59 protein-coding genes, 1 tRNA gene and 1 riboswitch (1 of these 61 running past the window's edge) are annotated in these 55,281 nt (G+C 63.3%); of the genes, 47 read left to right on the top strand and 13 right to left on the bottom strand.

Features of this window, described 5'->3' with window-relative positions; all coding sequences use genetic code 11:
* The 4 genes from PQR54_RS33410 to PQR54_RS33395 all read left to right on the top strand — a co-directional run.
* On the top strand, positions 1-25 hold the final stretch of the coding sequence (locus tag PQR54_RS33410; protein WP_408253193.1) for a type IV pilus secretin PilQ. It extends 1,736 nt beyond the left edge of the window; 25 of the gene's 1,761 nt are visible here — the last part of the coding sequence; the start codon falls outside the window, past its left edge; its stop codon occupies positions 23-25.
* Between the two features lie 193 nt (positions 26-218).
* Entirely contained in the window at positions 219-770 is a 552-nt protein-coding gene (locus tag PQR54_RS33405) for a shikimate kinase (RefSeq protein WP_106284162.1), read from the top strand.
* Positions 770-1,855 (top strand): 3-dehydroquinate synthase, encoded by a 1,086-nt coding sequence (aroB, locus tag PQR54_RS33400; protein WP_408253191.1) that lies wholly within the window; start codon positions 770-772, stop codon positions 1,853-1,855. The genes PQR54_RS33405 and aroB overlap by 1 nt, the downstream gene beginning before the upstream one ends.
* Positions 1,856-1,926: 71 nt before the next feature.
* Positions 1,927-3,132: a deoxyguanosinetriphosphate triphosphohydrolase gene (locus tag PQR54_RS33395; RefSeq protein WP_408253189.1), complete on the top strand. Its 1,206-nt coding sequence runs from the start codon at positions 1,927-1,929 to the stop codon at positions 3,130-3,132.
* 121 nt (positions 3,133-3,253) lie between these two features.
* Here PQR54_RS33395 and PQR54_RS33390 read toward each other — a convergent pair whose 3' ends face one another.
* Both PQR54_RS33390 and PQR54_RS33385 read right to left on the bottom strand, forming a co-directional pair.
* Entirely contained in the window at positions 3,254-3,634 is a 381-nt protein-coding gene (locus PQR54_RS33390) for an ElaB/YgaM/YqjD family protein (RefSeq protein ID WP_012434543.1), read from the bottom strand.
* Between the two features lie 349 nt (positions 3,635-3,983).
* Positions 3,984-4,709 carry an OmpW/AlkL family protein gene (locus PQR54_RS33385; RefSeq protein ID WP_408253187.1) on the bottom strand — a complete coding sequence of 242 codons (726 nt, stop codon included), beginning with the start codon at positions 4,707-4,709 and terminating at the stop codon, positions 3,984-3,986.
* Between the two features lie 187 nt (positions 4,710-4,896).
* Between PQR54_RS33385 and PQR54_RS33380 the strand changes: the two genes are divergently transcribed.
* The 3 genes from PQR54_RS33380 to PQR54_RS33370 all read left to right on the top strand — a co-directional run bounded on the left by PQR54_RS33380 (position 4,897) and on the right by PQR54_RS33370 (position 12,193).
* Positions 4,897-5,604: a transposase gene (locus tag PQR54_RS33380; RefSeq protein ID WP_408253185.1), complete on the top strand. Its 708-nt coding sequence runs from the start codon at positions 4,897-4,899 to the stop codon at positions 5,602-5,604.
* Positions 5,605-5,898: 294 nt separating this feature from the next.
* A complete protein-coding gene (locus PQR54_RS33375; RefSeq protein WP_408253183.1) occupies positions 5,899-10,602 on the top strand; it encodes a glutamate synthase-related protein in 4,704 nt (1,567 codons plus the stop codon).
* 121 nt (positions 10,603-10,723) lie between these two features.
* Positions 10,724-12,193 (top strand): glutamate synthase subunit beta, encoded by a 1,470-nt coding sequence (locus PQR54_RS33370; RefSeq protein WP_408253181.1) that lies wholly within the window; start codon positions 10,724-10,726, stop codon positions 12,191-12,193.
* A 165-nt stretch (positions 12,194-12,358) separates the two neighbouring features.
* Here the strand turns inward: PQR54_RS33370 and PQR54_RS33365 are convergent, their stop codons facing one another.
* The 3 genes from PQR54_RS33365 to PQR54_RS33355 form a co-directional block, all read right to left on the bottom strand.
* On the bottom strand, positions 12,359-13,633 hold the full coding sequence (locus PQR54_RS33365; RefSeq protein WP_408253179.1) for a D-amino acid dehydrogenase: 1,275 nt from the start codon (positions 13,631-13,633) through the stop codon (positions 12,359-12,361).
* A gap of 17 nt (positions 13,634-13,650) precedes the next feature.
* Positions 13,651-14,910: an MFS transporter gene (locus tag PQR54_RS33360; RefSeq protein WP_106284168.1), complete on the bottom strand. Its 1,260-nt coding sequence runs from the start codon at positions 14,908-14,910 to the stop codon at positions 13,651-13,653.
* A 271-nt stretch (positions 14,911-15,181) separates the two neighbouring features.
* On the bottom strand, positions 15,182-15,391 hold the full coding sequence (locus PQR54_RS33355; protein WP_408253177.1) for a hypothetical protein: 210 nt from the start codon (positions 15,389-15,391) through the stop codon (positions 15,182-15,184).
* Here PQR54_RS33355 and PQR54_RS33350 point away from each other — a divergent pair.
* On the top strand, positions 15,390-16,196 hold the full coding sequence (locus PQR54_RS33350; RefSeq protein ID WP_408253175.1) for a tyrosine-protein phosphatase: 807 nt from the start codon (positions 15,390-15,392) through the stop codon (positions 16,194-16,196). The two genes, PQR54_RS33355 and PQR54_RS33350, sit on opposite strands and share 2 nt — an antisense overlap.
* A gap of 176 nt (positions 16,197-16,372) precedes the next feature.
* Here the strand turns inward: PQR54_RS33350 and PQR54_RS33345 are convergent, their stop codons facing one another.
* Both PQR54_RS33345 and PQR54_RS33340 read right to left on the bottom strand, forming a co-directional pair.
* Positions 16,373-17,644 carry an ATP-binding protein gene (locus tag PQR54_RS33345; RefSeq protein WP_408253173.1) on the bottom strand — a complete coding sequence of 424 codons (1,272 nt, stop codon included), beginning with the start codon at positions 17,642-17,644 and terminating at the stop codon, positions 16,373-16,375.
* A complete protein-coding gene (locus PQR54_RS33340) occupies positions 17,641-18,381 on the bottom strand; it encodes a response regulator (RefSeq protein ID WP_012434533.1) in 741 nt (246 codons plus the stop codon). The genes PQR54_RS33345 and PQR54_RS33340 overlap by 4 nt, the downstream gene beginning before the upstream one ends.
* 637 nt (positions 18,382-19,018) lie before the next feature.
* On the opposite strand from PQR54_RS33340, the gene PQR54_RS33335 reads away from it, so the two are divergent.
* From PQR54_RS33335 to PQR54_RS33325, 3 genes are all read left to right on the top strand, one after another.
* Entirely contained in the window at positions 19,019-19,186 is a 168-nt protein-coding gene (locus PQR54_RS33335; RefSeq protein ID WP_308706150.1) for a DUF6726 family protein, read from the top strand.
* A gap of 3 nt (positions 19,187-19,189) precedes the next feature.
* The gene (locus PQR54_RS33330; RefSeq protein ID WP_408253171.1) at positions 19,190-19,903 is read left to right on the top strand and encodes a hypothetical protein; all 714 of its coding nucleotides are present in this window, start codon (positions 19,190-19,192) and stop codon (positions 19,901-19,903) included.
* Positions 19,904-19,965: 62 nt separating this feature from the next.
* The gene (locus tag PQR54_RS33325; RefSeq protein WP_408253169.1) at positions 19,966-20,637 is read left to right on the top strand and encodes a flagellar basal body L-ring protein FlgH; all 672 of its coding nucleotides are present in this window, start codon (positions 19,966-19,968) and stop codon (positions 20,635-20,637) included.
* 73 nt (positions 20,638-20,710) lie between these two features.
* Here the strand turns inward: PQR54_RS33325 and PQR54_RS33320 are convergent, their stop codons facing one another.
* The 5 genes from PQR54_RS33320 to PQR54_RS33300 form a co-directional block, all read right to left on the bottom strand.
* Positions 20,711-21,439, bottom strand: coding sequence for a response regulator (locus PQR54_RS33320; protein WP_106314081.1), 729 nt, complete (start codon positions 21,437-21,439; stop codon positions 20,711-20,713).
* A 91-nt stretch (positions 21,440-21,530) separates the two neighbouring features.
* The gene (locus PQR54_RS33315; protein ID WP_408253167.1) at positions 21,531-22,172 is read right to left on the bottom strand and encodes a hypothetical protein; all 642 of its coding nucleotides are present in this window, start codon (positions 22,170-22,172) and stop codon (positions 21,531-21,533) included.
* Between the two features lie 78 nt (positions 22,173-22,250).
* Positions 22,251-22,712, bottom strand: coding sequence for a hypothetical protein (locus tag PQR54_RS33310; protein WP_408253165.1), 462 nt, complete (start codon positions 22,710-22,712; stop codon positions 22,251-22,253).
* A gap of 206 nt (positions 22,713-22,918) precedes the next feature.
* Positions 22,919-23,728: an SDR family NAD(P)-dependent oxidoreductase gene (locus PQR54_RS33305; protein ID WP_408253163.1), complete on the bottom strand. Its 810-nt coding sequence runs from the start codon at positions 23,726-23,728 to the stop codon at positions 22,919-22,921.
* Positions 23,725-25,476 carry an ABC transporter ATP-binding protein/permease gene (locus PQR54_RS33300; RefSeq protein WP_408253162.1) on the bottom strand — a complete coding sequence of 584 codons (1,752 nt, stop codon included), beginning with the start codon at positions 25,474-25,476 and terminating at the stop codon, positions 23,725-23,727. Before PQR54_RS33300 ends, PQR54_RS33305 begins: the two co-directional genes overlap by 4 nt.
* A gap of 380 nt (positions 25,477-25,856) precedes the next feature.
* A riboswitch (TPP riboswitch) is annotated at positions 25,857-25,980 on the top strand.
* 216 nt (positions 25,981-26,196) lie between these two features.
* Between PQR54_RS33300 and PQR54_RS33295 the strand changes: the two genes are divergently transcribed.
* From PQR54_RS33295 to tatC, 29 genes are all read left to right on the top strand, one after another.
* Positions 26,197-27,327: an FAD-dependent oxidoreductase gene (locus PQR54_RS33295; RefSeq protein ID WP_408253160.1), complete on the top strand. Its 1,131-nt coding sequence runs from the start codon at positions 26,197-26,199 to the stop codon at positions 27,325-27,327.
* 81 nt (positions 27,328-27,408) lie between these two features.
* Complete coding sequence (gene thiS / locus PQR54_RS33290; RefSeq protein WP_012434522.1) at positions 27,409-27,606, top strand: sulfur carrier protein ThiS; 198 nt, start codon at positions 27,409-27,411, stop codon at positions 27,604-27,606.
* Positions 27,607-27,663: 57 nt separating this feature from the next.
* On the top strand, positions 27,664-28,479 hold the full coding sequence (locus tag PQR54_RS33285; protein ID WP_408253158.1) for a thiazole synthase: 816 nt from the start codon (positions 27,664-27,666) through the stop codon (positions 28,477-28,479).
* Complete coding sequence (thiE, locus tag PQR54_RS33280) at positions 28,476-29,579, top strand: thiamine phosphate synthase (protein WP_408253156.1); 1,104 nt, start codon at positions 28,476-28,478, stop codon at positions 29,577-29,579. The genes PQR54_RS33285 and thiE overlap by 4 nt, the downstream gene beginning before the upstream one ends.
* A gap of 94 nt (positions 29,580-29,673) precedes the next feature.
* Positions 29,674-30,495: an ABC transporter ATP-binding protein gene (locus tag PQR54_RS33275; RefSeq protein WP_408253154.1), complete on the top strand. Its 822-nt coding sequence runs from the start codon at positions 29,674-29,676 to the stop codon at positions 30,493-30,495.
* Positions 30,492-31,259: a lipid asymmetry maintenance ABC transporter permease subunit MlaE gene (gene mlaE / locus PQR54_RS33270; RefSeq protein ID WP_408253152.1), complete on the top strand. Its 768-nt coding sequence runs from the start codon at positions 30,492-30,494 to the stop codon at positions 31,257-31,259. Before PQR54_RS33275 ends, mlaE begins: the two co-directional genes overlap by 4 nt.
* Positions 31,260-31,350: 91 nt before the next feature.
* Positions 31,351-31,911, top strand: a complete 561-nt coding sequence (gene mlaD / locus PQR54_RS33265; RefSeq protein WP_134457681.1) for an outer membrane lipid asymmetry maintenance protein MlaD — start codon at positions 31,351-31,353, stop codon at positions 31,909-31,911.
* An 11-nt stretch (positions 31,912-31,922) separates the two neighbouring features.
* Complete coding sequence (locus tag PQR54_RS33260) at positions 31,923-32,966, top strand: MlaA family lipoprotein (RefSeq protein WP_408253150.1); 1,044 nt, start codon at positions 31,923-31,925, stop codon at positions 32,964-32,966.
* A gap of 115 nt (positions 32,967-33,081) precedes the next feature.
* Entirely contained in the window at positions 33,082-33,714 is a 633-nt protein-coding gene (locus PQR54_RS33255) for an MlaC/ttg2D family ABC transporter substrate-binding protein (protein ID WP_116143891.1), read from the top strand.
* Positions 33,711-34,004, top strand: a complete 294-nt coding sequence (locus PQR54_RS33250) for an STAS domain-containing protein (RefSeq protein WP_408253148.1) — start codon at positions 33,711-33,713, stop codon at positions 34,002-34,004. The genes PQR54_RS33255 and PQR54_RS33250 overlap by 4 nt, the downstream gene beginning before the upstream one ends.
* A 171-nt stretch (positions 34,005-34,175) precedes the next feature.
* The gene (locus PQR54_RS33245) at positions 34,176-35,108 is read left to right on the top strand and encodes an ABC transporter ATP-binding protein (RefSeq protein WP_408253146.1); all 933 of its coding nucleotides are present in this window, start codon (positions 34,176-34,178) and stop codon (positions 35,106-35,108) included.
* A complete protein-coding gene (locus tag PQR54_RS33240) occupies positions 35,105-35,860 on the top strand; it encodes an ABC transporter permease (RefSeq protein WP_408253144.1) in 756 nt (251 codons plus the stop codon). Before PQR54_RS33245 ends, PQR54_RS33240 begins: the two co-directional genes overlap by 4 nt.
* A gap of 15 nt (positions 35,861-35,875) precedes the next feature.
* A complete protein-coding gene (locus PQR54_RS33235) occupies positions 35,876-36,115 on the top strand; it encodes a BolA family protein (RefSeq protein ID WP_006052280.1) in 240 nt (79 codons plus the stop codon).
* Positions 36,116-36,226: 111 nt separating this feature from the next.
* The gene (gene murA / locus PQR54_RS33230) at positions 36,227-37,489 is read left to right on the top strand and encodes a UDP-N-acetylglucosamine 1-carboxyvinyltransferase (RefSeq protein ID WP_408253142.1); all 1,263 of its coding nucleotides are present in this window, start codon (positions 36,227-36,229) and stop codon (positions 37,487-37,489) included.
* A complete protein-coding gene (hisG, locus tag PQR54_RS33225) occupies positions 37,486-38,184 on the top strand; it encodes an ATP phosphoribosyltransferase (protein WP_012434510.1) in 699 nt (232 codons plus the stop codon). The genes murA and hisG overlap by 4 nt, the downstream gene beginning before the upstream one ends.
* 52 nt (positions 38,185-38,236) lie before the next feature.
* A complete protein-coding gene (gene hisD, locus PQR54_RS33220) occupies positions 38,237-39,559 on the top strand; it encodes a histidinol dehydrogenase (RefSeq protein WP_408253140.1) in 1,323 nt (440 codons plus the stop codon).
* 171 nt (positions 39,560-39,730) lie between these two features.
* Entirely contained in the window at positions 39,731-40,801 is a 1,071-nt protein-coding gene (gene hisC / locus PQR54_RS33215) for a histidinol-phosphate transaminase (RefSeq protein WP_408253138.1), read from the top strand.
* Between the two features lie 114 nt (positions 40,802-40,915).
* On the top strand, positions 40,916-41,503 hold the full coding sequence (hisB, locus tag PQR54_RS33210; RefSeq protein WP_408253136.1) for an imidazoleglycerol-phosphate dehydratase HisB: 588 nt from the start codon (positions 40,916-40,918) through the stop codon (positions 41,501-41,503).
* A 90-nt stretch (positions 41,504-41,593) separates the two neighbouring features.
* Positions 41,594-42,214, top strand: a complete 621-nt coding sequence (locus PQR54_RS33205) for a MarC family protein (RefSeq protein ID WP_116143896.1) — start codon at positions 41,594-41,596, stop codon at positions 42,212-42,214.
* Positions 42,211-42,852: an imidazole glycerol phosphate synthase subunit HisH gene (gene hisH, locus PQR54_RS33200; protein ID WP_408253134.1), complete on the top strand. Its 642-nt coding sequence runs from the start codon at positions 42,211-42,213 to the stop codon at positions 42,850-42,852. Before PQR54_RS33205 ends, hisH begins: the two co-directional genes overlap by 4 nt.
* A gap of 214 nt (positions 42,853-43,066) precedes the next feature.
* On the top strand, positions 43,067-43,819 hold the full coding sequence (gene hisA / locus PQR54_RS33195) for a 1-(5-phosphoribosyl)-5-[(5-phosphoribosylamino)methylideneamino]imidazole-4-carboxamide isomerase (protein WP_042329166.1): 753 nt from the start codon (positions 43,067-43,069) through the stop codon (positions 43,817-43,819).
* 238 nt (positions 43,820-44,057) lie between these two features.
* On the top strand, positions 44,058-44,831 hold the full coding sequence (gene hisF, locus PQR54_RS33190) for an imidazole glycerol phosphate synthase subunit HisF (RefSeq protein WP_013589770.1): 774 nt from the start codon (positions 44,058-44,060) through the stop codon (positions 44,829-44,831).
* A gap of 1 nt (position 44,832) precedes the next feature.
* Positions 44,833-45,243 carry a phosphoribosyl-AMP cyclohydrolase gene (gene hisI, locus PQR54_RS33185; RefSeq protein ID WP_408253132.1) on the top strand — a complete coding sequence of 137 codons (411 nt, stop codon included), beginning with the start codon at positions 44,833-44,835 and terminating at the stop codon, positions 45,241-45,243.
* A complete protein-coding gene (locus PQR54_RS33180) occupies positions 45,240-45,635 on the top strand; it encodes a phosphoribosyl-ATP diphosphatase (protein WP_408253130.1) in 396 nt (131 codons plus the stop codon). The genes hisI and PQR54_RS33180 overlap by 4 nt, the downstream gene beginning before the upstream one ends.
* A 92-nt stretch (positions 45,636-45,727) precedes the next feature.
* Positions 45,728-46,123: a DUF4870 family protein gene (locus tag PQR54_RS33175; RefSeq protein WP_011489987.1), complete on the top strand. Its 396-nt coding sequence runs from the start codon at positions 45,728-45,730 to the stop codon at positions 46,121-46,123.
* Between the two features lie 81 nt (positions 46,124-46,204).
* Entirely contained in the window at positions 46,205-46,570 is a 366-nt protein-coding gene (locus PQR54_RS33170; RefSeq protein ID WP_134457692.1) for a histidine triad nucleotide-binding protein, read from the top strand.
* A gap of 236 nt (positions 46,571-46,806) precedes the next feature.
* Complete coding sequence (tatA, locus tag PQR54_RS33165; RefSeq protein WP_106284200.1) at positions 46,807-47,046, top strand: Sec-independent protein translocase subunit TatA; 240 nt, start codon at positions 46,807-46,809, stop codon at positions 47,044-47,046.
* Positions 47,047-47,085: 39 nt separating this feature from the next.
* Positions 47,086-47,604, top strand: coding sequence for a Sec-independent protein translocase protein TatB (gene tatB, locus PQR54_RS33160; protein WP_408253127.1), 519 nt, complete (start codon positions 47,086-47,088; stop codon positions 47,602-47,604).
* A gap of 34 nt (positions 47,605-47,638) precedes the next feature.
* Complete coding sequence (tatC, locus tag PQR54_RS33155; protein WP_408235033.1) at positions 47,639-48,418, top strand: twin-arginine translocase subunit TatC; 780 nt, start codon at positions 47,639-47,641, stop codon at positions 48,416-48,418.
* Between the two features lie 138 nt (positions 48,419-48,556).
* Here the strand turns inward: tatC and PQR54_RS33150 are convergent, their stop codons facing one another.
* Positions 48,557-49,780 carry a Do family serine endopeptidase gene (locus PQR54_RS33150; protein WP_106314103.1) on the bottom strand — a complete coding sequence of 408 codons (1,224 nt, stop codon included), beginning with the start codon at positions 49,778-49,780 and terminating at the stop codon, positions 48,557-48,559.
* Positions 49,781-49,799: 19 nt separating this feature from the next.
* Between PQR54_RS33150 and PQR54_RS33145 the strand changes: the two genes are divergently transcribed.
* The 7 genes from PQR54_RS33145 (at position 49,800) to PQR54_RS33115 (ending at position 54,960) form a co-directional block, all read left to right on the top strand.
* The gene (locus tag PQR54_RS33145; protein WP_408253124.1) at positions 49,800-50,546 is read left to right on the top strand and encodes a Nif3-like dinuclear metal center hexameric protein; all 747 of its coding nucleotides are present in this window, start codon (positions 49,800-49,802) and stop codon (positions 50,544-50,546) included.
* A gap of 255 nt (positions 50,547-50,801) precedes the next feature.
* Positions 50,802-51,422 carry a ubiquinol-cytochrome c reductase iron-sulfur subunit gene (petA, locus tag PQR54_RS33140; RefSeq protein ID WP_012434493.1) on the top strand — a complete coding sequence of 207 codons (621 nt, stop codon included), beginning with the start codon at positions 50,802-50,804 and terminating at the stop codon, positions 51,420-51,422.
* Positions 51,422-52,801 carry a cytochrome b gene (locus PQR54_RS33135; RefSeq protein ID WP_408253122.1) on the top strand — a complete coding sequence of 460 codons (1,380 nt, stop codon included), beginning with the start codon at positions 51,422-51,424 and terminating at the stop codon, positions 52,799-52,801. Before petA ends, PQR54_RS33135 begins: the two co-directional genes overlap by 1 nt.
* A gap of 21 nt (positions 52,802-52,822) precedes the next feature.
* Entirely contained in the window at positions 52,823-53,578 is a 756-nt protein-coding gene (locus tag PQR54_RS33130; protein WP_408253120.1) for a cytochrome c1, read from the top strand.
* Positions 53,579-53,673: 95 nt separating this feature from the next.
* Positions 53,674-54,285, top strand: coding sequence for a glutathione S-transferase N-terminal domain-containing protein (locus PQR54_RS33125; protein WP_006052302.1), 612 nt, complete (start codon positions 53,674-53,676; stop codon positions 54,283-54,285).
* Between the two features lie 70 nt (positions 54,286-54,355).
* The gene (locus PQR54_RS33120; RefSeq protein WP_408253118.1) at positions 54,356-54,865 is read left to right on the top strand and encodes a ClpXP protease specificity-enhancing factor; all 510 of its coding nucleotides are present in this window, start codon (positions 54,356-54,358) and stop codon (positions 54,863-54,865) included.
* A gap of 19 nt (positions 54,866-54,884) precedes the next feature.
* Positions 54,885-54,960: transfer RNA gene (locus tag PQR54_RS33115), tRNA-Thr, on the top strand.
* The last annotated feature ends 321 nt before the right edge of the window (positions 54,961-55,281 follow it).

The following is a 55,281-nucleotide window of genomic DNA, read 5'->3' as shown; positions in this document are numbered from 1 at the left end:
GCCGCGCGTCGTTCAGACAAATTAGGGGCACGCTGCCGCCGCTTGCAGGAGAACGCCGGACCGCCCCCAGCTTTTCCGCTCCGCCGGATGCCCTATCAAGGGCCTGGCGCGAAGCGACAGGGCTGAGGGCGCTTTCAAGCGGGGCGCAGGCTCGACAAGGCGGCCGCTTTGCCAGTAAGCTGCGGCACGAACCAAACCGGATTAGCCAGAGGACACCGTTGCAAGCGCGGGACGCACACGCCAATGTATTTTTCGTAGGGCTCATGGGGGCAGGAAAAACCACCGTGGGCCGGGCCATTGCGCGCCGTCTAGATCGCCCGTTCTTCGATTCCGACCATGAAATCGAGGCGCGCACGGGCGCGCGCATCCCGGTGATCTTCGAGCTGGAGGGCGAAGCGGGCTTCCGCGAGCGCGAAGCCAGCGTGATTTCCGACCTGACCGGGCGTGACAATATCGTCCTCGCCACCGGTGGCGGCGCGATACTGCGGCCGGAAAACCGCGAAGCGCTGCAAAATCGCGGAGTGGTGATCTATCTGCGCGCCAATCCGCACGACCTGTGGCTGCGCACCCGGCGCGACAAGAATCGCCCGCTGTTGCAGACCGAAGACCCCAAAGCGCGTCTCGAAGCACTCTACGAAGTGCGCGACCCGTTATACCGGGAATGCGCGCATTTCGTGATCGAAACCGGCCGGCCTTCGGTCAACGGACTCGTCAACATGGTTCTGATGCAGCTCGAGATGGCCGGCGTCGCCAAACATCCTGCGTCATAATGGACCGTATGAATACCGTCAACGTCGAACTGGGCGAGCGAGCCTACCCCATCCATATCGGTACTGATCTGATCAGCCAGACCGCGCTGTTCGCGCCGCATATCGCCGGCAGCTCGGTCACCATCGTCACCAATTCCACTGTCGATCCGCTGTACGGCGACAAGCTGCGCGCCGCGCTGGCGCCGCTCGGCAAGCAGGTGTCCACGGTCGTCTTGCCCGACGGCGAGGCGTACAAGAACCTGGAAACCCTGAACCTGATTTTCGACGCGCTGCTCGGCGGCCGCGCCGATCGCAAGACCACGCTGATCGCATTGGGCGGCGGCGTGATCGGCGACATGACGGGCTTTGCGGCGGCGTGCTACATGCGCGGCGTGCCATTCATTCAGGTGCCGACCACGTTGCTTTCGCAGGTGGATTCGTCGGTGGGCGGCAAGACGGGCATCAACCACCCGCTTGGCAAAAATATGATCGGCGCGTTCTATCAGCCGCAGGCCGTGATCGCCGACATCGGCGCGCTGCGCACGCTGCCGCCGCGTGAGCTGGCGGCGGGCATCGCCGAAGTGATCAAGACCGGCGCCATCGCGGACGCGGGCTTCTTTCGCTGGATCGAAGCCAATATCGAGGCATTGAATCGCTGCGAACCCGAAGCGCTGGCCGAAGCGGTCAAGCGGTCGTGCGAAATCAAGGCGTCGGTGGTCGCGCAGGACGAGCGCGAGGGCGGACTGCGCGCCATCCTCAATTTCGGCCACACCTTCGGCCATGCAATCGAAGCCGGCCTCGGCTACGGCGAGTGGCTGCATGGTGAAGCAGTGGGCTGCGGGATGGTGATGGCGGCGGACCTGTCCGTGCGTCTCGGCTATCTCGACGAAGCAGCCCGCAAGCGTCTGGTCGACGTGATCGTCGCCGCGCATTTGCCGACGCGCGCGCCCGCGCTCGGCGACTTGCGTTATGTCGAACTCATGCGGGTCGACAAGAAGGCGGAAGCCGGCGCGATCAAATTCATTCTGCTGAAGCGTTTCGGTGAGACGCTCATCACCCAGGCGCCCGACGCCGAGGTGCACGCCACGCTGGCCGCCGCCGTCTGAGTCTCGCGGGGCATCCAGCAACGCAGCACGCACTCGCGTCACGAGGCGCCGCCCATGTTTCGGAGAACCCGGTGACTGACAGGCGCAGCGACGATGTAAAGCATGAACTGGCGGCAGGCGCGGCGGTAATCAACGTGCCTTCGCAGGAAGCACTCGAAGCGCACCTCGCTCCGTACGCGGCGCATTCGGCGCAGTCGCGCGGTCGCCGCTATCCGGAAGCCGCCCCCAGCGCGCGTACCGAATTCCAGCGGGACCGTGACCGCATCGTCCATTCGACGGCATTCCGCCGGCTCGAGTACAAAACTCAGGTGTTCGTGAATCACGAGGGCGATCTGTTTCGCACGCGTCTGACTCACAGCCTGGAAGTCGCGCAGATCGCGCGGTCGGTCGCGCGCAATCTGCGGGTGAACGAAGATCTCGTCGAAGCAATCTCCCTTGCCCATGATCTCGGGCATACGCCCTTCGGCCATGCCGGACAGGACGCGCTCAACGAATGCATGCGCGAGCACGGGGGCTTCGAACACAATCTGCAGAGCCTGGCGGTTGTCGATGATCTGGAGGAGCACTACGGCGCGTTCAATGGCCTGAACCTCTGTTTCGAAACGCGCGAGGGGATTCTGAAGCACTGTTCGCGCGAGAACGCGCGGCGGCTCGGCGCATTGGGCGAGCGCTTTCTGGAAGGCCGGCAACCGTCCATCGAGGCGCAGATCGCGAACGTGGCGGACGAGATCGCATACAACAACCACGACGTCGACGACGGTCTGCGCTCGGGCCTGCTCACCGTCGAGCAACTCGCCGAAGTGGAGTTGTGGCAGGTGCACTACGAAACGGCGCGCAGCGATTTTCCGCAGATCGAAGGAAGGCGGCTCATTCACGAGACGGTGCGCCGCATCATCAATACGCTGATTGTCGATCTGATCGATACGACGAGGTTGAATCTGGACCGGCACGCGCCGGCGTCGCTGGACGCGGTGCGCCTATCGCCCGCGCTGGTCGCGCATAGCGACGAAATTGCCGCGCAGGCTGCGGCGCTCAAGCGCTTTCTGTTCAAGAACCTGTACCGCCATTACCGTGTGATGCGTATGGCCAACAAGGCGCGCCGCGTCGTCGCCGGTTTGTTCGACGCGTTCACGGACGATCCGCGGCTGCTGCCGCCAAGCTACCAGTCAACCGACGCGACGCAGCAACCGCGTCTGATCGCCCACTACATCGCGGGCATGACGGATCGTTACGCGGTCAAGGAATACCAGCGGCTGTTCGTGATCGACGACAATTGAGCAGTGCGGCACGAACTAGCGCCGGCCGCGACGACCGCGGCCGCGCGCCAGTGGAATGCGTCGTATAGAACACTTGCAGCTAGCTACCGCCGATCGGCGGCAGCCCCGCGCGGCAGACGCCTTAACGCAGCCGCGACGCGAACAACGCGCCCGCAATCAGCGCGACGCCGCCGACGATCGCAATCGTCTGCCACGGATTTTCATGCACGTAATCGTCGGCGTCGGCGACCGCCACCTGGGCGCGTTCGCGCACCGCGTCGCGCGTATCGTTCAAACGGGCGCGCGCGACGTCGAGTTGTTTGCGGAGTTTGCCGCGCAACGCTACCGCGTCGGCTTGGGTGCCGTCTGCCAGCGTGGATTCGAGTTCCGACATTAGCGTGCGCAGTTCGCCTGCGATATCTTCGGCCGCGTGGCGGCTGTGGCGAGCGATACGCCGCGCACGGCGGCTGGTGCTGGTCCAGGATTCGCCGAGGGCGTCTCGCGTATTCGGAAGTGCAGTCATGGTCGCTCCGTCGATGAGGTGAAAAGGGTCCCGCGCGTTGTCACGAAGACGCAGCTTCACGTCAGACGCGGGAAACACCATGCGAACGCAACTTCGGTGCCAAACCCCGCAAGCCCTAGCCACCGTGGCCCGAGCGCAGATTCGTCAGCAGGTATTGCACAGGATGGCGCGATTCCGCGTCAAATTTACAAACGCCGACCGATGATCCGCGCGCGCTTCCATGAGCGCCGAACCGGCCTTCACGAAGCGCGCACAAAATAAAAACGCCGCCATTGGATGTATGACGGCGTTGTCCAAGCCACGAAAATTCGACTACCCTACCTCAACGGCCCCTAATTTTTTTGAAGCGTTAGAAACGGTAACCGATGTTGACGTAGGAAACAATCGGGTTCAGTTTGATCTTGGTTTGCGACTGCACGTTCAGTGTGCCGACTGGCGTGTTCGCTGCGGTGTTCAGCTTGGCGGTCGTGCTGAGCGGCAGGTACGAAATCGAGACGCCCGCGAACCAGTGCTGGTTGAACGCATAAGTGAAGCCGGCATTAAACACCGGCTCCCACGAACTATCCGTAGTGACGGTGGTCGGACCATGCAGAACGTTGGCCTCGAATGCGCTGTTGGTGATCTTTTCGTCGGTGAACCAGATGCGGCTCACACCAACGCCGAGATACGGGCGGAACGTCGCAGTGGGGGCATTGAAGTAGTACTTGAACAGCAGAGTCGGGCTCCACTGTTTTGCCTGGCCCAGCTTGCCGAACTGGGCGAGACTGCCGGAACCTTCCAGGTCGAACGAAGGCGGCACGCCAATGACGAACTCGGCTGCGATGTGATCTGTAACGAAGTAGCCGGCAGTGAAACCGATGGTGTCGGCTGAACTGAGTGTTGCACCGGTGTTGGCTTCGGTGATGTTGGTCGGGCTGCCGCCGATGCTCGTCACTTTCAACGGTTGGCTGCTCGATTGAGGCGCTAGATGGAACCAGCCCGAGGTGACGTAAAAGCTACCGGCCGATTGCGCGTGCGCTGCCGTTGTCATACAGGCTAGCGCCGCGATCCCCGTTACGGCCTGTTTTAATTTCATATGTGCTCCTCCAAAAAAGGCCCGCTCATTATGACTACAACGTTTGAAACAAACCATACGCGGCGGTTAGAGCTTTCTCCCTAAGCGCCGCGTGGTTTCTGGCTCTGCCGCATGGCGCCGAAGCTTGAGCGCATGCGGTTCTTCGGACCTTCGGGTATGTACCAACGCGACTATCGGATACTCCAGCATGGCACGGCTTGCACGTCTCTATGTCCCTGACCAGCCGCAGCACGTCATCCTCCGCGGGCTCGATCAGCAGCCCGCTTTCGTCGACGACCAGGACTACGAGCTGTTCATCGATTGTTTGAAAGCGGCTTCGCGCGATCACCACTTGTCCATCCACGCGTATGCGCTGATGCCGGGCGCGGTGCAACTGCTCGTCACGCCGACCGAGGAGTCGAGTCTGCCTAAGGCGATGCAGGCGGTTGGGCGCCGTTACGTGGCGCACTTTAACAGGCGCTACGCGCGCCGTGGCACGTTGTGGGAAGGGCGCTACAGAGCCACGGTGATCGAAGGCGAGCGCTACTTTCTGCTAGCGAGCCGCGTGGTCGAGATGTGTCCGGTGCGCGCGGGACTCGTGAGCACGCCGGAAGACTACCGCTGGTCGAGCTACCGCCATCACATCGGCCTGACGCTCGACAGCCTGATCACCGACCATCCGCTGTACTGGTCGCTTGGCAATACGCCGTTCGAACGGCAGCGCGCTTACCGCGAATTGTGCGAGCAGCCGCTCGACGAACGCGAAGCCAGTCAGCTTCAGCAGGCGACGCTGAAGGGCTGGGTTTTGGGCAGCGATACATACCGCGAGTGGGCGGCGCGGGCTGCGAACCGGCGTGTGTCGCCATTGCCACGCGGGCGGCCGCGCAAGGTGCGCGAGACGCCGCAGCAGCAATAAAGCGTTTCGCATCAATGGGCTGCATCGGAACGGCATGTTCGCATGCCGTTTTCTTTTGCCCCAAGTTGATGTGGCACCAATAAAAATGCACCGCAATGCACCAACTTGATAATTGGGGTTCGATGATCACGTTTTATTTGCTATTCCATTGATTCGTCGCGTATATTCCGAATTCCGGCGCTTTTTGACGCGCGTAGCATCCAGCGTTGAGCGCGCCGTCGCGGTTGTGAATCGCACTGCGGCAATAGAAAAACGGTTTAACGGCCTGTCCGGCCCCTCACAGACGGTGTCCCCATGAACGACCACCAGCAACCGATTCACCCGGTTCCCGCCGCGCAAGGTCTGTACGACCCGCAAAACGAGCACGACGCCTGCGGCGTCGGCTTCGTCGCTCACATCAAGGGCAAGAAAAGCCACGAGATCATCGAGCAGGGCCTGAAGATTCTCGAGAACCTCGACCACCGGGGCGCCGTCGGCGCCGATCCGCTCATGGGCGACGGCGCGGGCATCCTGATCCAGATTCCGGACGGCTTCTATCGCGAGGAAATGGCCAAGCAGGGCGTGGTGCTGCCGCCGCACGGCGAATATGGCGTCGGCATGGTCTTCCTGCCGAAGGAACACGCTTCGCGTCTCGCCTGTGAACAGGAACTGGAACGCACGGTGAAGGCCGAAGGCCAGGTCGTGCTGGGCTGGCGCGATGTGCCGGTCGACCACACCATGCCGATCTCGCCCACCGTGAAGGCAAGCGAGCCGCTGATCCGCCAGATCTTCATCGGCCGCGGCAAGGACATCATGGTGACGGACGCGCTCGAGCGGAAGCTGTACATCATCCGCAAGACCGCGAGCCACCGCATCCAGGCGCTCAAGCTCAAGCACGGCAAGGAATACTTTGTGCCGTCGTGCTCGGCGCGCACGGTGGTCTACAAGGGCCTGCTGCTAGCCGGCCAGGTCGGCGTGTATTACCGCGACCTGCAGGACGAGCGCACGGTCTCGGCGCTGGCGCTGGTGCACCAACGCTTCTCGACCAACACGTTCCCGGCGTGGGAACTGGCTCACCCGTACCGCATGATCGCCCACAACGGCGAAATCAACACGGTGAAGGGCAACGTCAACTGGCTGAACGCCCGTACCGGCGCGATCGCGTCGCACGTGCTCGGCGACGATCTGCCGAAGCTGTGGCCGCTGATCTATCCGGGCCAATCGGACACCGCCTCGTTCGACAACTGTCTCGAACTGCTGGTGATGGCCGGCTACCCGCTCGTCCACGCGATGATGATGATGATCCCGGAAGCCTGGGAACAGCACACGCTGATGGACGACAACCGCCGCGCGTTCTACGAATACCACGCCGCGATGATGGAGCCGTGGGACGGCCCCGCTGCGATCGCCTTCACCGACGGCCGCCAGATCGGCGCGACGCTCGACCGTAACGGTCTGCGCCCGGCGCGCTACATCATTACGGACGACGACCTCGTGATCATGGCCTCGGAAGCCGGCACGCTGCCTATCTCCGAGTCGAAGATCGTCAAGAAGTGGCGTCTGCAGCCGGGCAAGATGTTCCTGATCGACATGGAACACGGCCGCATCATCGACGACAAGGAACTGAAGGACAACCTCGCGAACGCCAAGCCGTACAAGAGCTGGATCGACGCCGTGCGTATCAAGCTCGACGAGATCGAGCCGAAGGCCGAAGACGTCGCCACGGAACGCCGCGAGGCCGCTGCCTTGCTGGATCGCCAGCAGGCGTTCGGCTACACGCAGGAAGACCTCAAGTTCCTGATGGCGCCGATGGCGCAAGCCGGCGAAGAAGCCGTCGGCTCGATGGGCAACGACTCGCCGCTGGCAGTCATGTCCAACAAGAACAAGACGCTCTACCACTACTTCAAGCAGCTGTTCGCGCAAGTGACGAACCCGCCGATCGACCCGATCCGTGAAAACATGGTGATGTCGCTGGTGTCGTTCGTCGGTCCGAAGCCGAACCTGCTGGACACGAACAACATCAACCCGCCGATGCGTCTCGAAGTGTCGCAGCCGGTGCTCGACTTCAAGGACATCGCGAAGATCCGCGCGATCGATCAGTACACGGGCGGCAAGTTTAGTTCGTACGAACTGAACATCTGCTATCCGGTGGCGTGGGGCAAGGAAGGCATCGAAGCGCGCCTCGCCTCGTTGTGCGCGGAAGCCGTGGATGCGGTCAAGTCCGGCTACAACATGCTGATCGTGTCGGACCGCAAGACCGACCGCGACAACGTCGCGATTCCGGCGCTGCTGGCTACCGCCGCGATCCACACGCACCTCGTGCAGCATGGTCTGCGCACGAGCGCGGGTCTCGTCGTGGAAACCGGCTCGGCGCGCGAAACGCACCACTTCGCGCTGCTCGCGGGCTACGGCGCGGAAGCCGTGCACCCGTACCTTGCGATGGAAACGCTGAGCCAGCTCGCGGCCGGCCTGAAGGGCGACCTGTCGGCGGAGAAGGCGGTCTACAACTTCACGAAGGCTGTCGGCAAGGGCCTGATGAAGGTCATGTCCAAGATGGGCATTTCGACCTACATGTCGTACACCGGCGCGCAGATTTTCGAAGCGGTCGGCCTGGCCGAAGACCTGGTGGTGAAGTACTTCAAGGGCACGTCGTCGAAGGTGGGCGGCATCGGCCTGTTCGACGTCGCGGAAGAAGCGATCCGTCTGCACCGCGACGCGTTCGGCGACAACCCGGTCCTCGCGAACATGCTCGACGCGGGCGGCGAATACGCGTACCGCGTGCGCGGCGAAGAACACATGTGGACGCCGGATGCGATCGCCAAACTGCAACACTCGGCGCGCAGCAACTCGTATCAGACGTACAAGGAATACGCGCATCTGATCAACGATCAGACCAAACGTCACATGACGTTCCGCGGCCTGTTCGAATTCAAGTTCGATCCGACCAAGGCCATCCCGCTCGACGAAGTCGAATCGGCGAAGGAAATCGTCAAGCGTTTCGCCACCGGCGCGATGTCGCTGGGCTCGATCTCGACTGAAGCGCACGCCACGCTGGCGGTCGCGATGAACCGCATCGGCGGCAAGTCGAACACCGGCGAAGGCGGCGAGGACGTGAACCGTTATCGCAACGAACTGCGCGGCATTCCGATCAAGAACGGCGACACCATGAAGTCGGTGATCGGCGACGAAGTGATCGTCGACATTCCGTTGAAGGAAGGCGATTCGCTGCGCTCGAAGATCAAGCAGGTGGCATCGGGCCGTTTCGGCGTGACCGCGGAATACCTCGCCTCCGCCGATCAGATCCAGATCAAGATGGCGCAAGGCGCGAAGCCGGGCGAAGGCGGTCAGTTGCCGGGCCACAAGGTGTCGGACTACATCGGCAAGCTGCGTTACTCGGTGCCGGGCGTCGGCCTGATTTCGCCGCCGCCGCACCACGACATCTACTCGATCGAAGATCTGGCGCAGCTGATCCACGATCTGAAGAACGCCAACTCGGCGGCCAGCATTTCGGTGAAGCTGGTGTCGGAATCGGGCGTCGGTACGGTTGCCGCAGGTGTCGCCAAGGCCAAGGCCGATCACGTCGTGATCGCCGGCCATGACGGCGGCACGGGTGCGTCGCCGCTGTCGTCGGTGAAGCATGCCGGCACGCCGTGGGAACTCGGTCTCGCCGAAACGCAGCAAACGCTGGTGCTGAACCAGTTGCGCGGCCGTATCCGCGTGCAGGCCGACGGTCAGATGAAGACCGGCCGCGACGTCGTGATCGGCGCGCTGCTCGGCGCGGACGAGTTCGGTTTCGCCACGGCGCCGCTCGTCGTCGAAGGCTGCATCATGATGCGCAAGTGCCATCTGAACACCTGCCCGGTCGGCGTCGCGACGCAAGATCCGGTGCTGCGTGCGAAGTTCCAGGGCCAGCCGGAACACGTCGTGAACTTTTTCTTCTTCGTTGCGGAAGAAGCGCGCGAAATCATGGCGCAACTGGGCATCCGCAAGTTCGACGACCTGATCGGCCACGCCGAACTGCTCGATATGAAGAAGGGCATCGAGCACTGGAAGGCCAAGGGTCTCGACTTCTCGCGCGTGTTCTATCTGCCGCAAGTGTCGGCTGAAGTGGCGCGCAAGCATGTCGACGTTCAGGACCACGGTCTGGACAAGGCACTCGACCACACGCTGATCGAGAAGGCGAAGGCAGCGATCGAGAAGGGCGAGCACGTCTCGTTCATCCAGCCGGTGCGTAACGTGAACCGTACGGTCGGCGCGATGCTGTCCGGCACGATCGCGAAGAAGTACGGCCACGACGGCCTGCCCGACGACGCGATCCATATCCAGTTGAAGGGCACCGCGGGTCAGAGCTTCGGCGCGTTCCTCGCGAAGGGCGTCACGCTGGATCTGGTCGGCGACGGCAACGACTACGTCGGCAAGGGCCTCTCGGGCGGGCGCATCATCATCCGTCCGACCAACGATTTCCGCGGCAAGTCGGAAGAGAACATCATCTGCGGCAACACGGTGATGTACGGCGCGATCGAAGGCGAAGCGTTCTTCCGCGGCGTGGCAGGCGAGCGCTTCTGCGTGCGTAACTCGGGCGCAACGGCGGTTGTCGAAGGCACGGGCGACCACGGTTGCGAATACATGACGGGCGGCACGGTGGTCGTGCTCGGCGAAACGGGCCGTAACTTCGCGGCCGGCATGTCGGGCGGCATCGCCTACGTGTACGACCCGGACAGCTCGTTCGCGGGCAAGTGCAACAAGTCGATGGTCGCGCTCGATCCGGTCTTGCAAACGGCCGAACAGGAACGCACGGTCGACAAGGGCCTGTGGCACGCCGGCGCGACCGACGAAGCGCTGCTCAAGGGACTCATCGAGCGTCACTTCCAGTTCACGGGCTCGCCGCGCGCCAAAGCGCTGCTCGAAAACTGGGACGCGTCGCGCCGTCAATTCGTGAAGGTGTTCCCGACCGAATACAAGCGCGCGCTGGGCGAAATGGCCGCGAAGAAGGCGAACAAGGAAGTGCTCGCCGCCTGATTCGCAACTGGCCTCAAGCCAAAGACGTCACAAACAAGCCGTACCCGCCGCGCCCCACCGTCCAACGGTGCACGCGGCGGGTGTAGATCACCCCACCTGATTAGATAGAGAAGAGAACCACATGGGCAAGGCAACCGGTTTTCTCGAGTTCGAACGCCGCCACGAGGCGTACGAAGCTCCGCTCACACGTGTGAAGCACTACAAGGAATTCGTCGCCGCACTGACCGACGACGAAGCGAAGATTCAAGGCGCGCGTTGCATGGACTGCGGCATTCCGTTCTGCAACAACGGCTGCCCGGTGAACAACATCATCCCGGACTTCAACGACCTGGTGTTCCATCAGGACTGGAAGAACGCGATCGAAGTGCTGCACTCGACCAACAACTTCCCCGAGTTCACGGGCCGCATCTGCCCGGCGCCGTGCGAAGCGGCGTGCACGCTCGGCATCAACGACGACCCGGTCGGCATCAAGTCGATCGAACACGCGATCATCGACAAAGCCTGGGCTGAAGGCTGGGTTGCGCCGCAGCCGCCGAAGCACAAGACCGGCAAGAAGGTTGCCGTGGTCGGTTCCGGCCCCGCTGGTTTGGCCGTCGCGCAGCAACTCGCGCGCGCGGGGCACGATGTCACCGTGTTCGAGAAGAACGACCGCATCGGTGGTTTGCTGCGTTATGGCATTCCCGACTTCAAGCTGGAGAAGTGGCTGATCGATCGCCGCATGCGTCAGATGGAAGCCGAAGGCGTGACGTTCCGCGCGGGCGTGTTCATCGGCAAGGCGGATTCGCTGCCGGCGCATATCGGCAACACGGCGAAGGAAACCGTTTCGCCGGAGCAACTGAAGGAAGAGTTCGACGCCGTGGTGATCGCCGGCGGTTCGGAAACGCCGCGCGATCTGCCGGTGCCGGGTCGCGAGCTGGAAGGCATCCACTATGCGATGGAATTTCTGCCGCAACAGAACAAGGTCAATGCCGGCGACAAGGTCGCGAACCAGTTGCTCGCGAAGGGCAAGCATGTGGTCGTGATCGGCGGCGGCGATACGGGTTCGGACTGCGTGGGCACGTCAAATCGTCATGGCGCGAAGAGCGTCACGCAATTCGAACTGCTGCCGCAACCGCCGGAAGAAGAAAACAAGCCGCTCGTGTGGCCGTACTGGCCGATCAAGCTGCGCACGTCGTCGTCGCACGACGAAGGCTGCTCGCGTGACTGGGCGGTCGCGACCAAGCGCCTCGAAGGCAAGAACGGCAAGGTCGAGAAGCTGATCGCGGCGCGCGTCGAATGGAAGGACGGCAAGATGCAGGAAGTGCCGGGTTCCGAATTCGAAATGAAGGCCGATCTGGTGCTGCTCGCTATGGGCTTCACGCAGCCGGTGTCGCCGGTGCTCGAAGCGTTCGGCGTCGACAAGGATAATCGCGGCAACGTGCGTGCTTCTACGGAAGGCGACAAGGCGTATTACACCTCGGTGGACAAGGTGTTCACCGCGGGCGATATGCGCCGCGGTCAGTCGCTGGTGGTGTGGGCGATTCGTGAAGGCCGTCAGTGCGCGCGTTCGGTCGATGCGTTCCTGATGGGTCATTCGGAACTGCCGCGTTAAACGTCTCCTGTCCGGTTTTCAAGCTGAGGCGTGGAAACCGGCTACTGCTTGCAGGAAGAGGTGGAGACGACAATGTGCCGCGTCAGCGGCGCATCAAGCGGTGAAAAAACAAAGCCGGGCACCTGAGAGGGTGACCCGGCTTTTTAACTTCAACGCATAACGGCGCTATGTGCGTGATTTACCGTACCGCCCCACCGTCAACCCATCGAGATCGATCTCCGGCTTACGGTGCGTGATCAAATCCGCGACCACGCGCCCCGAACCCATCGACATCGCCCAGCCCGTTGAGCCGTGGCCGAGGTTCAGCCACAGCTTCTCGATGCCGGACGGACCGAGCAGCGGCGCGCCATCGGGCGTCATTGGACGGCGGCCGACCCAGAAATGCGCGGAGGTAGGATTAGCCGCGTGCGGGAACCAGTCGCTCAACACTTTCATCAGCGTTTGCAAGGCCTGTTCGCGCAAGGTGGTCTGCCGATTGCCAAGTTCCGCGGTGCCGGCCACCCGCAAGTTGTTGCCGAATCGCGTGATCGCCGTCTTCAGCGATTCATCCATCAGCGCGCCGCGCGGGGCTTTTTCTTCGTCGGTGACGGGCAGCGTTGCCGAATAGCCCTTCACCGGATAAAGCGGCACGTTCACGCCAAGCCGCGCGAGCAACCCCGCACTGTCGACGCCCAGCGCCACCACCACCGCATCCGCATGCAGCATCTCGGCGCCGCGTTCGCTCTCGATACGCACCGCGCGCACCGCACCGCCTTGCACATCGAGCGACGTCACACGCGTGTCGAAGCGAAAGCGCACGTCGTTGCGCTCGCAGATAGCGCGCAGTTCGCGCGTGAAGCGGGCGCAATCGCCGGCTTCGTCGTCGGGCAGATAGAGGCCCGAGAGCGGCGCCTGACGTGCCCAGCTCAAACCCGGCTCGATCTCGACACACTGCGCCGCGCTGACTTCCCGATGCGCGATACCCGCGTCGCGCAACACGGCGAGCGCCGGCTGCGCGAGTTCGACGTCGTACTCGCTGCGGAACAACTGCAGATAGCCTTGGCTGCGGCCGTAGTCGAACGGATAGCAGGCGCGGAACTCATGCAGACAGTCGCGGCTGTAGTAAGCAATGCGCTGCATGCGCTGCTTGTTGACGCGAAACCGTTCGAGATCGCATTCATGCAGCCAGCGCGCGATCCAGCGCCATTGAGCCGGATCAAAGGTGGGGCGGAAGATCAGCGGCGAGGCCGGCTTGAACAGGTATTTGAGGATCTTCGCCGGCATGCCGGGCGCGGCCCAGGGCGTTACATAGCCCGGCGCGATCACGCCCGCGTTGCCGAAACTGGTGGAGAGCGCGACGTCCGGTTCGCGCTCGATCACGGTGACTTCGCAGCCCTGCTGGCGCAGGTAAAAAGCGGTGGCGACGCCAATCACGCCGCCGCCCAGAACAATCGTTTTCATGTGTGTGTACTGCGGATTCAGGCGGCAGGCTGGGTCGCGCCGAGTACCTTGCCCTTGGTTTCAGGCAGACACAACGCGGCGACGATCACGAGCAGGTAGCCCGAGCCGGCCACGATGCCCATCGCCTTCACCAGCGTCATGGTTTGCGACAGTGTACCGACCAGAATCGGAAAGAACGAGCCGAGTCCACGCCCGAGGTTGTAGCAGAATCCTTGTCCCGAACCGCGTATCGCATTCGGATAAAGCTCGGACAGGTAAGCGCCCACGCCCGCGAAAATCCCTTGTACCACGATGCCGAGCGGAAAGCCGAGCGCGAGCATCATGCCGTCGGTGATCGGCAGCATGGTGTAGAACATGCCCAGCACGAAAGAGCCGATCGCGAACAGCACGAACGACGCGCGCCGGCCGATCTTGTCGCACAGAATCGCGCCGACGATATACCCCGTGAACGAACCGACGATCAGCACGATCAGATACCCACTCGTGTTGAACACCGACAGATGCCGCACGGTTTTCAGATAGGTCGGCAGCCACGTGGTGATCGCGTAATAGCCGCCGAGCATGCCGGTGCACAGCACGCTGCCGAGCAGGGTGGTTTTGAGGTGAGCGCCCGAGAAGATCTGCAGGAAGTGCGAGGTGTCGAAACCACTCTCACGAGCCCGGCGCGTTTCGAGAAAGATCTCCGGATCGCTTACGTTGCGGCGAATGTAGATGATCCACGCGGCGGGCAGCAGGCCGATCCAGAAGCAGGCGCGCCATGCATACTGTTCCGGCAGCAGCGCGAAGAATGCCCAGTAAATGATGGCCGCGGCCGCCCAGCCGAACGACCAGCTGCTTTGCACGGTGCCGACCGCTTTCGCGCGATGCTGCGGCGAGCGAATGGTCTCGGCCATCATGATCGTCACGACCGACCACTCACCGCCGAAGCCGATGCCCTGCAGCGTGCGCGTGGTGAGCAACTGCCAGAACGAGTGCGTGAAGCCGGATAGAAAGGTGAACAGCGCGAAGGTGGCGATGGTCCACTGCAATACGCGGATGCGGCCGTAGCGGTCGGCCAGAATACCGGCGAGCCAGCCGCCCACCGCCGACGAGATCAGCGAACTGGTGGCGATCATGCCGGCTTCGCTTTTGGTCATGCCCCACGTCGCGATCAGCGTCGGAATGAGGAAGGAGTAAATCATGAAGTCGAAGGCGTCGACTGCGTAACCGCCGAAGCCGGCGTACAGCGTGCGGCGTTCGCGCTGGGTCAGTTCGGTGAACCATTGGAGAGAAGGCATGTTTTGTTGTGGTCTCCAGGGCTTGTTGGCCTGCCGTCGGCGTGAATGTGGGGTGCTTGCATTCTACGGGGATGGGGCGTGGTGAGGCCAGTTGTGGTCAAAAATGGCAGGCAACGGTAAGAAACCGATAAGAGATGAAAAGCCGGAGAAATCTGCCCGAGGAAAAGCCAACGCCGCGGCCAGGCTGGCGATCGCTCTGTTCGGGTAACGCGCGCGAGCCGCTTTTTCCTTACCAACTACTACCGTGTAACCCAAACGATATTGAGCATGGTTAAACTGCGCTCGCAGCGTCGATGCTGCGACTAATCCACTCACGCCTGCGCCAGCCACGCCGAATGCCCGCCACCGCAAAAACCTGCTCGCCATCCCGTCGCTCCGCGAGCACTTTTACGCGGACAAGCCAGATTCCGGACGAGACGCCGCTGGCCTCGCGCCGGACATTTCTGAAGCGCTCGGCCAGCGTGCTGCTGGTTTCCGGCATGAGCAGCTCGCTGCTGTCCGCGTGTGGCGGCGGCAACCTCAATGCCGACCAGCCGGCCACGCCGCGCCTCGCATCGGTCGATAACTTCCGCGATCTGGCGGGAGCGGCCGCGGGGTATCCGACCGTCGACGGCAAACAGATGCGCCGGGGCGCGTTCTACCGCGCGAACGCATTGACGCTCAACACCACCGACCAGGCGACGATCGACCGGCTCGGCATTGCCTCGGTCTACGATCTGCGCACGCCCGGTGAAATCGCGCGGACCGCCGATATCCTGCCGAGCGGCGCGACCAGCCAGACGCTCAACGTGCTCGGCATCACTGACTTCGTCGCGCCAAACTTCGAGACGGCGGGCGCCGCTGTCGCGTTCATGGAATCGCAGGCGCGCGGCTACGTCACCGGCGCCGCTCAGCGCGCCGCATACGGTGCGTTGCTGACGAGTCTCGCCGAAGGACCCGGCGCGCAACTCTTTCACTCCAACGCGGGCAAGGACCGCACCGGCTGGGTCGCGGCGCTCCTGCTCAGCATTGCGAACGTTCCGCTCGACGTCATCATGCAGGACTATCTGCTGAGCAACGTCTATCTGGCGCCGTCGATCGAGACGCAAACCGACAGGCTGCGCGCACAGGACGGCGACGCCATCGCTTCCGCCGAAGCGCCGTTGATGAATGTTCAGGAAAATTATCTGCAGGCCGGGTTCGACCAGGTGCAGGCGATCTACGGCACGATGGTGAGCTATCTGACGCAAGGCCTCGGCGTCTCGCAGACGACCATCGACACCTTGCACAGCCGCCTCGTGGTCTGAGACGTCACGGCCGCGCGCCAAGCGTTTGACACGAAAAACGCAGGCAAAAAAAAGTCCGCCCTAAATGACGGGGCGGACAGAGAAGGGCGGCATCGAGGTTGCCGGAGACGACTATAAAGCCGCCGCGCCTGCGATTGTCGATCCAGTAAGGGCGCGTAAGCGCCGCCCAACTTTTCTCACGTCAACGCCGGTACAAGCGGCATTTCGATCCGCACTTCCAGACCGCCCTGCGCGTGATTACGCACATGACAGCGTCCGCCGCGATCGTGCGCGAGCCGCGCGACGATCGCGAGGCCGAGGCCGCAATGGCCTTCGCCGCCACGCGCCGCGTCGAGCCGGACGAACGGCTTCATGGCGGCGGCGATGCGGTCGTCGGGAATGCCGGGACCGTGGTCGCGCACGCTGATCACCCAATGGCCGTCAGCGCGGGCGGTGGCGATATCCACCGGCGGCGCGCCGTGTTCGAGCGCGTTGTCGACGAGGTTCGTGACCAGCCGGTCGAGCAGCGTGCGCGGCAGCCTGAACGCCGAACCGGCGCGCAGGTCGAGTGTGAAGAGCGGTGCTTCGGTGCTGTCGCTGGCGGAGAACTGTTCCTGCAGGAAGTCGTCGACTTCGACCGGCGGCCCGGCGTCGGCGGATTGGCCCGCGAATTCGAGGAACTGCTGAACGATGTTGGTGAGGGAGTCGACGTCGCGGATCAGACCGGCGCGCTCGTTTTCCGCCACCAGCACGCTCGCGCGCAGCTTCAGGCGTGTGAGCGGCGCCTTCAGATCGTGCGCCACGCCGGCCAGCATCACGGCCTGATCGTCGCCCGCTTCGTTCAGACGCCGCATCATGTCGTTGAACGAACCGATCAGATCGCGCAACTCGCGCGGGCCTTGCACCGTCACCGGTTCCGGACGGCCGCCCGAGCCGAACGCACGCGCGGCATCGGCGACGCGCGAGAGCGGCCGCTGCATCTGCCAGACCGCGAACAGCGAGAGGATCAGCGCGGCGAGCAGCATCGAGATCGACTCGATCAGAAAGCGCGGGCGCGGCGGCACGTCGACCGGCACCACGACCCAGTTCGGCTTGCCGGGAAACAGCACCCATAACTGCGGCGGGCGTAGATCGTCGACGGCGATCTGCGTGCCGGGCGGCAGATTCTCGCGCAAATGCCTGCTCAGTTCTTCCAGCGGATGCTGCGTCGGCTTGTGCAGATGCACGCTCGCCGGCATGTTCCAGGTGGGCACGAGGTGCACGCGCATGGCGGGCGCGAGCGCGGCGCCCTTCATCGGCTCGCCGTTGACGGCCTGCAGCACCAGCAGAATGCCGCGCGCGAAGCCGTCGATTTCATGGCGCGGCGGCTGCATCACCACCAGCACGAACCAGCCGGCCTGAATTGCGAACAACACCGCGGCCGAGAGTAACGCCATTCTGCCGAACAGCGTGTTCAGCGGGTTTTTCATGCGCTTGAGGCGGCCTCGTCGGCGAAGGGCGTGCCATCGGCGTCGGGCACGAAGACGTAGCCTTTGCCGCGCACCGTCTGCACGTAGCAGGGATTCGACGGGTCGTCTTCGATCACGCGGCGCAGGCGCCAGATCGGCACGTCGAGGCTGCGGTCGCGAAAGGCGAGATTGTCGCGATGCACGAGATCGTGAATCAACACGCGCGACAGCACCTTGTACGGATTGTTGACGAAGATCTTCAGGAGCGCGAACTCACTGTCGCGCAGCGGCAGCTTCGAGTTGTCGCGGCACAGCGAACGGGTGGCGAAGTCGAGCTCGAACGGGCCGAAGCGATACGGCTTGCGGGCTTCCGGCGCGCTCGTGGTGGACGGCCCGCGCCGGCGCAAAACCGTGTGGATGCGGGCGAGCAATTCGCGCGGATCGAACGGCTTGGTCAGGTAGTCGTCCGCGCCGAGCGAGAGCCCGACAATGCGGTCGGCCACCGTGCCGCGCGCCGTCACGAAGATCACCGGAATGTCGTCGCCGGCGGCGCGCAACGCGGTGAGGGCGCGCAAGCCGTCGGTGTTCGGCATCATGATGTCGAGCACGACGACGGACGGCCGTTCGCGTTCGAGCCGGCGCTGGAGATGTGTGCCGTCGTGGAGCACGGACGCGTCGAAGCCGTTCGACTGCAGAAACTTGCAAAGCAGATCGCGTACGACCGGATCGTCGTCGACGATAAGGACCTGTGGATTCATGCTGAAATTTTAAGCTGACGCGCACGACGCGCGGCCGACTGTTTTCTTACCAACGCTTACGACAGGCCGCGCCGCTTCGCCGGGCTTGCTTGTCAGGCCCGCTACGCAAGGCTCGCGCAATATTTCAGCCGCGCCGCCTTGGGCAACGCGCGCAGCCGCGCCGGATTCGTTTCGCAGCACCAACATTTCTCGCAGGAAAGAAATTGCGCGCATCTGGAACCGGTCGAAACAGGTCGGAACGGGTCGTAAGAACCGGCGGAAAGCGCGCTTTCCTTCGTGCATCGGCACCGCGTGGCCGGCGAGATGATTCGTCGTGCAGTACGTTGCGCCGCATGCTGAAAACAGCCTAACGCCTTGGGCCCACGGCAGGCGGCGTGAAATCGAAACCTAGCGCCACGCGAGGCTCATCATGACCGTTCCCAGCAATCTGTCTTCAACCCGCTTCTCTTCTCTGGCGCCGACGTCGCCAGCCGAAAGGCCCACTGCCGCCAACAACCCGGGCGCCGGCGCGCCGACGCGAGAGTCTGGCGCTCAAACGCCGCCGTCGCTGCCCACCGGGCTCGTCGGGCACCACGTCAATACGACCGCCTGACGTACCGAGGCCCACGTGTCGACTCCGAGAATTCTTCACCGTTTCATGCGTGTCGTTGCGTGGCTGACGCTCGGCGCGGCGCTGCTGCCTCTCGGTGGCTGCGCCGTCGCCGCGCTGCCGTGCCGGCTGACTTCGGCCACGCTGAAAATCATCCCGGTCGTGGGCCATGCCGCGGCCTCGCCGTTCGACATGTGTTCATCCGCCATCGACTGAATCATGACACTCAAACGGATTGCCTTGGCGCTGGCGTTGCTGGGCGGCGTGCTGTCGTCGAGCGCTAAAGCGCAGCCGCCCGCACGCGATGCGAGTTCGGCGAGCGCCGCGTCGAAAGACCCTTCCGCCGATGCACGGCGGCGCTCGCAAGACGCGCCATTCGCGTTCCGTGGCATTGCGCTCGGCATCACGCTCGACGAATTCCGCGCGGGTTCGAGCGTGCGGGCGACGCCGCTCGGCAGCGTGCCGGTCTGCGAGACGGACGTGCAGGCGGGTGCGCTCGGCATGCGGCTCAAGTCGCACGACAGCCTGACGGTGGCCTGCCGCTGGGCGCATCGCGCGGACAACGGCTGGGCGGTGTCGCAAGCGGTGGTCGACGGCGCGCCCGCGCTGGAGCATGTGCTGCGCTTCGCGCGCGTAGATGGGCAGAGCGCGCTGCATCTGTACGAGATTTCTTTCGTGATCGACGAGATCACCGCCGAGGATTTGCGCGACGCGCTCGCGGACCGCTACGGGCCGCCGCGTCTCGCCACGCAGAACGTGTCGGCGACTGGCGCGATGCCCACGTATGTCTGGGAAAACGCGGTGAGTTCGATCACGTTGTGCTTTCTGCCGGGCACGCGCAACGGCACGCTCACCTATCTGCTGAAGGGCTCGGATTCGTGGGTGAAGTCGGTGGTGCGGCAATGGCAGGCGAGCGGCGCGGAGGCGGGTTGATGAACGCCAATGAGTGCGGCACTAAAGGTGGCCGCGAGGCCCGTTTCCAACCAGGAGCATGCATGACTGCGCTACGTCTGACTGTCGCGCTAGGCGCGGCTGCTTGCCTTGCGGCTTGCGCGGGCAATCAGCAAAACTCGATCGTCGATACGCCGATGGCGCCGCCGCTCGCCTCGGCGCCGCTGAACGTCAACACGCAAGGCGCGATCTATCAGGCCGGCACGCCGCTGCTGCTGTACGAAACACCGCGCGCCCAACATATCGGCGACGTGCTGACGATCCGGCTTGCGGAATCGTACAGCGGCAACAACAGCGCGACCGCGGCGGCGAGCCGCTCGAGCAGCATCACCGCCGACGCCGCCGATCACTCCACCAACGCTGCCGCGCGGCTCGCGCGACTGTTCAACATCGGCTCGGCAAGCACCGAATACAAAGGGCAGGGCAGTCTCACCGACGTCAGCGGGATGAACGGCACACTCGCTGTCACCGTAATCGGCACGATGTCGACCGGCAATCTCGTGGTGTCGGGTGAGAAGGTAATTGCGATGAGCGGCAACCGCGACCGGCTGCGCCTGTCGGGCATCGTCAATCCTAAGGATATCGAAGCGGGTAACTACGTGGCGTCGAGCAAGGTGGCGAACGCGCGCATCGAGCAGGCCGGCGTGGGCATGGTGTCCGACTCCACGACGATGGGCTGGCTACAGAGAATGTTCATGAGCGTGCTGACGTTCTAAGCCGTTAGCGCGCTACAGGTCTGAGACGCAGGCGACGCATGAAGCGGGAGGTCCAGCGCACTTCACGCACCCGTCAGGCGCTGCGTTCAGCCGCACCGATTTCACCGTCCGGCACGAACACGTAGCCGCGTCCCCACACGGTTTGCACATAGCGCGGCTCCGACGGATCGACTTCGATCAGCCGGCGCAAACGCCAGATCGATACGTCCAGGCTGCGATTGCGATGCACCTCGCTGTTGCCGTGCAGTTTTTCCAGCAACTGCGCGCGCGTCAGCACGGTCATCGCGTGGCTGACGAATACCTTCAGCATGGCGAATTCGCTCGAACGCAGCGAGATGCGCTCGCCGTCCCGGCGTAATTCGCGCGCCGGAAAATTGACTTCGAAACGGCCGAAGCGATAAGGCGCGCGCTGCTCCGGCGCGCTCGGCGCAATCGTGCCGCGACGCCGCAGCACGGTGCGAATCCGCGCGACCAGTTCGCTCGGTTCGAAAGGCTTGCCGAGATAGTCGTCCGCGCCGAGTTCGAGGCCGATCACGCGATCGATCGGATCGGAGCGCGCCGTCAGCAGAATCACGGGAATGTCGTCGCCGGCCACGCGCAACGCGCGCAGCGCGCTGATGCCGTCGAGCTCCGGCATCATGATGTCGAGCACGATCAGGGCGGGGCGCTCGTCCTGCAAGCGACGCTGCAGCGCCAGGCCGTTCTGAAGCGTGTCGACCTTGAAGCCGCGCCCTTGCAGATAGCCGCTGACGAGTTCACGTACGACGGGGTCGTCATCGACGACCAGAATGGATTGGTTCATTCAGGTCATCTTAGAGAAGCACGCGCGCGGAGCAAAGCGCGTAACGCTTTCGAATCCTTTCCCGCGTAAGAGATGGCAAGAGCCCGCGTATCTAGTTCGCCTGGGAGGTCTGAATGGTCTGCAGCGGCTGCCGCGCGAAGTCGGTTCGATCGACCACCATTCGCTCGATCAGGCCGTTGAGCTTGGTCGACGCCGAAGAGAATCGATCGGTGTTCAGGCCGCCGGTCTGATAGCGGGCGGTGACGAGAATGCGGCCGTTCTGAATCAGCGTCAGGTCGATGATCGACAGATACTGGATCGTTTCGTCGCTGAACGAGCGGCGGCCGTAATCGATCGCGGCGTTGTAGACGAGGCGCGCCTCGCAGCCGGCGGGCGAGGTGCCCGGATTGTAGACCTCCGAACGAATGCCGCGGCGGTCGAGCGCGAGTTGCAGCGCCGGCACGAAATCGCCGACCGACACGTTCTGGTTCACTTCGATGCAGACGTTGCTCACCTCGGCTGGCCGGCCGTTGATGAAGGTCGGCGACGAATAGTTCGCCGCGATCGCGTAGCCTGCCTGAATCACGGAGCCGGTGGCGTCGGCGGCCTGGATCAATGTCCAGGCGCAGCCGTTCAGGCCGACCGCCAGCGTGGCGGACACGGTGAGCCACGCGCAGGGACGCCGCAACGTGACCCACGCGGCCCGTGGGGCTCGCGTGAAAGCATAAGCGCGCATGCTCGGCATGAAGGTCATGAGGCGGTGCCTGGTGGCGGTCGGTCGATGCGGTGAATTACAGCGAATCACCGCGGGTAGCTGCGATCAGGATCACGCTCAGCGCGTGACGCGCAGGCGCAGTTCGTTTTGCCCCTGCACGCTTGCCGTGACACTGACGCGGCGCTCGGGCGTGCTTACGATGAAATGCTGGCGCGTCGGTGTGTTGAGGTCGTGCACGACGTTCGGGAAGCAGGCAGCGATATCGGCGCCGAATTCTTCGAGCGGATCGGTGACGACGCCGTCTGCTTGCCAGTGCGCGCGCCAGTGACAATCGTACGCGTGCGTGCTGGCGCGGCAGTCGTCGGCGCTCGACGTGCCCGGCAATTGCGCGGCGGCCTGGGTTTGCAACTGCCGGAAATCGGCGGCGTCGACGATGTGCTTGAGCGCGGGGCAAACGTCGGCCGGTTCGTTGGCCTGGTTAACCTGGGCTGCATGCGCAACGCTCGTGACGAGCAGCGCGGCGCCGAGAGCAAGCGCCAGACGCTGGGTCAAAGGATGGGAGCGGCGATCGAATGACATGGGCGGAGAATCCAGTAGCGATGAATGACGTGGGGCAAGCCTGGTACGGCCCGCACGACTATCGTCGCCGCTGGGAGGCATTTTCAAAGCGCGGAACAGCTTGCCCGCTTCGCAAATGCTTTCGAACTCTTCTCGCGTGTTTCGGGATGTTGCCGGGTGTTGCGGGGTTTGCCTGGGATCCGGTGTGGCTCTGGCTCGCCTGTCACTCACCCAAGCGTGAGACCACCGTCCACATGAATCACCTGGCCGGTGATATGACGCGCTTCGTCGGAGAGTAGAAACGCGATCAGCGCGGCGACATCCTCGGGTTCGGCGACATGGCCGAGCGGCGTTGCCTCCGCGGCGCGATGCCACACCGATGCATTATCGGCACTCGGCCCGCGATCTTTACGCGTATAGCCGGGCGCCACGCAATTGACCGTCACGCCATGCTGCGCAAGTTCGGCTGCCGCGGTTTTCGCCAGCGATTCGAGCGCGGCTTTCGCAGCAGCCGTCGCGGCAAACGGCGTGTCCGCGCGATAGCGGTGCGCGACGAAAGAACTGAGCGCGACCACGCGGCCGCGCTTTGAGGTTTCCAACGCGGGCGTCGCGCGTTTGACGAGCGCCGCGAACGCCGCCGGCATCGCGGCGAAGGCCGCGCCGAGCGCATCGGCATCGAGCGCATTCAGCGTTTGGCGCTGCGCATGTCCCGCGTTGGCGACGAGTTGATCGAGTGCGCCGAAGCTCGCCAGCGTTTGATGGACCACGTGTTCCGCGGCGCCACGTTCGGCGAGATCGCCGAACACCGTCGCGCAGCGCGCACCGTTCGCGCTGCAATCGGCGGCGACTTGCGCGAGCCGTTCACGCGCTTCCTGATCGGCACCGCGTGCGTGCAACATCAAGGCCGAGCGCGGCGCGGCGATGCGCCGGGCCAGCGCCGCGCCGATGCCCGAGCCCGCCCCGGTGATCAGCACGACGCGCTCGAATCCGGCGCTGCCCGCTTCGTTCAGGTCGCTCACGCGGCTCACGGTGGTCATGCCGCGACCGCTTCGCCCGAGCGCTCGACGTCGAGCGTCTCGTCGTGGAACGCAGCCAGCGACTCGCGATGCGCGACGCTCACAATCGCCGCCTTCGGCAGTCGCTCCGTGAACAGGCGGTACAGACGCGCCTCGTTTTCCGCGTCGAGCGCGCTGGTGGCTTCATCGAGGAACAGGTAGTCGGGCTTGTGCAGCAGCACGCGCGCGGCGGCGAGGCGCTGTTGCTCGCCCGGCGACAGAATACGAGTCCAGTGTCCCGATTCCTGCAGACGGTCCGCGTATTCCGACAGATGGCAGACGATCAGCGCTTCGCGGCATTCGTCGTCCGTGTAGCTGTCTGCCGCCGACGGATAAGCGAGCGCCGCTTTGAGCGTGCCGATCGGCATGTAGCTGACCTGCGGAATGAACATCATGCGCGCGTTGACCGGGGCATCGATCGAGCCATCGCCAAACGGCCACAAGCCGGCGAGCGCGCGCATCAGCGTGCTCTTGCCCGAGCCCGACGGACCGCGCACCAGCCAGCGCGAGCCCGGCTGAATCGCCACATCGCGAATGCGCGACAGCGGGTTGCCGTTGGGCAGGGCGAGCTTGAGGCCGTCGGTGGAGAGCTTGTCTTCGTCGACGAAGTGCAGGTTGATGCCGCCATGCGCGGTAGCCGGCGAGACCGATTCCTTCAGACGCGGCGCATGCACGACGCGCTTGAATTCACGCAACCGGTTCACGGTAGCGCGCCATTCGACCAAGGTGCCGTAACTGTTGATGAACCACGAGAACGAATCGCTGACGGTGCCGAAGGCGCTGGAGATCTGCATCAGCACGCCGAACGTGAAGGCGCCGGCGAAGTAGCGCGGCGCGGCGACCACCAGCGGGAAGATGATCGCGATCTGGCCATAGAAGCTCAGTACGAAAGTGAGCCGCTTGGTGTACTTCATCACCTGCCACCAGTTGTCGCGGATGCGGGCGAACAGCGAGTGCGCATTCGCCTTTTCGGTGTCCATGCCGTTGTAGAACGCGATCTGCTCGGCATTTTCACGCAGACGGATCAGGCCGAAACGGAAATCCGCCTCGACTTTCTGCGCCTGGTAATTAATCGGCACGAGCGGATGGCCGACCTTCTGGATGATCAGCGAGCCGACCACGGCGTAGAGCGCCGCAGCCCACACCATGTAGCCGGGAATCTCGATCGGCATGCCGCCGAGTGAAATGGTCAGCGCGCCGGCCAGCGACCACAGAATCGTGATGAACGACACCAGCGTGACGACGGTGGACAGCAGGTCGAGCGTCAGCGAAAGCGTGCTGGTGGCGAACGATTGCAGGTCATCGCTGATCCGCTGGTCGGGGTTGTCGGCGAGGCGGTCGCGCTCGATCCGGTAGAACGCGCTGTCCTTCAGCCACTCGTTCAGATAGCGCGTGGTCAGCCACTGGCGCCAGCGGAAGCCGAGCATCTGGCGCAGATAACGGCCGTACACCGCGAGAATGATGAAGCCGAACGCGAGCCCCGAGAACACCATCAGCAGGTGCGGGAAGTCGTGCACGTTCTTGGTTTGCAGCGCGTTGTAGAAGTCGGCGCTCCATCGGTTCAGCCGTACGTTGATCCACACCACGAGCAGATTCATCACGATGATCGCGATGAGCAGGCCCCATGCCGTTTTTCGTTCTTCGGAAACCCAGTAAGGTTTGATCAGGCTCCAGGCGGAGACTTTTTCGTCCGGCGGCAGCGCGGGGCTGGCAGAGGTATTCGGTGTCATGAGCATCCTGAAGTAGTGCTGGCCCGTTGGGGCTGACCCATTTGGGGCGAGCCCGTCGGCGGGCTGCCCTGCGGCGGGTTTGCGGTACATGCCCGGGCGTCGTGCTCGACGAACGCACGCCCGGGTGAGCGTCAGATTCTGGCGTGAAGCCCTTAAGCGAAAATTAATTTGCGCCGCGAGGCCCCGCGCCGGTGCCGCTGCGAACATGGCGGGACGGCGTGCCGCCCGCGCCGCGCTCGCGCGGCATCCTGTGCTGGCATTGTGCCAGAGCGCCGCCTTCGGCCGCAGTGATAACGTGAAAGATGGTGCCGGATCAAATCCCGCGCGACGCCGCCAGCCGCTGGTTTGCGGGCGCCGCGCCTTTTATGGTCTAATGACCTTCGACGAAACAGGGGTGCTTCGCGCACAGGCGGCATGATTTTCATGGCGCAGCGGCGAGGCTGAGAGACACCCTTTGCACCCGATCCGGGTAATACCGGCGCGGGAAGTTTCCGGAAGCAGCCAGTCTTCCATTCCCCGCCGGGCAGCGTCCGTCATTGGATCGCGCATTGTCCGGCCGGCCTCACCCGCCGGTTTCGTCCTGGGTACGTGCGTTTTGTTGCCGTACGGAAAGGACTCGATGACCGCCTATTCTTCAGATATGTGTTTTGCTCTTCGTCACGCCGCCGTCGGCGCGCCGCGCTTCAGCTTTGCTTGCCCTCCTGAAACGGAGTGTGCGCGATGACCCGTTCTGCACAACCCGATTTCGCCGTGCTCGGCGGTGGCCTGTGCGGGCGGCTGGTCGCGTGGCGGCTCGCCGGACAGGGGCATCGCGTGGCGCTCTATGAGCGTGGCGATGCCGCCGGTACGCAATCGGCTGCGTGGGTCGCCGCGGCGATGCTGGCACCGCTCGCGGAAGCCGCCAGCGCAGAACTGCTGATCACGCGCCTCGGCGCGAGTTCGCTCGAAACGTGGCCGCAAGTGCTGGCCGAGTTGCCCGAGCCCGTGTTTTATCAACGCAATGGCACGCTGGTGGTGTGGCATCACTCGGATCGAACCGAAGCGCCGTTGTTCGAACGCCGGGTGCGTTCGAATGCGCCCGCTGAACTGCTGGACGGAGGCTTCGTCACGCTGGCCGGCGCGCAGCTCGGCGCCGCCGAGCCTGCTTTGGCGGGCCGCTTCAACCAGGGTTGGCTGCTGCCGCGTGAAGGCCAACTGGATAACCGTCAGGTGCTCACTTCGCTGGCCGCGGGCCTCGCGCAACGCGGAGTCGACGCGCACTGGAATACGCCGGTCGACGACCACGCGCTGCCGCCTGCGCGTATCACGATCGACTGCCGCGGCCTCGGCGCGAAGCCCGTGCTGCCCACGCTGCGCGGCATTCGTGGCGAAGTCGCGCGTGTGCATGCTCCCGGTATCAAGCTGACGCGGCCGGTGCGGCTGCTGCATCCACGCTATCCCCTCTACATCGCGCCGAAGCAGGACGACCTCTACGTGATCGGCGCCACCGAAGTGGAAGGCGAGGACATGTCGCCGGTCAGCGTGCGCTCCGCGCTCGAACTGCTGAGCGCGGCGTTTTCCGTGCATCCCGGCTTTGGCGAGGCACGCATCCTCGAACTGAATTCGCAGTGCCGCCCAACTTTGCCGGACCACCGTCCGGCCTTGCTGTGGGACGGCGCGCAGACATTGCGCGTGAACGGCCTGTACCGGCACGGCTACATGATCGTGCCCGAAGTCGCCGACGAAGCCGTGCGCTTCGCCGCGGCGCTGCTCGACGGCCGCATCGGCGACGCCTACGCTTTCGCCGACTGGCAGCGCGACGCGCGCTGGAGCGAGCTCTTTCAACTGGACTCCGCGCGGGAGCCGGCATGAGCGTTGCGCGATTCGTCATTACTCCGACGAGCGCTGCACGCCACGCCGCTTTCGCCATCGACTGAAACGTATTCAAACACCATGGACATTCATATCAATCAGAAGCCGTTGTCGCTGCCCGAAGGCGCAACCGTCGCCGACGCGCTCACCGCGTTCGGCGCACGTCCGCCGTTTGCAGTCGCGCTAAACGGCGACTTCGTGGCGCGCACCCAGCATGCGGCGCGCGCGCTGCAAGCGGGCGACAAGCTCGACGTCGTGCAACCCGTGGCCGGCGGCTGAACGCCTGCCGCGCACTGCGGGAACACCGGATTGCCGGAGACACACAGGATTATGCAAATGACTTCCCCCCAAACCGCCGACGCGCTCACGCTCTACGGCCAGACCTTCGCGAGCCGCGTGCTGCTCGGCACTTCGCGCTATCCGTCGCTGCAATCGCTGTCCGATTCCATCGACGCCGCGCGGCCCGGCATGGTGACCGTCGCGTTGCGCCGGCAAATGAACGAAGGCGGCGCGGAAGCCGGCTTCTTCGACCTGCTCAAGCGCCACGGCGTGCCGCTGCTGCCGAACACGGCCGGCTGCCTGACCGTCGGCGAGGCGGTGACGACCGCGCATATGGCGCGCGAAATCTTCGAAACCGAGTGGATCAAGCTCGAACTGATCGGCGACGACTACACGCTGCAGCCCGACCCGGTCGGCCTGATCGAAGCGGCCGCGCAACTGGTCAGGGACGGCTTCAAGGTCCTGCCGTATTGCACCGAAGACCTGGTGATCGGCCGCCGTCTGCTGGACGCCGGCTGTGAAGCGCTGATGCCGTGGGGCGCGCCGATCGGCACCGGCAAGGGCGTGATCAATCCCTATGGGCTGCGTGTGTTGCGTGAGCGTCTGCCGGACGTGCCGCTGATCGTCGACGCCGGTCTCGGCGTGCCGTCGCACGCGGCGCAGGTGATGGAATGGGGTTTCGACGGCGTGCTGCTGAACACGGCCGTGTCCCAGGCCACCCACCCCGACGCGATGGCGCGCGCCTTCGCGCTGGGTGTCGAAGCGGGCCGCCAGGCTTTTCTGGCGGGGCCGATGGCCGAGCGCGAAAGCGCGCACGCGAGCACGCCGGTGGTCGGCATGCCGTTCTGGCATCAAGACGGGAGCGCCGCATGACGCAGACTTTGACATTGAAGGACCGCGACCTTTTCTGGCCGCCCGCCGACGAACTCACCGAAGCCGCCGAGCGCATCCGCGCCCGGCTGGGCGACTGGCCGCCGACGCACGCGCCGTGGCGCATCTGCCTGACCGCGCCCGACGAACCGAACGGCGGCGATCTGATCGTGATCGCCGACGCGCAGCAGCATGGCGAGCAGGTGGCGCGCTGGCTGGTGCGGGGCGCCGGCGTGATCGAAGCCGCCGAGGACAAGGCCACGCTGCATCTGGGCGGCGAAAAATACCGCCTCGAAGGCCATCTGGCGGAAGACTGGATTGCCGCGCTGGCGGCTTTCCTCGACTGCGGTTTCGACCCGCATGACGCGCTGGTGCTGGCGCTGGCCTGGCGCGACGGCGACGAAACCCGTGCCAACGACGCCTTCCCCACCGATCTCAGCCATTTCCCGCGTCTCGCCGGCTTGCCCGACGCGCCGGCGCAGGCGTTCCCGCGCTGCCCGGACCGGTTGGGCCTGTATCCGGTTCTGCCGACGGCGGAGTGGGTCGAGCGGGTGGTGGGCTTCGGCGTAAAGACGGTGCAGTTGCGCCGCAAATCGGCCGAACCCGTCGATGTACTGAAGCGTGAAATTGCCCGCTGCGTGGCCGTCGGCCGTCAGCACGACGCTCAGGTGTTCATCAACGACCACTGGCAGGCCGCGCTCGAAGCCGGCGCATACGGCGTCCACCTCGGTCAGGAGGACGTGCATACGGCGGATCTCGCCGCGCTCGCCACGGGCGGCGTCCGGCTCGGCCTGTCGACCCACGGTTTCTACGAGATTCTGAAAGCACTGCATTTCCGGCCAAGCTACATTGCACTGGGCGCGGTGTTTCCGACCACGACCAAGGTCATGCCGACCGCGCCGCAGGGCCTCAGGCGTCTGGCCCGTTACGTGCGTCTGCTCGACGGCGTCGTGCCGCTGGTGGCGATCGGCGGAATCGACCTGCAGGTGCTGCCCGACGTGCTGGCGACGGGTGTCGGTTGCGCGGCAGTGGTGCGGGCGGTAACGGAAGCGGCGGATCCGGCGGCCGCCGTTTCTGCATTGCAACAAGGGTTTACGCGATAATCGTCATGATTGGTTAAGGGACAGGGCAGCCTCACGGCAACTTTTGCACGGTGGCCCTATAATTCGCCTTCCGTGTAAAAGGACTGTCAGTTTCGTGTCTTCCTCCCCCGAGACCTTACTCGAGCTGCGTGACGTCGACTTCGGTTATGGCGACCGGCTCGTCCTGTCGAACCTGAATCTGCGCTTCAAGCGCGGTCAGGTGGTCGCGGTCATGGGCGGGTCGGGTTGCGGCAAGACCACGGTGCTGCGTCTGATCGGCGGCCTGGTGCGCGCGCAGCGCGGCCAGATCCTGTTCCAGGGCCAGGACATCGGCCAGCAAACGCGTGACGGCCTGTACGCGCTGCGCCGCAAGATGGGCATGCTGTTCCAGTTCGGCGCGCTGTTCACTGACATGTCCGTGTTCGAAAACGTCGCCTTCGCGCTGCGTGAACACACCGACCTTCCTGAAGAACTGATCCGCGACCTCGTGTTGATGAAGCTCAACGCGGTCGGTCTGCGCGGCGCGCGCGACCTGCTGCCGTCGGAGATTTCGGGCGGCATGGCGCGGCGCGTGGCGCTGGCGCGCGCCATCGCGCTCGATCCCGAACTGATGATGTACGACGAGCCGTTCGCCGGTCTCGATCCGATCTCGCTCGGCATTACCGCGAACCTGATTCGCGCGCTGAATCAGGCGCTCGGCGCCACCTCGATCCTCGTCACGCACGACGTGCCGGAATCGTTCGCGATCGCCGATTACGTCTACTTTCTCGCCAACGGCGGGGTTCACGCCGAAGGCACGCCCGCCGAGTTGCGCGCGTCGACCGATCCCACCGTGCGTCAGTTCATTGACGGCGCGCCTGACGGTCCGTTCAAATTTCACTATCCCAGCAAGACGCCGCTCGCGGCGGACTTCGGCATCGGCGGAGGTCAGTCATGATCAGTGCGATCGGCCGCTCGGTGATCGACGGGCTGGGCACAGCCGGCTACGCCACGCGCTTTTTCTTCCGGCTGCTGCTCGAGTTTTTCCCGTTGTTGCGCCGTCCGCGCCTTGTCACGAAGCAGATCCACTTCGTAGGTAATTATTCGCTGGTGATCATTGCGGTGTCGGGTCTGTTCGTCGGCTTCGTGCTCGGCTTGCAGGGCTACTACACGCTGAACCGCTACGGTTCCGAGCAGGCGCTCGGTCTGCTGGTCGCGCTGTCGCTCGTGCGCGAGCTCGGTCCGGTGGTTACGGCGCTGCTGTTCGCCGGGCGTGCCGGCACGTCGCTCACCGCCGAGATCGGCTTGATGAAGGCCGGTGAGCAACTGACCGCGATGGAAATGATGGCCGTCGACCCGGTCAAGATAGTGGTCGCGCCGCGTCTGTGGGCCGGCATCATCTCTATGCCGATCCTCGCCGCGATCTTCAGCGCGGTCGGCGTGTTCGGCGGCTATGTGGTGGGCGTGCTGCTGATCGGCGTCGACTCCGGCGCGTTCTGGTCGCAGATGCAAGGCGGCGTCGATGTCTGGCGCGACGTCGGCGCGGGCGTTATCAAGAGCGTGGTGTTCGGCCTCGCGGTGACGTTCGTTGCGCTGTTTCAAGGCTATGAAGCCAAGCCTACGCCGGAAGGCGTGTCGCGCGCCACGACCAAGACGGTCGTGTACGCGTCGCTTGCGGTGCTCGGCCTCGATTTTCTGCTGACCGCACTGATGTTCAGCTAAGACTGCGCTGCACGTTTTTCGCCGGCGGCGCGTCACTGGGCGCGCGCGGCGGAGAGTATCGGCGGCGTGGCGGATTCACTTTGGGATGACGATGAAAAAGACTGCTGCTCTCGACTTCTGGGTCGGCCTGTTCGTGGTGCTGGGTTTCGTGGCGTTGCTGTTTCTCGCGCTGAAGGCCGGCAACATGAGCTCGTTGTCGTTCCAGGCAACCTATCCGGTCAAGCTCAAGTTCGACAATATCGGCGGACTGAAGGCGCGCGCGCCCGTGAAAAGCGCGGGTGTGACGGTCGGCCGCGTCGCTTCGATCGGCTTCGACAGCAACGCGTATCAGGCGCTCGTCACGATCGACCTCGACAAGCAATACCAGTTTCCGAAAGACACCTCGGCGAAGATCCTGACCTCGGGGCTGCTCGGCGAGCAATACATCGGGCTCGAACCCGGCGGCGACAGCGAAATGCTCAAGGCGGGCGACACCATCTCCATGACGCAATCGGCGATCGTGCTGGAAAACCTCATCGGCCAATTTCTGTACAGCAAGGCCGCGGATTCGGGTGCGTCCAAACCTGGCGCGGCGGCGGGCACTCCCGCGCCGGCGCCTTCCGCAGCGCCCGCGGCGTCGAGCTTGCCCGCCTCCGGCGCGGCCGCTCAATAAGGAGAACAAGAATGCAGACCACACGCATCAGCGGCGCGCGCGCCTTCCAGGCCGGTAAGCTGGCGGTAGCCGCAGCGCTGCTCGCCGGCTGTACGACAGTGCAGACGCCGACCCCGGGCGATCCGCTCGAAGGCTTGAACCGCACGATCTTCACTGTCAACGACAAGCTCGATCAATACGCGCTCAAGCCAGTCGCGAAGGGCTATGTGTTCATCACGCCGCAGCCGGTGCGCGATAGCGTGACGAACTTTTTCTCGAACATCGGCGACGTCTACATTGCGGCGAACAACCTGCTGCAGTTGAAGATCACCGACGGTGTCGAAGACATCATGCGGATCGTGATCAACACGGTGTTCGGCGTTGGCGGTCTGTTCGACGTGGCGACGCTCGCCAAGCTGCCCAAGCACGACAACGACCTCGGCCTCACGCTTGGCCACTACGGCGTGCCGGCGGGCCCATACCTCGTGCTGCCGCTGTTCGGGCCGAGCACCGTGCGCGACGCGGTCGGCTCGATCGGCAATTACTATGTGAATCCGCTCAGCTACATTCATCCGGATGGGCTGAGCTGGGCGCTGTACGGCCTGAACATCGTCAACACGCGGGCGAATCTGCTGAACGCCGGCGACGTGCTGGAAGGCGCCGCGCTCGACAAATACTCGTTCGTGCGTAGCGCGTATCTGCAACGCCGTCAGTATCTGTTGTCGGACGGCAAGCAGTCGCAGGCGCTGCCCAACTATGGCGACGAAGCGCCGCTGCCGAAGTACGACGACGTGGACAGCGGCGCGGCCGGTGCGCCGGCGGGCGCTGTGACCGGTACGGCCGGCGCGGCGGGCACGCAGGGTGCTGCTGCCGCCAAGGCGGCGCCGGCTTCGGGTGCGACCGCGGCAACGCCGCCGCAAGCGGCGTCGGGCACGGCAGCCGCGCCTGAGGCCGCTTCGGGCAGTTCGGAATCGCCGCCGCTGGAACTGAACGGCGGCCCTGAAACGACGCAGATCCCGGCCGGCCAACTGGTGCCGCCTACGCGTTTCAACTTTCCGTCATTCAAATTGCGTTGATCGTGTAGCCGTAACAGATCGATACGACTCTCGCAGTTTGCGCATGGATTGCGGCTGAACTCGCGTGTTAATGTCGGCTCAAACGGTTGCACTATCTTTTAAGGCAAGGCTCCAAATGAAAAAATTCTTCCTGATTCCGCTGTTCGCCGCGTTGTTCTCGTTTGCCAGTGCCGGCGCATCGGCACAGACGGTCGACAGCAATTCGCCCGACGGCATGATCAAGACGGTCACCCAGCAGGTAATCGACGCAATTCGCGCGGACAAGTCGATCCAGCAGGGCGACATCTCGCACATCACGAAGCTGGTCAACGAAAAGATCCTGCCGTACACGGATTTCCGCCGCACCACGCAACTGGCCATGGGCCGCAACTGGCGCACCGCTTCGCCGGAGCAGCAGAACGCGGTGGTCGAACAGTTCAAGATGTTGTTGATCCGTACGTACTCGGGCGCGCTGGCTCAGGTGCGCGATCAGCAGATCCAGTACAAGCCGTTCCGCATGAACCCGGACGACACGGACACGGTGGTGCGCTCGGTGGTGATGAACAACGGCTCGCCGATCGAACTCGATTACCGTCTGTACAAGACGCCGCAAGGCTGGCGCGTGTATGACATCAACGTGCTCGGCGCATGGCTGATCCAGGCGTATCAACAGCAGTTCAACGAGCAGATCCAGCAGAAGGGCGTGGACGGACTGATCCAGTTCCTTACGCAGCGCAACCAGCAACTCGCCGCGGGCAAGCAGTCGTGAGCGAAGTGTTGAGCCCCGTCGTCAGCCGCTTCGAGAGCGGCGCGACGCTGACCCACGCGAGCGCGACAGCCGCGCTCGCGGCGGGTTTGCAGCGTATCGCGGCGGGCGCGAACGGCGTGGACTGCGCACCGCTCACGCAGTTCGATTCGTCCGCCCTGGCCGTCCTCCTCGCGTGGGAGCGTGCCGCCCAGGCACGCGGCGCCACGTTCGAGATCGTCAATCTGCCGGCTGGTCTCGCCAGTCTCGCGCAAGCTTACGGCGTCGATACCCTCATCGGCGCGCGACATTGACGCTCTGACGCGTCACCTCCGAACACCTCCTACTGAGATAGGGCCACAGATTTTTGCCCTATAATCAAACGTTTTTTGGGGCACCTAACCGGCCCCAATTCCGTTCCTTCCAAGCATTTGCGCGCCCTCTCAGGGCTCCTTTAGGCGCCGCGACGCACGCGGCCCACAGTCATGTCAGCCATAGAAATTCGTAACGTCAAAAAGCGCTACAAGGATTTGCAGGCGCTCAAGGGCGTCAGCCTCACAGTTGAAGAAGGCGAGTTCTTCGGACTGCTCGGTCCGAACGGCGCGGGCAAGACGACGCTCATCAGCATCCTCGCCGGGCTCGCGCGCGCCGATGAAGGCAGCATCGCGGTGCGCGGCCACGACGTCGTCGGCGATTTCCGCGACGCGCGCCGCGCGCTCGGCGTGGTGCCGCAAGAACTCGTGTTCGATCCGTTCTTCACGGTCCGCGAAACCTTGCGCATCCAGTCCGGCTACTACGGTCTGCGCAACAACGACGCGTGGATCGACGAGATCATGGCCAATCTCGACCTCACCGACAAAGCCGACGCCAACATGCGCGCGCTGTCGGGCGGCATGAAGCGTCGCGTGCTGGTCGCGCAGGCGCTGGTGCATCGTCCGCCGGTGATCGTGCTCGACGAGCCGACCGCGGGCGTCGACGTCGAATTGCGGCAAACGCTGTGGAAATTCATTTCGCGCCTGAACCGCGAAGGCCACACCATCGTGCTGACCACGCACTACCTGGAAGAAGCCGAATCGCTGTGCGACCGCATTGCGATGCTGCGGCGCGGCGAGGTCGTGGCGCTCGAACGCACCAGCACGCTGCTGCAACGCTTTGCCGGCATGCAACTGTTCCTGCGGTTCTCGCAAGGCGTGCTGCCGGTCGATCTGCGTCCGCTCGAAGTAGAAAGCGGCACGGGCAGCGGCAATGGCCGCCAGCATCTGCTGCGTCTAACAAGCTACGACGACGTCGAGCGAATTCTCGCGCAGTGCCGCGCGGCGGGTTGCGTATTCGAAGAAATCGAGGTCCGCAAAGCCGATCTCGAAGATGTGTTCGTTCAGGTGATGAACGGTCCGGAAGTGATCGAGGGGCTTGCATGAGCGGTTTCCGTACGCTGTTTTACAAAGAGCTCCTGCGGTTCTGGAAGGTGGCATTCCAGACCGTGCTGGCGCCCGTCATCACCGCGCTCCTGTATCTGACGATTTTCGGTCACGCTTTGCGCGGTCACGTGGAGGTTTATCCGGGCGTCGAATACACGAGTTTCCTGATTCCGGGTCTCGTGATGATGAGCGTGCTGCAAAATTCGTTTGCCAATAGCTCGTCCTCGCTGATCCAGTCGAAGATCACGGGCAACCTGGTGTTCGTGCTGCTGCCGCCGCTGTCGCACTACGAAATGTTCGGCGCTTATGTGCTCGCGGCCGTGGCGCGCGGGCTGGCGGTCGGCTTCGGCGTATTCATCGTGACGATCTGGTTCGTGCCGGTCAGTTTCAGCGCGCCGTTCTACATCATTCTGTTCGCGATTTTCGGCGCGGCGATTCTCGGCACACTCGGTTTGATCGCCGGTATCTGGGCTGACAAATTCGATCAGCTTGCCGCGTTTCAAAATTTTCTGATCATGCCGCTCACGTTCCTCTCGGGCGTGTTCTACTCCACGCACACGCTCCCGCCGGTGTGGCGCGAAGTGTCGCGGCTGAATCCTTTTTTCTACATGATCGACGGCTTTCGCTACGGTTTCTTCGGGATGTCGGATATCAATCCGCTCGCGAGCCTTGCGATCGTTGCCGGTTTCTTTGTGGTGCTGGCCGTGGTGGCGATGCGCATGCTCGCTTCCGGCTACAAACTGCGCCACTGATCAGGAGCTTCTCTCATGTTGCCGACTCCCGAACAGGTCAAGCAATACATCGCGGCTGGGCTCGCCTGCCAGCATCTCGAAGTCGAAGGCGACGGCCAGCATTTCTTTGCGACCATCGTTTCGCCGAGCTTTGAAGGCAAGCGTCTGATCCAGCGACATCAACTCGTGTATGCGGCGCTCGGCGACCGCATGCGCGAAGAAATCCACGCGCTCAGCATGAAAACGCTGACGCCCGCCGAATGGCAGAACGCGTAATCTGGAAATTTAGTGCGAATTACTCAAGAAGGGCGTGACGCCGGTAGCGGCGCGCCGAACACAGTCAAAGCAGCCCCGGCCGAAGTCCGGGTCAATCAGGAACTGACAGGCATGGATAAACTCGTCATTGAAGGTGGCTACCCGCTGTCGGGTGAAGTCGTCGTCTCGGGTGCGAAGAATGCGGCGTTGCCGATTCTGTGCGCGAGTCTGCTCAGCGCGGAGCCGGTGCATCTGGAAAACGTGCCCGACCTGCAGGACGTGCGCACGATGCTCAAGCTGCTCGGCCAGATGGGCGTGCAGATCGAAAGCGGCGATGGGCGCGTGTCGCTGAACGCGTCGAAGGTGGATAACCTCGTGGCGCCGTACGAAATGGTGAAGACCATGCGCGCGTCGATCCTCGTGCTGGGCCCGCTGGTCGCGCGCTTCGGTCACGCGCGGGTTTCGCTGCCGGGTGGCTGCGCGATCGGCGCGCGTCCGGTGGATCAGCACATCAAGGGCCTGCAGGCTATGGGCGCCGAGATCACGATCGAGCACGGCTTCATCGAAGCGCGCGCGACGCGCCTGAAGGGCGCGCGCATCGTCACCGACATGATCACCGTGACCGGCACCGAAAACCTGCTGATGGCAGCCGTGCTGGCCGAGGGCGAGACCGTCATCGAGAACGCGGCGCGTGAGCCGGAAGTGGGCGACCTTGCGCATCTGCTGGTTGAGATGGGCGCGAAGATCGAAGGCATCGGCACGGATCGCCTCGTGATTCAGGGTGTCGACAAGCTGCACGGCGCGAAGCACACGGTGATTCCGGACCGGATCGAAGCCGGCACGTTCCTGTGCGCGGTGGCGGCAGCCGGCGGCGACGTCACGCTGCGTAAAGTACGTCCGCTGATTCTCGAAGCGGTCACCGAAAAGCTGCGCGAAGCCGGTGTCACGGTCGAAGAGGGCGACGACTGGATGCGCGTGCGCATGGACAAGCGTCCGAGCGCGGTCACCTTCCGCACCTCCGAATACCCGGCGTTCCCGACCGACATGCAGGCGCAGTTCATGGCGCTGAACACGATCGCGACGGGCACTTCGCAGGTCGTCGAAACGATCTTCGAAAACCGCTTCATGCACGTGCAGGAATTGAACCGCCTCGGCGCCAACATTACGATCGACGGTAACACCGCGCTCGTGACCGGCGTCGAACAGCTTTCGGGTGCGAAGGTGATGGCGACCGATCTGCGCGCGTCCGCGAGTCTCGTGATCGCGGCGCTGCGTGCCGACGGTGAAACGCTGATCGACCGGATCTATCACCTCGACCGTGGTTACGACCGCATGGAAACCAAGCTCACCGCTCTCGGCGCGAAGGTGCGCCGGGTTTCGGGGAGCCAGGCATGAGCGCCATGCCGCAAACTTCGTCGTCGCCGGCGGTGAGCGCACCGCTCACGCTGGCGTTGTCGAAAGGGCGTATCTTCGAAGAAACGTTGCCGCTGCTCGCCGCAGCCGGCATTGAAGTGGCCGAAGACCCGGAAACCTCGCGCAAACTGATCCTGCCGACCACGGACGCGAATCTGCGCGTAATCATCGTGCGCGCCACCGACGTGCCGACCTATGTCGAATACGGCGCGGCCGACTTCGGCGTGGCGGGCAAGGACGTGCTGCTCGAACACGGCGGCAGCGGCCTGTACCAGCCGGTCGATCTGGATATTGCGCGTTGCCGCATGTCGGTCGCGGTCGCCGCCGGTTTCGATTATGCGAACGCGGTGCGTCAGGGCGCGCGCTTGCGAGTGGCGACCAAGTACGTTGAAACGGCGCGTGAGCATTTCGCCGCCAAGGGCGTGCACGTCGATCTGATCAAGCTGTACGGTTCGATGGAGCTGGCGCCGCTCGTCGGTCTCGCCGATGCGATCGTCGACCTGGTGAGTTCGGGCAATACCTTGCGCGCCAACAATCTTGTCGAGGTGGAGGAGATCATGCAGATTTCGTCGCGCCTCGTGGTGAACCAGGCGGCGCTGAAGCTCAAGCGCGCCGCGTTGCGGCCGATCCTCGACGCGTTCGAACGCGCGTCGAAGGCCGGCGCCGCGACGGCCTGAAGTGTCAGTGTGACCACGTTCTAAAGCGCGCCTTACCGAAACGGATACCCGTATGTCTATCAAGATTCGCAAACTCGATTCCGCCGCTCCCGACTTCCACAAGTCGCTGCACGCGGTGCTCGCGTTCGAGGCGAGCGAAGACGAAGCAATCGAGCGCTCGGTCGCGCAGATTCTGAACGACGTGAAGGCGCGCGGCGACGCTGCGGTGCTCGAATACACGCAGCGCTTCGATCGTCTCGAGGCGAAGAGCGTCGATGCGCTCGAGTTGCCGATGTCGGAACTCGAAGCGGCGCTCGAAGGCCTCGAACCTAAGCGCCGCGCGGCGCTCGAAGCGGCGGCGGCGCGGGTGCGCGGCTACCACGAGAAGCAGAAGATCGAATGCGGCAGCCATAGCTGGCAGTACACGGAAGCCGACGGCACCGTGCTCGGCCAGAAAGTCACGCCGCTGGATCGCGCGGGTATTTACGTGCCGGGCGGCAAGGCGGCGTATCCGTCGTCGGTGCTGATGAACGCGATTCCGGCGCGCGTGGCCGGCGTGCGCGAAATCGTCATGGTCGTGCCCACGCCGGACGGTGTGAAGAATCCGCTGGTGCTCGCGGCCGCGCTGCTGGGCGGCGTGGACCGCGTGTTCACGATCGGCGGCGCGCAGGCAGTGGGCGCGCTGGCGTACGGCACGGCAACCATTCCCGCGGTCGACAAGATCTGCGGTCCCGGCAACGCGTATGTCGCGTCGGCCAAGCGCCGCGTGTTCGGCACGGTCGGCATCGACATGATCGCCGGGCCGTCGGAAATCCTCGTGCTCTGCGACGGCACCACGGACCCGCGCTGGGTCGCGATGGACTTGTTCTCGCAAGCCGAGCACGACGAACTCGCGCAATCCATCCTGCTGTGCCCGGACGACGCGTTCATCGGCCGCGTGAAAGACGCGATCGACGAACTGCTGCCCACCATGCCGCGCCGCGACGTGATCCGCAAGTCGCTGGAAGACCGTGGCGCGCTGATCAAGGTGCGCGACATGGAGCAGGCCTGCGCGATCGCCAACGACATCGCCCCGGAACACCTCGAAATCTCCGCGCTGGAGCCGCATCATTGGGGCCAGCTGATCCGCCATGCCGGCGCGATCTTCCTCGGCCGCTACACCAGTGAAAGCCTCGGTGACTACTGTGCGGGGCCGAATCACGTTTTGCCTACGTCTCGTACCGCACGGTTCTCGTCTCCCTTGGGCGTCTATGATTTCTTCAAGCGTTCGAGCGTGATCGAGGTCAGCGCGGAAGGCGCGCAGACGCTCGGCGAGATCGCCGCCGAGCTCGCTTACGGCGAAGGCCTGCAGGCGCACGCCCGCAGCGCCGAATACCGGATGCGACACTCGGGCTAAATGCGGTTGTTACAAAGCTGAGGCCGAGCGGGCATCTGACCGATGCCCGCCAACACCGCCGACGGATTGCGCGCGCTTCTGCGTTTAATAAAGACAGCACAGACCAACCAAGGGCGGCCCGCATGCCGCCAACGCCGGGCCGGCGTTCCTTGCGACCCGCTTCACCGACCTATGACGACACCTCAAGACATCATCCGCCGCGACGTGCTCGCGATGACGAGCTATCCGGTTCCGGACGCCACGGGCTACATCAAGCTCGACGCGATGGAAAATCCGTTCACGCTGCCGCCGGTGCTGGCCGCGCATCTGGGCGAACATCTGGCCGGCGTTGCGCTGAATCGCTATCCGGCGCCGCGTCCGGATGCGCTGATCGAGAAGATCAAGCGGGTCATGCAAGTGCCGGCCGGCTGCGACGTGCTGCTCGGCAACGGCTCGGATGAAATCATCAGCATGGTGTCGGTCGCGTGCGCGCAGCCGGGCGCCAAAGTGCTCGCGCCGGTGCCGGGCTTCGTCATGTATCAGATGTCGGCGAAGCTCGCGAATCTCGAATTCATCGGCGTGCCGCTGAAAGCGGATTTCACGCTCGACACCGAAGCGATGCTGGCCGCGATCGCCGAGCACCAGCCGGCGATCATCTATCTTGCCTACCCGAACAACCCGACCGGCACGCTGTACGACGACGCCGACATGGAGCGCATCATCGCCGCGGCCAATAAGAGCCTCGTGGTGATCGACGAGGCTTATCAGCCGTTCGCGCAACAAAGCTGGCTGCCGCGCGCCGACGCGTTCGACAACGTCGTCGTGATGCGCACGGTGTCCAAGCTCGGCCTCGCCGGCATCCGCCTCGGCTATCTGGTCGGCAAACCCGGCTGGCTGACCGAATTCGACAAAGTGCGGCCGCCGTACAACACCAACGTGCTCACGCAAGCCGCTGCCGATTTCCTGCTCGACCACGTCGACGTGCTCGACTCGCAGGCGGCGCAGTTGCGCGACGAACGCACGAAACTGGCGGCCGCAGTATCCCAATTACCGGGCGCCGAAGTGTTCCCGAGCGCCGGCAATTTCCTGCTGGTGCGCGTGCCCGACGCGTCGGTTCTGTTCGAAACGCTACTGACGGCGCGGGTTCTGATCAAAAACGTGAGTAAAATGCATCCATTGCTGGCCAATTGCGTGCGGTTGACCGTCGGTTCGCCGGAAGAAAACGCCCAATTGCTCGCTGGACTGAAACTCGTGCTGAACTGAATGGCGTGCCGAACGGCCGCGCAAGCGCTTTCCCATAATGCGGAAAGCATGCGTGGCCCGCCGTTTTCCCATCCCACCTACCTGACGCTTTCTAGCTAGATTCGAGGAATTACCATGCGCCTTGCGGAAGTCGTTCGCAACACCAGCGAAACGCAGATCCGTGTGAAGATCAATCTGGACGGCACCGGTCAGCAAAAGCTGGCTACCGGTGTGCCGTTTCTGGACCACATGCTCGACCAGATCGCACGGCATGGATTGTTCGACCTCGAAATCGAAGCGCATGGCGACCTGCATATCGACGACCATCACACGGTCGAAGACACCGGTATCACGCTCGGCCAGGCCGTCGCGAAGGCGATCGGCGACCGCAAGGGCATCGTCCGCTACGGTCATTCCTACGTGCCGCTCGACGAAGCGCTGTCGCGCGTCGTGATCGATTTCTCGGGCCGTCCGGGTCTCGAATTCCATGTGCCGTTCACGCGTGCGCGCATCGGCACGTTCGACGTCGATCTTTCGATCGAGTTTTTCCGCGGTTTCGTGAATCATGCCGGCGTCACTTTGCATATCGACAACCTGCGCGGCCTGAACGCCCATCATCAGATGGAAACGGTGTTCAAGGCGTTCGGGCGTGCATTACGCATGGCCACCGAAATGGACGAACGCGCGGCGGGGCAGATTCCGTCGACCAAGGGCAGCCTTTAAGCGCTCATTAGCGGACTAGTAGCCGGCTCGTAGGCCAACTCAATTACCAGGACCGGGATCGGCGCGGATCGCGCTCGCGCCCGGTGTGCGATGGACATTCTGAAGTCGTTTATTTCGCTGCTGGCGTTGATCAACCCGGTCGGCGCCATCCCGTTCTTCATGAGCCTGACGGCGAATCAGAGCGATGCCGAGCGGCGTAGAACCATTCGGATTGCGGCGATCTCGGTGTTCTGCGTGATCGCGATCACCACGCTGCTCGGGCAGCAGATCATCAGCTTCTTCGGCATTTCGGTCGGCTCGCTCGAAGTGGGCGGCGGAATCATCATGCTGCTGATGGCGATCAACATGCTGAACGCGCAGATCGGCAACAGCCGTTCGACGCCGGAAGAGCGCCATGAAGCCGAGCAGAAGGACAACATCGCGGTCGTTCCATTGGCGATTCCGCTGCTGACCGGCCCGGGCGCGATCAGCACCACGATCATCTATGCGGCCGGCTCGGCGCATTGGTACGACCGGATCAGCCTCGTCGCGATCGGCGCGGTGTTGGCGGCGATCTGCTTTTTTTCGCTGCGGCTCGCCGAACCGATTGCGCGCTGGGTCGGTCGCACGGGTATCAACATCGGCACGCGGCTCATGGGTTTGATGTTATCGGCGCTGGCGGTGGAATTCATCGTCGATGGATTGAAGGCATTGCTGCCTAACTTGAAATGAAAACTTCGATAGCGATTGTGGATTACGGAATGGGCAACCTGCGCTCGGTTGCCCAGGCACTGCGCAAAGCCGCGCCGGAAGCGGACGTGGCGATCGTCGACCGGCCGGCAGCGATTCGCGCGGCCGACCGCGTCGTGTTGCCCGGCCAGGGCGCGATGCCAGACTGCATGCGCAGTCTGGCCGAGTCCGGCCTGCAGGAAGCGGTGGTCGAGGCGTCACGCAGCAAGCCGCTGATGGGTGTATGCGTCGGCGAGCAGATGCTGTTCGACTGGAGCGCGGAGGGCGGCACGCCAGGTCTCGGCCTGTTGCCCGGCAAAGTGCTGCGCTTCGACCTGGAAGGCCAGCTGCAGGACGACGGCTCGCGCTTCAAGGTCCCGCAAATGGGCTGGAACCGCGTGCGCCAGGCGCAGCCGCATCCGCTGTGGGACGGCGTCGCGGACAACGCGTTCTTCTACTTCGTGCACAGTTACTACGTGGTGCCGGACAACGCCGCCCATACCTCGGGCGAAACGGTGTACGGTGTGCCCTTTACCTCGGCGGTGGCGCGGGATAACATCTTCGCGACCCAATTCCACCCGGAAAAGAGCGCCGAAGCGGGGCTGCGCGTGTATCGAAACTTCGTGCACTGGAACCCGTGAGCGCCTTTCTTCATCCTGTTGCCGTGCGCCGTTTCGCCACAAGCGGAACGTGTGCCGCGCGCCGCAATCGCAACACCGTGCTTTCGCTGCCTCACGACGCCACGCAAGGGCGTCGAAAGAGTTGTACTAAACTAGCGAAACGGCGTCCCGGCGGGCTGAACTACCAGCCGCTGCCGCCGACCTTCAACCCCTTCCCAGACAACACCCGATTGCTATGCTGCTGATTCCCGCCATCGACCTGAAAGACGGTCAGTGTGTACGCCTCAAACAAGGCGATATGGACCAGGCGACGATATTTTCCGAGGAACCGGCGGCGATGGCCCGACACTGGGTCGATCGCGGTGCCCGGCGTCTCCACCTCGTCGACCTGAATGGCGCGTTCGCCGGCAAGCCGAAGAATGAAGACGCGATTCGCGCGATCATCGAGGAAGTGGGCGGCGAGATTCCCGTGCAACTGGGCGGCGGCATTCGCGACCTGAATACGATCGAGCGCTATCTGGACGACGGTTTGTCGTACGTGATCATCGGCACGGCCGCGGTAAAGAACCCCGGTTTTCTGCAGGACGCCTGCACGGCGTTCGGCGGCCATATCATCGTCGGACTGGATGCGAAAGACGGCAAGGTCGCGACCGACGGGTGGAGCAAGCTGACCGGCCACGAAGTGGCCGATCTCGCGCGCAAGTTTGAGGACTACGGCTGCGAGTCGATCATCTACACCGACATCGGCCGCGACGGCATGCTTCAGGGCATCAACATCGAAGCGACGGTGCGCCTCGCGCGCGCAGTGAAGATTCCGGTGATCGCGAGCGGCGGCTTGTCCAACCTGGCCGACATCGAATCGCTGTGCGAAGTCGAAGACGAAGGCATCGAAGGCGTGATTTGCGGCCGGGCGATTTACTCGGGCGATCTCGACTTCGCGGCCGCGCAAACCTTGGCTGACCGGCTGCGCGAATCGGACGACGCTTAAGGCTGCTCAGGCGAACCTTCAGGCTCGCCGCCCGCGTCTTGTGTTTTTTGTCCGGCGTCGCGGTGAACGAATCACCGGCGGCCCAAACGGACGCGGTAATGCACCGGCAGAGCGCCTCACGCCGTTCGCGTGCGACTCACCGGCGGCGCAGCGCGGCTGCGCCGCGCCGACCTTGTGCCGCTCGTTGAAGTTTTAAAGCGAGCGGCCTCATCAGCGGTATTGGCAGAATTGCAAGATCATGGCTCTAGCTAAACGCATCATCCCCTGTCTCGACGTCACGGCTGGCCGCGTGGTCAAGGGCGTCAACTTCGTCGAATTGCGCGATGCGGGCGACCCGGTCGAAATCGCCCGCCGCTACGACGATCAGGGCGCCGACGAACTCACCTTCCTCGATATCACCGCGACCTCGGATCAGCGCGATCTCATCCTGCCGATCATCGAAGCGGTCGCCTCGCAAGTGTTCATTCCGCTGACGGTCGGCGGCGGCGTGCGCGCCGTCGAAGACGTGCGGCGTCTGCTGAACGCGGGCGCGGACAAGATCAGCATGAACTCGTCGGCGGTGGCGAATCCGCAGCTCGTGAAAGACGCCACGGACAAGTACGGCTCGCAATGCATCGTCGTCGCGATCGACGCAAAGCGCGTCTCCGCGGACGGCGAGCCGCCCCGCTGGGAAGTCTTCACGCATGGCGGGCGTAAAGCCACCGGGCTGGAGGCGGTCGAATGGGCGCGCAAGATGGCCGAACTGGGCGCCGGCGAAATCCTGCTCACCAGCATGGATCGCGACGGCACCAAGAGCGGTTTCGACCTCGCGCTCACGCGCGCGGTCTCGGACGCGGTGCCGATTCCGGTGATCGCTTCGGGCGGCGTGGGCAACCTGCAACATCTGGCCGACGGCATCAAAAGCGGCCACGCGGACGCGGTGCTCGCTGCGAGCATCTTCCACTACGGCGAACACACCGTGGGCGAGGCCAAGCGCTTCATGGCCGATCAGGGCATTTCGGTGAGGTTGTGACGTGGTGAATCCCTCGGCAGTCAATTGGCTCGACAAGGTCAAATGGGACGCGAACGGCCTCGTGCCGGTGATCGCGCAGGAAGCGTCGACTAACGACGTGCTCATGTTCGCGTGGATGAACCGCGAAGCCCTGGCGAAGACCATCGAAACCAATCGCGCGGTGTATTTCTCGCGTTCGCGCCAGCGCCTGTGGTTCAAGGGCGAAGAGTCCGGCCACGTGCAGCATGTGCACGAAGTGCGGCTCGATTGCGACGAAGACGTCGTCTTGCTCAAAGTGGAGCAGGTGTCGGGCATTGCTTGCCACACCGGCCGCCACTCGTGCTTCTTCCAGAAATTCGAAGGCTCGGCGGACGATGGCGACTGGGTCGCCGTCGATCCCGTGCTGAAAGACCCCGAACACATTTACAAATGACGCAATCCACGCAAACCACCTCGTCCGACACCGCCTCAACGACCGATACGCTGATGCGCCTCGCGGCGATCATCGACAGCCGCAAGGGCGGGGATCCGGATGTTTCGTACGTGTCGCGCCTGTTCCACAAGGGCGACGACGCGGTGCTGAAGAAGATCGGCGAAGAAGCCACCGAAGTCGTGCTGGCCGCCAAGGACGCACGCCACGGCGGCGCACCGAAAGCGCTGGTCGGCGAAGTCGCGGACCTGTGGTTTCACTGCCTCGTGATGCTGTCGCACTTCGACCTCAGCCCGGCGGACGTGCTCGCCGAACTGGAGCGCCGCGAAGGCATGTCGGGCATCGAGGAAAAAGCGCTGCGCAAGAGCCGCGACCGCGAGCAGAACGGCGACTGATCGTCGTCGGTCCACTCGCGTCTTGAAGTGGAGAGCACCGGCGCCCATATTGCACTGAACGCATCTGATCGCATCCTTGGGAGGACGCAAGCATGGAACAGTCGCACGAGAGCTATCCGCCGCCGGTCTATCGCAATGCTATCGAACCGGAGCGCGAGCGCAGCCTGCGCACGCTCACCCACGTGCTGTACGCGCTGTATGCGGTCCACTGGCTGACGGGCGGCCTGACGATCCTGATCGCGATCATCATCAACTACGTAAAGCGGCCCGACGTGGTGGGCACGCCGTACGAAGCCCATTTCGAGTGGCAGATCCGCTCCTTCTGGATGGCCTTGCTGGGTTACGCGATCGGTGGCGTGCTGCTGTTCGTCGTGATCGGCATTCCGGTTCTGTGGGCCGTGAGCATCTGGATGTTGTACCGTATTATCAAGGGCTGGCTGTATCTGTACGATAACAAGCCGCTCGCGAATCCACGTGGCTGGTTCTGAGTTTCGTCCGACGGTTGCCGGGCCTGACATGAATCGCGCCGCTTGGGCTTTGCGCTTCAGCCATACTGTGTCAGGAATACGATGAGCCACGACCCGAACTGCCTTTTCTGCAAGATCGCCGCCGGCGAAATCCCGTCGACCAAAGTCCACGAAGACGACGAGTTCGTCGCCTTCCGCGACATTCGTCCGGCCGCCGAGACGCATGTGCTGGTGATCCCGCGCAAGCACATCGCCACGCTATCGAGCTGCACCGAAAGCGATGCACCGCTGCTTGGTAGAATGCTGGTCCTGGCGGCGCGTTTGGCCGATCAGCTGGGCGTGGCGTACACCGGCGGCGAAACGGGTTTTCGCACGGTAATCAATACCGGGCCGGGCGGCGGCCAGGAGGTGTATCACCTGCACGCGCACATTCTCGCCGGACCGCGCCCCTGGCAGCGCATGGGCTGACGCGGCAGTGCAGGTGTGTGTGGCGAGTTTTGGTCACGGACAATAGCGCGGCCGTTGTTTTTGCCGCATTGTAACGACGCCGACGCGATCGTCTGGTCATATGACATTCCGTGTCGCGGGTTGCCGCCGAAAAGTTCGCGGTAACGTATAGATGAAGCGTACGCGCTTCGATTCATGCCGCAAGGCGCCCGAGTATCGCCGTATCCGGTGCGGTATCGGGGTTAAGGAGAGTAGTCATGGGTTCGTTGAGTATTTGGCATTGGCTGATCGTGTTGTTGATCGTAGCGCTCGTGTTCGGCACGAAGAAGCTGCGCAATATCGGCACCGATCTGGGTGGCGCGGTGAAGGGCTTCAAGGAAGGCATCAAGGAAGGCGAAACGCCGGCGGCCGAAGCGCAGCAGCGCGAACTGCCGCGCAACGGCGCGGTGGACGTGGAAGCAAAGGAAAAGACGCCGCGTTCCGGCGATTACCGCTAAGCCGCGGCTCAACCGCGTTACTGACGGACATTCCACTTCATGCTGGACCTCGGTCTAACCAAGATGGCGCTGATCGGCGTCGTCGCGCTGGTCGTACTCGGGCCTGAGCGCCTGCCACGCGTCGCCCGCACGGCCGGCGCGCTGTTCGGCCGCGCGCAGCGGTATATCAACGACGTGAAGGCCGAAGTCACGCGCGAAATCGAACTCGACGAATTGCGTCGGATGAAAAGCGAGTTCGAGGCTGCCGCGACCAACGTCCAAACTTCCGTTCAGGACAACCTGCGCAAGCACGAGTCCGAACTGAACGACGCGTGGAGCAGCGGCTCGTCGGTGTCGCCGAGCATTGCCGGCGGCGCGCTTGAAGACGTGGGCAATACCTCGTGGTCGGGCAGCACGCCTGCCGCGGCCGCCAAACGCAAGAACTGGCGCGTCAAGCAGACGGCCATGCCCACCTGGTACAAACGCGCGACCACGCGCCGCACGCGTGTGCAGTCGGGCGCGGCGCGCGTGGCGCGGCATACGCCGACCAGCATGCGTCGCCCGACGCGGTTCTTCTGATGATCAGAACGACAATCTCTAACCGAGGGCCGGCGTGAGCGACCCCCAGCATACCCAGGACGAAGGCACTGAAGAGACCTTCATTTCCCACCTCGTTGAATTGCGCGACCGTATCATTCGCGCCGGCCTTGCCGTCGTCGTGGTGTTCGTCGGACTCGTGTATTGGGCGCCGGATATCTTCCGGTTGCTGGCGCGGCCTTTGATGCAGAACCTGCCGAAGGACGGCAAGATGATCGTCACCGATGTCACCGGCTCGTTCTTCGTGCCGATGAAGGTGACGATGCTGGTGGCCTTCGTGATCGCGCTGCCGATCGTGCTCTATCAGATCTGGGCATTCGTCGCGCCCGGTCTTTATCAGCACGAGAAGAAACTGGTCGGGCCGCTGGTGGGAAGCAGCTACACGCTGTTCCTGTGCGGCATGGCGTTCGCGTACTTCGTGGTGTTCCCGACCATTTTCCGCGTGATGGCGCACTACAACGCGCCGCTCGGCGCGGAGATGACTACGGATATCGACAATTACCTGAGCTTCGTGCTGACCATGTTCATCGCGTTCGGCGTGACGTTCGAAGTGCCGATCGTCGTGGTGCTGCTGGTGCGTATGAACGTGGTGACGCTCAAGAAGCTCAAGGAGATTCGTCCGTATGTGATCGTCGGTGCGTTTGTGATTTCCGCCGTGGTCACGCCGCCGGATGTGTTCTCGCAACTGATTCTGGCGATTCCGCTGATCGTGCTGTACGAGGCGGGGATCATTGCGGCGCGGTTGATCGTCGGCAAACAGCCGGTGGTGATCGAAGACGCGAGCCCGTCGGAATGATGGTTTAGCGCTTCGGCGAACTAATGCAAACAAAAAGGGCAGTCCGTGATGGACTGCCCTTTTTGTTTGCGTGCGCGGCGCACGGTTTGCATTTGTTTATTGCGGGGCGTTGCGTTCTATTGGCCCTTCGCTACGTTCTCAACCGCCGTCGTCGTCCTGATCGCCGCTGCCGCCGCCATTGTCCTCGGCCGGTTGCTTCGGCGGAGGCGGGCGTTTGCCGATGGTGACGTCCAGATCCATCTCGCGGCTCTTGCGCACGAGATGCACCTTCGCGGCGGTGCCCGGCTTGATCTGCGCGATCACATTCAGCAGACGCGTGGTGTCGGTAATTTCCTGACCGTTCACGCTCATGAGAATGTCGCCCGGTTTGATGCCCGCACGGTCAGCCGGGCCGTTCTTCAGCACGCCCGCGACAATCGCGCCCGACTTCTGCTCCAGCCCGAACGATTCGGCGATCTCCGGCGTGACGTCCTGCGGTTCGACGCCGATCCAGCCGCGCGTGACCGAACCCGTGGTGATGATGCTCTCGAGCACGCTCCTCGCCGTCGAAACGGGAATCGCGAAGCCGATGCCGAGCGAGCCGCCCGAGCGCGAATAGATCGCGGTGTTGATGCCGAGCAGGTTGCCGTTCACGTCGACCAGCGCGCCACCCGAGTTGCCCGGGTTGATGGCCGCGTCGGTCTGAATGAAGTTTTCGAACGTGTTGATGCCGAGGTGATTGCGCCCGAGCGCGCTGACAATGCCCATGGTCACCGTCTGGCCGACGCCGAACGGATTGCCGATGGCGAGCACCACGTCGCCCACGCGCGTCTGGTCCATACGGCCTAGCGTGATGGTGGGCAGGTTGGTCATGTTGACCTTGAGCACGGCCAGATCCGTTTCCGGATCAATGCCGATCACCTTCGCATTCGTGGTGCGGCCGTCGGCCAGCGCGATTTCAATCTGATCGGCGCCGTCCACGACGTGCTGGTTCGTTAGAATGTAACCTTCCGAACTCACTATCACGCCGGAGCCCAGATTGGATGCGGGTTGTTCCTGCTGCTTGCGGTTCTTGTCGCCGAAGAAGTAGCGGAATAGCGGATCTTTCGCGCGCGGGTCCGGCGGCAGTGAGCCATCCTTGCTGGAAAACACATTGACGACCGCGGGCATGGCCTTTTGCGCGGCATCCGCGTACGACGCCTGAGCTGGGCCGCTACCGATGCCTGGCGCTACTTCCCGCAGGGCGACGATCGGTTCGGCGAGTTGCTTGCCGAATTGCCCTTGACGCTGGAGCCACTGCGGTTTGAGGGTCGCAATGATGAACATGAGCGCCAACAGCACGGTCACCGCTTGGGCAAAGAACAGCCAAAAGCGTCTAAGCATCTGAAGACTAGAGGTTTATATGGATCGGATCGAACTTGAATTGTACTTGAACAATCTCCTTGAAACCGCGCGCTTCAAGGACTATTGCCCCAATGGATTGCAGGTCGAAGGGCGCCGCAAGATCAATAAGCTCGCGACCGGCGTGACCGCTTCGGCGGCCTTCCTGGAGGCGGCGCTCGACTGGGGCGCGGACGCCGTGCTGGTCCACCACGGCTATTTCTGGCGCAACGAAGCGCCGCAGATCACCGGCCGCAAACACGCACGGCTGAAACTGCTGATCGGCAACGACGTCAGCCTGTTTGCGTATCACCTGCCGCTCGACGATCATCCCGAGTTCGGCAACAACGCGCAGATCGGCCAGAAGATGGGCTGGATCAGCGACGCGCGCTTCGGCGAGAACGACCTCGGCTGGCTCGCCACCTTTCCCATGCCGATCACGCTCGAGCACTTCACCGCGGAGATCGAGCAGACGCTTGGCCGCACGCCGCTCGTGTTCGGCGACCCTGACCGTCAGCTCCGGCGTGTGGCCTGGTGCACGGGCGCCGCGCAAGGCATGTTCGACGCGGCCATCGACGCGGGCGCCGACGTCTATCTGACCGGCGAAGTGTCGGAATCGGTGATGCACACGTCGGCGGAAAGCGGCGTCGCGTTTCTCGCGGCGGGCCATCATGCCACCGAGCGCTTCGGCGTGCAGGCGGTGGGCAAGCATCTCTCAGAGCAGTTCGATATCGAGCACCTCTTTATCGATATCCCTAATCCCGTTTGAATCGCAATCGCAATCGCAATCGCAATCGCGAGAGCGACGCAAAACGCATTAGCGAAGCAAAAGGCAGGAATAACGGAGAGGGCACTTAAAAGGAGGTGCAAAAAGGTTTGCGATTAGTACGGAGAAACCCTGATTTATCAAAGGCTTCGCACGGTTTTTGGCAATCGGGCCTTGTAAATGGCGACTCCATTCGCGCAAACTAGCGGCGGTAGAAGCGACGTGAAGGAAAAATCCAACTCAGAAGTGGGGCGTGTGATGCGAGACAAGGAAGATGAACGCGTCGACGGCAGCCGCCGTACCTGGCTGATAGCGACGACCGTAGCAGGTGGCATTGGAGGCGTTGCCACTGTCGTACCCTTTGTTAGTTCGTTTGCACCATCTGAAAAGGCCAAGGCAGCAGGTGCCCCGGTCGAAGTCGATATCAGTGATCTCAAGCCCGGCGACATGAAGACCGTTGCCTGGCGTGGTAAGCCGGTGTGGATCATCAACCGCACCGACCGTATGCTCGCCGATGTCCAGAAAGCCGATAACGAAGTAGCGGATCCCCACACCAAGAATCCTTTTTCGATGCCGTTGCCGGAGTACTGCAATAACGAGTTCCGTTCACGCACCGACCACAAGAACCTTTTCGTCGCCGTCGCCGTGTGCACCCATCTGGGCTGCACGCCGACGCCGCGCTTCCAGGAGGGCGCGCAGCCCAATCTTCCAGACGACTGGCCAGGCGGCTTCCTGTGCCCTTGCCACGGCTCGACCTATGACATGGCCGGCCGCGTCTTCAAGAACAAACCTGCGCCGCAGAACCTCGACATCCCGCCTTACATGTTCACCTCGGCCACCGGCCTCGTGATCGGCAAGGACGAGAAAGGAGAAGCGTAATGGCGATCGAACACGAAGTAGAGACGACCGGGCTGGTCGGCTGGATCGACCGGCGCTTTCCGCTGACTTCCACCTGGAAGAAACACGTTTCCGAGTACTACGCGCCGAAGAACTTCAACTTCTGGTACTTCTTCGGTTCGCTTGCGCTGCTGGTGCTGGTCAACCAGATCGTCACCGGCATCTTCCTCACCATGAACTACAAGCCCGACGCGACGCTCGCGTTCTCGTCGGTCGAGTACATCATGCGCGAGGTGCCGTGGGGCTGGCTGATCCGCTATATGCACTCCACGGGCGCGTCGATGTTTTTCGTCGTCGTCTATCTGCATATGTTCCGCGGGCTGATGTACGGCTCGTACCGCAAGCCGCGTGAACTGGTGTGGATTTTCGGCTGCGCGATTTTCCTGTGCCTGATGGCCGAGGCGTTTTTCGGTTATCTGCTGCCGTGGGGGCAAATGTCGTTCTGGGGCGCGCAGGTGATCGTCAACCTGTTCTCGGCGATTCCGTTCATCGGGCCCGACCTGTCGCTGTGGATTCGCGGCGACTACGTGGTCTCGGACGTCACGCTGAACCGCTTTTTCGCGTTTCACGTGATCGCGATTCCGCTGGTGTTGATCGGTCTGGTGGTCGCCCATCTGGTCGCGCTGCACGAAGTAGGATCGAACAACCCGGACGGCATCGAGATCAAGGCGAAGAAGGACCCGGACGGCATTCCGCTCGACGGCATTCCGTTCCACCCGTACTACTCGGTGCACGATTTCATGGGTGTCACGGTGTTCCTGATGATCTTCGCCGCGATCATTTTCTTCGCGCCGGAGATGGGCGGCTACTTCCTCGAAGCGAACAACTTCGTGCCGGCCAACCCGCTGCAAACGCCGCCTGAAATCGCGCCGGTGTGGTACTTCACGGCCTTCTACGCGATGCTGCGCGCCACGACTGATCCGTTCAAGATCGTGCTGATGGTCGTGATCGGGTTGCTCGGTCTGCTTGCGCTGGTGCGCGCGCGCGGCAAGTGGAAATTCGGCCTGCCGGTGCTCGCCGTGCTGGTGATTCTGGCCATGGCGTTCACCGAGTCGAAATTCTGGGGTGTGGTGGTGATGGGCGGCGCGGTCGTGTCGCTGTTCTTCCTGCCTTGGCTCGACCGCTCGCCGGTCAAGTCGATTCGCTACCGGCCGTTTTTCCACAAGGTGTTCTACGGGATCTTCGTGCTCGTGTTTTTGACGCTGGCTTTCCTCGGCACCAAGCCACCGTCGCCGGTCGCCACGTTGATCGCGCAGGTCTGCGCGCTGATCTACTTCGCGTTTTTCCTCGGTATGCCGTTCTGGACGCGGCTTGGCACGTTCAAGCAGCCGCCCGAACGGGTGCGGTTCAAGCCTCACTAATCGCGAGCCAGGAGAACACGAATGAAAAAACTGCTTACGAAGTGCGCGCTGATCGGCGCGACACTGCTCGCGGTGCTGGCCGCCCCGGCTTACGCGGACGAGAATTTCCCTCTCGACCGCGCGCCGGATAACGCGGAGAATTTCGCTTCCTTGCAGCACGGCGCGCAATTGTTTGTAAACTACTGCCTGAATTGCCACAGCGCGAACCTGATGCGCTACAACCGCCTGACCGACATCGGCATTGCGCCGAACGAAATTCAGGCGAACCTGCTGTTCACCACGGACAAAATCGGCAACACGATGACCGTGGCAATGCGGCCGGCCGACGCGCAAGCGTGGTTCGGCGCGAGCCCGCCGGATCTGTCGGTGGAAGCGCGGGCGCGCGGCAAAGACTGGCTGTATACGTATTTGCGCACTTTTTATCGCGACAATACGCGGCCGACCGGCTGGAACAATCTGGTGTATGAAAACGTGAGCATGCCTCACGTGCTGTGGCAGCTTCAGGGCGAACGTACCGCGAAGTTCGGGGATGAAACCGACGAAAAAACTGGCGAGACGGTACACAAATTTGTCGGCTTCCAGCAGGTCACTCCGGGGACGATGTCGCCGGTAGATTATGATTCTGCTGTGGCCGACCTCGTGTCGTACCTGTCATGGATGTCCGAACCGACTCAGAAAACCCGCAAGCAGCTTGGCGTGTGGGTGCTGTTGTTCCTCGGTATCCTGAGCTTTTTCGCCTGGCGATTGAACGCCGCGTACTGGAAACATATCAAATAATCACGCCGTCACCCGGCGTGGGGCCGGCGCCAGGAAAAACCTGTTGGACGGTTTTTCCGCGCGCTGGCCTTTCAGCTTTTTGAGGAAACGTAAACATGATGGTTCTGTATTCCGGCACAACTTGCCCGTTCTCCCAGCGCTGCCGGCTGGTGTTGTTCGAAAAGGGCATGGACTTCGAGATCCGCGACGTCGACCTGTTTAACAAGCCGGAAGACATCGCCGTGATGAATCCGTATGGTCAGGTGCCGATTCTCGTCGAACGGGACCTGATTCTGTACGAATCGAACATCATCAACGAGTATATCGACGAGCGCTTCCCGCACCCGCAACTGATGCCGGCCGATCCGGTTCAGCGCGCCCGCGCCCGCCTGTTCCTCCTGAACTTCGAGAAAGAACTGTTCGTGCACGTCGGCACGCTCGAAAACGAAAAGGGCAAGGCCGCGGAAAAGAATCACGAGAAAGCCCGTCTTGCGATCCGCGATCGTCTGACGCAACTCGCGCCGATCTTCCTGAAGAACAAGTACATGCTCGGCGAAGAGTTCTCGATGCTCGACGTCGCGATCGCGCCGTTGCTGTGGCGTCTGGATCACTACGGCATCGAACTGTCGAAGAACGCCGCACCGCTGATGAAGTACGCCGAGCGCATTTTCAGCCGCCCGGCTTATATCGAAGCGCTGACGCCTTCGGAAAAGGTGATGCGTCGTTGAGTGTGGCTTTGGGGCGAGGGCGCCGCGCGGCGGATTGAGCGCGGGCCCGCGCCCGGTAAGAGGACAGTTGATGCAAGAGATTTCCACCAAGCCTTACCTGCTGCGCGCGCTCTATGAGTGGTGCACGGATAACGGCTATACGCCGCACATCGCGGTTCGGGTCGACAATCAGACGCGCGTGCCGCGTCAGTTCGTGCGCGACAATGAAATCGTGTTGAACATCAGCTTCGAGGCGACCAGCCAACTGCAGATGGGCAACGAGTGGATTGAGTTCAGCGCGCGTTTCTCCGGCAAGTCGCACAAGATCGAGGTGCCGATCGCCAATATTCTCGCGATTTACGCGCGCGAGAACGGCCAGGGCATGGCGTTCCCGGTCGAGTCGACGGGCGGCGAAGCGCAGGATTCGGGCGCCGATGCGGAAGTGGCCGACGAGACCGAAGCGCCCGCGCCGCGCGCTGTCGAAACGGCACCGGCTACGGATGCCGCCGCCGTCAAAGCGGATAGCGACACGGCCGGCCCGCAGCCTGACGACGATGGATCGAAAGGCGGCGGAAGGGCTCGCCTCAAGATCGTAAAATGAAGTAGAATCACGGCCTCATGCCGGCTTAGCTCATCAGGTAGAGCGCTTGACTTGTAATCATGAGGTGGCGGGTTCGAGTCCTGCAGCCGGCACCAGTTGTACTAAACGGGGTTTCTGTTCAATCAGAAACCCCGTTTTTTCTTGGTGCGCGCTTATCGATAAGACGCCATGTTCGTGCCGCTGCACGGCGCTTCCGGCTGCAAACGGACCGGCTTCATGAAACATTGGTGAGCCGCTGAACGGTCCAAAATCACCATATCTCTTTCACCTTGTCGATTATGGACTTATAAGTCTACAAATTCCTCGGGCGAGGCCGGCATACCGTACGCTTCATCCGTTCCATGGGCGAATAGCGCACCGCGAATCCGGACGACAGAGGTACTATTCGGGCGTCAGTCGGCAACGCTTCCAAGTAC

It is taken from the genome of Paraburkholderia phytofirmans (assembly GCF_046028095.1).
In the GTDB taxonomy this organism is placed as follows: domain Bacteria; phylum Pseudomonadota; class Gammaproteobacteria; order Burkholderiales; family Burkholderiaceae; genus Paraburkholderia; species Paraburkholderia phytofirmans_A.
Note: the sequence above shows the minus strand (reverse complement) of the source record. Positions and strands in the feature narration are given on the sequence as shown.

What these genes read in the sequence shown, in the direction of transcription:
- hisF (WP_013589770.1), top strand. Translation starts at nt 44,058, where the DNA reads ATGGCTCTAGCTAAACGCATCATCCCCTGTCTCGACGTCACGGCTGGC.
- PQR54_RS33385 (WP_408253187.1), bottom strand. Translation starts at nt 4,709, where the DNA reads ATGAAATTAAAACAGGCCGTAACGGGGATCGCGGCGCTAGCCTGTATG.
- PQR54_RS33135 (WP_408253122.1), top strand. Translation starts at nt 51,422, where the DNA reads ATGGCGATCGAACACGAAGTAGAGACGACCGGGCTGGTCGGCTGGATC.
- PQR54_RS33295 (WP_408253160.1), top strand. Translation starts at nt 26,197, where the DNA reads ATGACCCGTTCTGCACAACCCGATTTCGCCGTGCTCGGCGGTGGCCTG.
- PQR54_RS33370 (WP_408253181.1), top strand. Translation starts at nt 10,724, where the DNA reads ATGGGCAAGGCAACCGGTTTTCTCGAGTTCGAACGCCGCCACGAGGCG.
- PQR54_RS33360 (WP_106284168.1), bottom strand. Translation starts at nt 14,910, where the DNA reads ATGCCTTCTCTCCAATGGTTCACCGAACTGACCCAGCGCGAACGCCGC.
- PQR54_RS33125 (WP_006052302.1), top strand. Translation starts at nt 53,674, where the DNA reads ATGATGGTTCTGTATTCCGGCACAACTTGCCCGTTCTCCCAGCGCTGC.
- PQR54_RS33375 (WP_408253183.1), top strand. Translation starts at nt 5,899, where the DNA reads ATGAACGACCACCAGCAACCGATTCACCCGGTTCCCGCCGCGCAAGGT.
- PQR54_RS33365 (WP_408253179.1), bottom strand. Translation starts at nt 13,633, where the DNA reads ATGAAAACGATTGTTCTGGGCGGCGGCGTGATTGGCGTCGCCACCGCT.
- PQR54_RS33255 (WP_116143891.1), top strand. Translation starts at nt 33,082, where the DNA reads ATGAAAAAATTCTTCCTGATTCCGCTGTTCGCCGCGTTGTTCTCGTTT.
- hisD (WP_408253140.1), top strand. Translation starts at nt 38,237, where the DNA reads ATGTCTATCAAGATTCGCAAACTCGATTCCGCCGCTCCCGACTTCCAC.
- PQR54_RS33150 (WP_106314103.1), bottom strand. Translation starts at nt 49,780, where the DNA reads ATGCTTAGACGCTTTTGGCTGTTCTTTGCCCAAGCGGTGACCGTGCTG.
- PQR54_RS33245 (WP_408253146.1), top strand. Translation starts at nt 34,176, where the DNA reads ATGTCAGCCATAGAAATTCGTAACGTCAAAAAGCGCTACAAGGATTTG.
- PQR54_RS33260 (WP_408253150.1), top strand. Translation starts at nt 31,923, where the DNA reads ATGCAGACCACACGCATCAGCGGCGCGCGCGCCTTCCAGGCCGGTAAG.
- PQR54_RS33340 (WP_012434533.1), bottom strand. Translation starts at nt 18,381, where the DNA reads ATGAATCCACAGGTCCTTATCGTCGACGACGATCCGGTCGTACGCGAT.
- PQR54_RS33355 (WP_408253177.1), bottom strand. Translation starts at nt 15,391, where the DNA reads ATGCCGGAAACCAGCAGCACGCTGGCCGAGCGCTTCAGAAATGTCCGG.
- PQR54_RS33285 (WP_408253158.1), top strand. Translation starts at nt 27,664, where the DNA reads ATGACTTCCCCCCAAACCGCCGACGCGCTCACGCTCTACGGCCAGACC.
- PQR54_RS33320 (WP_106314081.1), bottom strand. Translation starts at nt 21,439, where the DNA reads ATGAACCAATCCATTCTGGTCGTCGATGACGACCCCGTCGTACGTGAA.
- PQR54_RS33300 (WP_408253162.1), bottom strand. Translation starts at nt 25,476, where the DNA reads ATGACACCGAATACCTCTGCCAGCCCCGCGCTGCCGCCGGACGAAAAA.
- aroB (WP_408253191.1), top strand. Translation starts at nt 770, where the DNA reads ATGGACCGTATGAATACCGTCAACGTCGAACTGGGCGAGCGAGCCTAC.
- PQR54_RS33145 (WP_408253124.1), top strand. Translation starts at nt 49,800, where the DNA reads ATGGATCGGATCGAACTTGAATTGTACTTGAACAATCTCCTTGAAACC.
- PQR54_RS33350 (WP_408253175.1), top strand. Translation starts at nt 15,390, where the DNA reads ATGAGCAGCTCGCTGCTGTCCGCGTGTGGCGGCGGCAACCTCAATGCC.
- PQR54_RS33335 (WP_308706150.1), top strand. Translation starts at nt 19,019, where the DNA reads ATGCGTGTCGTTGCGTGGCTGACGCTCGGCGCGGCGCTGCTGCCTCTC.
- hisH (WP_408253134.1), top strand. Translation starts at nt 42,211, where the DNA reads ATGAAAACTTCGATAGCGATTGTGGATTACGGAATGGGCAACCTGCGC.
- PQR54_RS33310 (WP_408253165.1), bottom strand. Translation starts at nt 22,712, where the DNA reads ATGTCATTCGATCGCCGCTCCCATCCTTTGACCCAGCGTCTGGCGCTT.
- PQR54_RS33345 (WP_408253173.1), bottom strand. Translation starts at nt 17,644, where the DNA reads ATGAAAAACCCGCTGAACACGCTGTTCGGCAGAATGGCGTTACTCTCG.
- PQR54_RS33305 (WP_408253163.1), bottom strand. Translation starts at nt 23,728, where the DNA reads ATGACCACCGTGAGCCGCGTGAGCGACCTGAACGAAGCGGGCAGCGCC.
- PQR54_RS33390 (WP_012434543.1), bottom strand. Translation starts at nt 3,634, where the DNA reads ATGACTGCACTTCCGAATACGCGAGACGCCCTCGGCGAATCCTGGACC.
- thiE (WP_408253156.1), top strand. Translation starts at nt 28,476, where the DNA reads ATGACGCAGACTTTGACATTGAAGGACCGCGACCTTTTCTGGCCGCCC.
- PQR54_RS33130 (WP_408253120.1), top strand. Translation starts at nt 52,823, where the DNA reads ATGAAAAAACTGCTTACGAAGTGCGCGCTGATCGGCGCGACACTGCTC.
- hisC (WP_408253138.1), top strand. Translation starts at nt 39,731, where the DNA reads ATGACGACACCTCAAGACATCATCCGCCGCGACGTGCTCGCGATGACG.
- hisA (WP_042329166.1), top strand. Translation starts at nt 43,067, where the DNA reads ATGCTGCTGATTCCCGCCATCGACCTGAAAGACGGTCAGTGTGTACGC.
- PQR54_RS33205 (WP_116143896.1), top strand. Translation starts at nt 41,594, where the DNA reads ATGGACATTCTGAAGTCGTTTATTTCGCTGCTGGCGTTGATCAACCCG.
- PQR54_RS33175 (WP_011489987.1), top strand. Translation starts at nt 45,728, where the DNA reads ATGGAACAGTCGCACGAGAGCTATCCGCCGCCGGTCTATCGCAATGCT.
- tatA (WP_106284200.1), top strand. Translation starts at nt 46,807, where the DNA reads ATGGGTTCGTTGAGTATTTGGCATTGGCTGATCGTGTTGTTGATCGTA.
- murA (WP_408253142.1), top strand. Translation starts at nt 36,227, where the DNA reads ATGGATAAACTCGTCATTGAAGGTGGCTACCCGCTGTCGGGTGAAGTC.
- tatB (WP_408253127.1), top strand. Translation starts at nt 47,086, where the DNA reads ATGCTGGACCTCGGTCTAACCAAGATGGCGCTGATCGGCGTCGTCGCG.
- thiS (WP_012434522.1), top strand. Translation starts at nt 27,409, where the DNA reads ATGGACATTCATATCAATCAGAAGCCGTTGTCGCTGCCCGAAGGCGCA.
- PQR54_RS33240 (WP_408253144.1), top strand. Translation starts at nt 35,105, where the DNA reads ATGAGCGGTTTCCGTACGCTGTTTTACAAAGAGCTCCTGCGGTTCTGG.
- PQR54_RS33380 (WP_408253185.1), top strand. Translation starts at nt 4,897, where the DNA reads ATGGCACGGCTTGCACGTCTCTATGTCCCTGACCAGCCGCAGCACGTC.
- petA (WP_012434493.1), top strand. Translation starts at nt 50,802, where the DNA reads ATGCGAGACAAGGAAGATGAACGCGTCGACGGCAGCCGCCGTACCTGG.
- PQR54_RS33235 (WP_006052280.1), top strand. Translation starts at nt 35,876, where the DNA reads ATGTTGCCGACTCCCGAACAGGTCAAGCAATACATCGCGGCTGGGCTC.
- hisB (WP_408253136.1), top strand. Translation starts at nt 40,916, where the DNA reads ATGCGCCTTGCGGAAGTCGTTCGCAACACCAGCGAAACGCAGATCCGT.
- hisG (WP_012434510.1), top strand. Translation starts at nt 37,486, where the DNA reads ATGAGCGCCATGCCGCAAACTTCGTCGTCGCCGGCGGTGAGCGCACCG.
- PQR54_RS33120 (WP_408253118.1), top strand. Translation starts at nt 54,356, where the DNA reads ATGCAAGAGATTTCCACCAAGCCTTACCTGCTGCGCGCGCTCTATGAG.
- PQR54_RS33315 (WP_408253167.1), bottom strand. Translation starts at nt 22,172, where the DNA reads ATGACCTTCATGCCGAGCATGCGCGCTTATGCTTTCACGCGAGCCCCA.
- mlaD (WP_134457681.1), top strand. Translation starts at nt 31,351, where the DNA reads ATGAAAAAGACTGCTGCTCTCGACTTCTGGGTCGGCCTGTTCGTGGTG.
- PQR54_RS33325 (WP_408253169.1), top strand. Translation starts at nt 19,966, where the DNA reads ATGACTGCGCTACGTCTGACTGTCGCGCTAGGCGCGGCTGCTTGCCTT.
- PQR54_RS33180 (WP_408253130.1), top strand. Translation starts at nt 45,240, where the DNA reads ATGACGCAATCCACGCAAACCACCTCGTCCGACACCGCCTCAACGACC.
- mlaE (WP_408253152.1), top strand. Translation starts at nt 30,492, where the DNA reads ATGATCAGTGCGATCGGCCGCTCGGTGATCGACGGGCTGGGCACAGCC.
- PQR54_RS33330 (WP_408253171.1), top strand. Translation starts at nt 19,190, where the DNA reads ATGACACTCAAACGGATTGCCTTGGCGCTGGCGTTGCTGGGCGGCGTG.
- PQR54_RS33170 (WP_134457692.1), top strand. Translation starts at nt 46,205, where the DNA reads ATGAGCCACGACCCGAACTGCCTTTTCTGCAAGATCGCCGCCGGCGAA.